Source organism: Streptomyces sp. NPDC058289, assembly GCF_042880975.1.
Classification (GTDB): Bacteria; Actinomycetota; Actinomycetes; order Streptomycetales; family Streptomycetaceae; genus Streptomyces; species Streptomyces stoeckheimensis.
Genome location: NZ_JBHVYI010000018.1, coordinates 53,117 through 100,019, shown reverse-complemented (window position 1 = coordinate 100,019; position 46,903 = coordinate 53,117). Strand labels below are relative to the sequence as shown.

Here is a 46,903-nt window from a genome sequence, read left to right as displayed (position 1 = left end):
CGGGGCCCGCGCCCCCCCCCCCCGACTCGCTGCCGGGTGTGGCCTCGGACGGGGCCGAGGCGACCGTACGGATGCTCATGCCGAGCCACCTCGCTTTCCGATCCGGGTGACGACGTAGGAGAGGGTGCCGGCGACGAGCGCCATGAGGAGCGAGGCAGACGAGGCGAGGCCGTAGTCGTGCCGCTCGAAGGCCGCCTTGTAGATGAACATCATCGGAGACCAGTCGGATCCCATCGATCCGGCCCGCGCCGAGAGGAGCATGGGCTCGCTGAAGATCTGGACGACGCCGACACACGTGAACAGGAGGGTGAGGAACACGGCGGAGCGGATCATCGGCAGCTTGATCTGCAGGGCGATGCGCAGTTCGCCGGCGCCGTCCATGACGCCCGCTTCGATGACCTCGCGGGGCACTGCCTGCAGGGCGGCGAAGAAGATGATCATGTTGTAGCCGGTCCACTGCCAGGCCGCGACGTTCACCAGCGAGGGAAGGACACTGCCCGGGGCGAAGAAGTCCCAGTGGCCGCCCGCCGATTCGATCCACTCCAGGACCGGGCTCAGGCCGGGGGTGTAGAGGTAGATCCAGATGATCGCCGCGATCAGTCCGGGCACCGCGTGCGGCATGAAGACGGCGAACTGCACGAGGCGCTTGGCCTTGGCCGCGGCCGAGTCGACGAGCAGGGCCAGGGCGAGTGCCGCGCCGATCATCACGGGGATGTACACGGCGCAGTACGCGGCCACGTGCAGGAAGGAGGAGGTGAATCCCTGGTCGCCGAGCGCCTTGGTGTAGTTCCCGAACCCGCTGAAGACCCGTTCGGTGCCGCCGAATCCGAGACCGGAGGAGCGCTCGGTGAAGAAGCTCATCCAGAGCGCGTACGCGACGGGCAGGATCAGGACCGCGGTGAAGAGCAGGAAGAACGGGCCGAGGAAGACGAGCACCGCCCTGCCCTGGCCTGGCCTACGCGCGGGCGCGGCGCCGCGCGCTGAACGAGTGAGTGGTGCTGCCACCGGGTCTCCTTGGTGGTGCGCTGCGGAGGAACGGACGGGAAGAACCTTCGAGAAGAGAAGAGAAGGGGAGAGAAAAGGAGAGAAGGGACAGGACGGGGGCGGGGCCCGTGTACCGAGGAGGCTCGGGGCCCCGCACCGGCGCCTACTTCACGAGGTTGAGTCCCCGGCCCTTGATGGCCTCCTCGGCGGCCTTCTGGCCGGCCGCGAGTCCGTCGGTCAGGGTGCCCTTGTTCCCGGCGTCCTGGATGGCGGTGTTGGTGGCGGTCTGCACCGGGCCCCAGACCCAGCCCGGGACGATGGTGTCGACCTGCGCGCCGGAGATCTCGTAGACCTTGTCGCCGCCGAAGAAGCCCTTGTCGTCGAAGGCCGCGGCGGCGATCGGACGCAGCTCGGGGCTGGCGGGCAGGCTGCTGCTCGGCGCCTTCAGGCTGCTGAGGCGGGCCTTGACGCCTTCGGGACTGGTGGCCGCCCAGGTGGCGAACTCGGCGGCTTCCTTGACGTGCTTGCTGCCCTTGGTGACGGCGTAGCTGGTGCCGCCGAACATGCCGGTCGCCGGGGTGCCCCAGTGCGGCAGCGGGGCGACGCCCCACTTGCCGGAGTCCTTGGCCAGGGCCGTCATCGTGCCGCCCGCGCTCCAGGAGGCTCCGATGAAGCTGGCCATGACCCCGTCGGCCTTGGCCTTCGCGAACTCCGGGCCGTTGATCTTCAGGTTCATCACCAGATCGTCCTTGACCAGGCCCTGCCAGTACGAGGCCACCTTCTGCGAGGAGGCGTCGTTGATGTTGACCTTCCAGCCGTCACCCTCGGTGCCGTACCACTTGGCGCCGGCCTGCCAGGAGAGCGCCGCCAGCAGGGGCGCGTCGTCGTTGCCCCAGCCGCCTATGCGCACGTTCTTGTCGGAGGCCTTGATCTTCTCGGCGGCCGCCTTGTACTCGTCCCAGGTCTTGGGGACTTCGGCGCCCGCGTTCTTGAAGAGGTCCTTGCGGTAGTAGAGGAGGTTGGGCGTGGCGTCGTACGGCACGGCCCAGGTCTTGCCGCCGAGGATCACCCGGTCCTGGACGCCCTGGGGGAACTTCGCCTTCACGGCGGCGCCGGCCGGGGCGGTGATGTCCTCCAGGAATCCCTGGCTCACGAACTCGGGGAGGGTCGGGTACTCGATGCCCGCGACGTCGGGAGCGTTCCCGGCCTTGATCGCGTTGCTGATCTTGGCGTACCCGTCCGGTCCGCCGGTGATGGCCGAGAAGGTGACCTTGATGTTCGGGTGGGACGCGTTGAAGGCGTCCACCACCTGCTGGGCACCGCCGGTCCAGCCCCAATAGGTCAGGTTGACCGGCTCTTTGGGGGCGTCGGCCTTCGGCGCGGCGCCCTCGCTCCCACCGCAGGCAGTGGCGAACAAGGCCAGCGAGAGAGTGGCGAGGGCGGCGCGGGAGGTACGGGAAGTGAGCTTCACTGCTCTGCTCCTCAGATGCGAGCCGTCGATGCGGCGAGGTGATGCACATCATTCGGCCAGAGCAGAAGGGAGTCAATAGAAAAGGAAAGCTTGAGAAAGAAAAACGAAGTCACCGTTAGGCCTCTGGGTCCCTAGACCTCGCTGGACGCGCGCACCCTCAGCTCCGGAAGGATGGCGATCCGCCGCCTCGGCCGGCCCGGCTCGCGCAGCCTTCGTACGAGCAACTCCACGCCGGTTACCCCGACTTCGTGCTTCGATGGTGCCACCGCGCTCAGCGGCAGGTCCGCCAGGGAGGCCACCTCGTCGTCGTACGAGACCAGCGCGACATCACCCGGCACGGACAGCGAGGCACCGCGCAGCCGCTGCATCAGCACCATGGCCTCGTGGTCGGGATGGACCAGGGCGGCGTCGACGCGGCCCTCCCGCACCGCTTCCACGAAGGAGTTCATGACCTGTTCGTAGGCGGCGTCACCCGCACCGAACTGCTCGAGGTCGAGGAAGAACGCGTGCTCGGCCGTGTCGGGGCCGGCCTCCTCCATCGCCGCGTCGTAGCCCTTCTTGATCCAGGGCGCGGTGGGGGTCCCGCCGCGCATCACGAGGGCGATCTTGCGGCGCCCCGTGTCCAGGAGGTGGCGCACCGCCAGCCTGGCTCCGAACCCGTGGTCCGTGCCGACGTGCTCGGCGGCGGAGGCCTGCTGTTCAGGGCGGCGCTCGATCAGCACGACGGGCACGCCGAGCTCCTCGTACCACTGGCCGCCCGGCTTGCCGTCGCCGGCGGAGGGCGCGAGCAACAGCCCGTCGACACCGTCCGCGACCATCCGCGCGGCCTGCGCCTTCTCGGTGTCCACGTCGTACGTGGACACGGCGAGGGTCAGCCGTACCCCGAGGGCGTCCGCCGCTTCCCGGGCGCCCTTGATCACTTCGGGGTAGTAGTAGGCGGAGGACGGCACGATCAGCCCGAGGACCAGCGGCCGGCCGGATCCGGGGCCCGCCCCGGACCCGACTCCTGCAGCGGGCGCGGCCGAGGCCGCGCGGGCCACCGCCGGGGCGGCGGTCACGGGAGCGGTCTCCGCCCAGTCCTCGGGCAGCATCGCCCCGCCGTGCACCCGGGCCAACAGGCCTCGCTCCGCGAGGACTTCGACATCCTTGCGGACGGTCACCACGGACACGCCGAGCTCCGCCGCGAAGTCCGTGACGCGCATGGACCCCGCTTCGCGGACCCGTCGCAGGATCGCCTGCTGTCGTTCCTCTGCGTGCACGGTGGAGCTCCCCTCGACTGCATCCCTGATCGAGGTCAGCGTAGCGCGCGAAAGCCAAAACTTACGTTTTCTTTCGAACGAAAGCATTGCATAGCGAGCGTGGCCGAAAGCCATCCGTCGGCCAGAGCTATCCGGCGTCGGCTCCACCGCAGTCGGGGTGGCCCCAGCGCGAACCGAGCTTGCTGATCTTCTCCCCCGCCGCGTACTGCTTCCCGCAGGGGCAGGTGCCGGGGAACTTGGCCTTGATGGTCACCCCGGCCCGGCCGGCGGTCGCGGTCTTGGCGGCCGTCGCGCTCTTGGTCGACGCGGCTCCGGCGGGACGGCGGGTGGAGGTGCTGCGGGCCGGGGTGCTGCGAGCGGGCGCCGGGACGGGCATGGACGCGTGGCCCAGCGCGGTACCGGCCGGCTCCTGACTCACGGCCGCGTCGCTGGCCGCCTGGTCGGCGATCGCGTTCAGGTGGTCACCGTCCTCGCGGTGCGCGGGAACGTAGCGGAACTCCACGTCCCGGTCGGTCAGCAGGGCGTCGATGCTCTCGACGAGCTCCCGGTTGGCCACCGGCTTGCCCGCGGCCGTCTTCCAGCCGTTGCGCTTCCAGGCCGGGAGCCACTGGGTCACGGCCTTCATGGCGTACTGGGAGTCCATCCGCACCTGCACGGCCGTGCCGGGGGCCACGGCCTCCAGCAGGCGCTGCAGAGCGGTGAGTTCACCCACGTTGTTGGTGGCCCGGCCCAGCGGCCCGGCCTCCCAGCGCTCGGGGTGTCCGTGGACGTCGGCGATGACCCAGGCCCAGGCGGCGGGCCCGGGATTTCCCTTGGCCGCCCCGTCGCAGGCGGCGATGATGCGATCAGACATCCCCCGATCATGCCTCACCGCGACAGCCGCCCGTGCCCACGGCTGCGGCCGGGGGCCCGGAGCCGGCCGGGGGCCCGGAGCCGGCCGGGGGCCCGGAGCCGGCTGCGGCCGCGCCCGGCTCCGGCGACGCCTCCGGCAGTTCCTCGTCGTGCTGCCGCGGCAGGAGCCGGTCCAGGAAGGGCGGCAGCCACCAGTTGGCCCGGCCCATCAGGAACATCGCCGACGGGACCAGCACCAGCCGCACCACGGTCGCGTCGAGGATCACGCTCACCGCCAGGCCCACCGCGAGCATCTTGACCACGACCGTGGGCGAAGCCGCGAAGGACAGGAAGACCGCGGTCATGATGAGCGCCGCACTGGAGATGACCCGGCCGGTGGCCGCCAGCCCCGTACCGACGGCGAGGGTGTTGTCCCCGGTGCGGCGCCAGGACCCGGCGATGGCGGAGAGTAGGAAGATCTCGTAGTCCATCGACAGGCCGAAGACGATCGCGAACATCATCATCGGTACGAACGACTCGATGGGGACGGGCTCCGACACCCCGATCAGCCCGCTCCCCCAGCCCCACTGGAACACCGCGACGAGGACCCCGTAGGACGCGGCGGTGGTGAACAGGTTCAGGGCGACCGCCTTGAGCGGGACCACCACGCTGCGGAACACGAAGGTCAGCAGGACGAGCGCGGCGGCCAGCACGATGCCGATGATGAGCGGCAGCCGGTCCTTGACGGTGTCGCGGAAGTCCAGCTGGCCGGCGGTGGATCCGGTGAGGTAGCCCTCGGCGCCGGTGCCGGTCAGCGCGGAGGGCAGGGTGGTGCCGGTCAGCGTCGTGAACAATCTCCCCGTGCCGGCGCTCTGCGGTCCGGAGGCCGGGGTGACGGTGGAGACGAGCAGGCGGCCGTCGGGGCTCGGCGCGAGCGGGGTGAACCCGGCCATCCCGGCCGTGTCCCGCAGCGCCGCGCCAAGTTCGGCGCCGATCCGGTCGGCCGGGACGGCGGCCTCGTGGAGGTCGACCACCAGGACGAAGGGGCCGTTGGCCCCGGGGCCGAAGCCGGGTCCCTCGCCCTCGGCGATCCAGTCGTAGGCCGTGCGCGTGGTGCTGCCCGCCCGGTCCGCGCCGTCGTCGACGTGGCCGAGGCGCAGCGAGAACAGCGGTACGGCGCACAGCGCGAGCAGCAAGGTGCCCGCGGTGAGGAACTTCCACGGATTCCGTGCCACCAGGGCGGCGTAGCGGTGCCAGCCGTCGTGGTCGCCGGAGGTCTCGGCGACCGGGCGGCGCAGCGCGAACCGGTCGATCCGGCGCCCCACCAGGCCCAGGGCGGCCGGGACGAGGGTCAGGGCGGCCGCCCCGGTGACGCCCACGACGATGGTGGCGGCCAGCCCCATCCGGCCGATGAAGGTCAGTCCGCAGGTGTACAGGCTCAGCATGGCCACCGCGACGGTGACGGCGGCCACGACGACGGCGCGCCCGCTGGTGGCGGCGGTACGGCCTGCCGCGTCGACCGGATCGTGCCCGTCGAGGAGGTCCTGCCGGAAGCGGGTGGTGAGGAACAGGGCGTAGTCGATCCCCACGCCGAGGCCGATCATGGTGGCCAGGGTGGGGGAGGCGGTCGCGAAGCTGACGACGCCCGCCACGATGCCGACGACGCCGAGGCCCACGCCGACGCTGATCACCGCGGTGAGCAGGGGCAGCAGGGCGGCGGCGACGCTGCCGAAGGCGAGCAGGAGGATCAGCAGGGCCACGAGGACGCCCGCCGCCTCGCGGGCCCGGTCGTCGGCCGGCGGCCGGACGACCTGGTTCAGGTCCCCGCCGTACGCGACGTCCACGCCCGAGGCGCGGGCCGCGGCGGTGGCCGTGTCGAGGGTTCCGGTGTACGCGTGCCCGAGGGTCTTGACCTGCCGGTCGAAGGACACCGTGGTGTGGGCGGTACGACCGTCCGCGCTGGTGACGACCGGGGTCGCGGCGGTGACGTGGGGCATCCGCGCGAGGAGGGCCGCGCTCTCGTCGACGGCCTGGCGGTGCCCGGCCAAGGAGCCGGCGTCGACGTGGAAGACCACGCGTCCGTTGGGGTCGCCGATCCCGGGGGCGGATGCGGCCAGCAGATCGGCGCCGGTACGGGACTGCGTGCTGGGGAGGTTGATCTGGTCGCTGTAGACCGGGGCGGCGAGCCTGCTGCCGGCCATCGCGCCGACCAGCAGCAGGAGCCAGACCGCGATCACCCGGACGGGGTGGCGGGCGCAGAAGCCGCCGAGGCGGCCGAGGCGACTCGTTCGACCGAGAGGGGGATGCACGGCGCCTCCAAGAAGTGTCAGGACTGACACGAGGCACCTTGGCAGAAAATGTCAGGGGTGACAATTGTCAGTCCTGACAATTGACAGGGGTGACGGCATTGCTAGGCTTCGACGGTGAACCAAGATCCGCCCGCGCCCGCGCCCCTGCCCGCCACCGCGCCCGTGCCCGTGCCCGAATCCGAGCCGGAGTCCGCGAAGGCCCCGGAGGCGGAGTCGGAGTCCGGACTGCGCGAGCGGAAGAAGGAGCGGACCCGCACACTGCTGCGCGAGGGCGCCGCCGCGCTGTTCGCGGAGCACGGTTTCGCGGGCACCACGGTCGCGGACATCGCCGCCTGCGCGAACGTCTCCGAGCGGACCTTCTTCCGCTACTTCGAGAGCAAGGAAGCCCTGCTCCTGCCCGACAGCGTCGACCTGTTCGCGTACGTCGAGGCCGAACTGGCCCGGCGCCCGCCGCAAGAGGATCCGCTCGACGCCGTCTGCAATGCCCTGATTTCTGCGGTGGCCCCGTTCGCGGCCTCCAGCCTCACCGCCCTGACCCACTCCGTGGCCATCGCGGGTGACGAGCGCGTGGTGGCCGCCCAACTCGTCCAGCTCTTCGCCGATTTCGAGAACCGGCTCACGCTCATCGTCCTGAACAGGCTCCCCGCCGACACCCCCGAGGCCGACCTGCGCGCCGGGGTGATCGCGGGCGCCGCCCTGTCCGCCGTCCGCGCCGTCCTGCGCACCCAGCGCCGGCGCCGCGCGAACGGCACCCTCACCGCCACCCCGCCCTCCTCGCTCCTTCTGGAGGCCTTCGCCATGCTCAAGCAGATCGGATCCACAGCGCAATGAAGCTCCGACGCACCCCCGTACTCGTCACCGCCGGCATCACCGCCGCCCTGGCCGGCGTCTTCGTGGCCGACGTCGTGGTCGAACACACCGCCCAGGAACGCATCGCGCGGGCGGCGGGCTGCCGCCTCCAGGCCCGCGGGCCCGTCACCGCGGAACTCTCCGGCACCTTCGCCGGACTCCGCGCGCTGACCGGCCGAGTGGGTTCCGTACACCTGGCGGCCGAGGACGTACGCCGCGCCGACACCGAGATGGACATCAAGGCCGACCTCTACGACGTCACGCGCGACGGCAGCATGAGCGGCGGCCGGGCGACGGCCACCATCCCCTACGAAGCCCTGCAGAAGCGCCTGGCCGACTCGGGGGAGGGCGCCGCCGCGGGTGCGGAGGGGCTGACCGTGGGCGGCGATACGAAGGGACTCACCCTCACCGGGACCGTGGGCGGCCTCGGCATCCCGGTCACCGTGCACGCGAGCACCACCGCCACGGCGACCGGCGTCACGATCACCCCGACGACGGTCACCGTGCTGGGCCGCGAACTGCCGATAGCCACCGTGAGCGGGCTGCCCGGCGCGGCCGGCCTGGTCGAGCGGCTCGCACCCCGGACCGTGGACGTCGGCGACCTGCCCGAAGGGGTCAGCCTCACCGGAGCCCGGACCACCGGCGCCGGCCTCACCCTGGACGCCTCCCTCGCGAAGTCCGCCTCGGCGGACACCGACGGGAACCACTGCATGTCGGCGTAGCCCGCCACCGCCCGCACACCTCGACTACTCCGTCTCCTTCCACGACGGAGGGGGCACGGCCACCGCGCCGAACCTCGTGATCGCCGAGCAGCCGGGCGCTGCGTGGACGAAGACGGTCACCCTGCGCGGCATCATGCCTCCGGCGGTCTCCCCCAGCTCGGTCGAGAACACCGCCGACCTCACCTGCAAGGTCATCTACAAGGGGAAGGTCATCAAGGAGGCCACGGGCGAGGCCGCCATGGCCGGCGGCTGCGTAGCGGTGTCTCCGATCACCGCCCAGTAGGCGGTCCCGCCACCGGGGCACCCTGGCAGCACTTCGTACCGCAACGGGCTTGACCTCAAGTCCGCTTGAGGTGTGACCGTGGTCCTCATGACCACGGAATCACCGTCCCGCGCGGCGGACATCGAAGCGATCGGCCGGCTCGTCGCCATCGTCGAGCACTCCCAGCGGACCAAGGACCCCGAGGAGTTCCTCGGCCTCTTCCACCCGGACGCGATCTGGACGACGGCCCACGGCAAGGTCCTCGTCGGTCTCGACGCGATCTCGGAGTTCACGCGCAAGGTCCTACCCGCGGCGAACTGGGACGGCCAGGTCACCTACGAGGTGGTCCACGTGCTCTTCATCCGCCCCGACGTAGCGGCCGTCAAGGTCCGCCAGCGCTACCTGTCCCCGGGCGAGGAGAGCGAGGGCGCTCCTCTGTACGTGCTCGCGAAGCAGCCAGACGGCCAATGGCTGCTGACCGCCTGCCAGAACACGGGGGTGATCGCGGACGCGCCCTGAGGCGGGCCCCAAGGGGACGAGCCCCAATCGGCTCGCGCGCGGCATCGGCGGACGGAGAGGATGGCTCGACCAGTCCGCCCCCGGCGGCCGGCGGGGCCCGGCGCTCTGGCGCGGGAGTTCGCCGCCGACTACGCGCGGGATTCGGGGCGGAAGTACGGGGCTTCCCCGCACGAGGTGCTGGGGCGGATCGGCGCGGGCGAAGGCTGGCGGGGTGTCACCGCCGAGCAGTTCGGCGGGCAGGGTTCCTACGGCAACGGCGCCGCGATGCGGGTCGCGCCGCTCGGTGCCTGGTTCCGGGGCGACCCGAAGGAGGCCGCCGGGCAGGCCCGGCTGTCCGCGCCGGCCACGCACGCCCACCCTGAGGCGGTCGCGGGCGCCGTCGCCGTGGCGGTGGCCGCCGCGCTGGCGGCGGCGAGCGCGGGCCGCGACGCCCCGGGCCGCGCCGAGTTCCTCCGGGAGGTCGCCGGGTACGTACCGGGCAGCCAGGTCGGCTCCGGACTGCGGGCGGCCGCGGACTTCCCCGCGGGTACCCCGGTGGGCCGTGCCGCGTCCGTACTGGGATCGGGGTGGCGGATCTCGGCCCCCGACACCGTGCCGTTCGCCCTGTGGTCCGCCGCGGGGCACTTGGACGACCTGCCGGAGGCCTTGTGGCAGACCGTCGGCGGCTGGGGCGACCGCGACACGACGTGCGCGATCGCAGGCGGGGTCGTCGCGGCGCGCACCGGCACCGGCGGCATTCCGGCCGACTGGCTCGCGGCGCGCGAAGCCGTACCCGCGTGGAGCGGGTGGACGCCCGAACAGACGGCTCCCTGAGCCCTGTCCCGGCAGATCATGTGACTACTAGGCTGCGGCGATGGAACATGATCGGGATCGGGTGAATCATTACGACGGCTTCGCCGAGGCTTACGCGGCGGAGAACGAGAACAGCCTCGTCAACGCCTACTACGAGCGGCCCGCGATGCTGGCCCTCGCCGGAGACGTGGCCGACCGTCGGATCCTGGACGCGGGGTGCGGCTCGGGCCCGCTCACCGCTGCCCTGCGCGACCGGGGTGCGGTCGTCACGGGCGTCGACTCCAGCGCCGGGATGCTGGCGCTGGCCAGGCGGCGGCTGGGTGAGGACGCGGCCCTGCACGAGGCCGACCTGCGCGACCCCCTGCCGTTCGCCGATGGCGCCTTCGACGATGTGGTCGCCTCGCTGGTGCTGCACTACCTGGAGGACTGGGGGCCGACGCTGGCCGAGTTGCGGCGCGTCCTCAGTCCCGGCGGCCGGCTGATCGCTTCGGTGGACCACCCCTTCGTGGCCTACACGTTCCAGGATCCGCGGCCCGACTACTTCGCCACCAGCAGCTACGGCTTCGACTGGACGTTCGACGGAAAGTCCGTCCCGATGCAGTTCTGGCGCAAGCCACTGCACGCGATGGCCGAGGCCTTCACCACCGCCGGCTTCCGGCTTTCCGTGATCAGCGAACCGCAACCCGACCCGGCGGCCCGTGAGCTGTTCCCCGACGGATTCCGTGACCTTTCGAGCAAAGCGTGCTTCCTGTTCTTCGTCGTCGAGGTACCGCTACCGGCTGCGGGTCCTTGATGCCGGGATCGCATCCACTGCGTCCGCGACATCCACGTCATCCATGCCGTATATCGCGGGCGTATCGAAAATCGCATACTCCCTCGCAACGGCCCACCGTGTTCCCTGGGAACATGAACCACAACGCCCCCCGGTCGCCACCGCCCCGCCGCACGCGCAGGGTCGTACTCCTCGGCCTGGCGGCCCTCGCCCTGGCGAGCGTCCTGTACGTCGTGCGCATGCCGCTCATGATGTCCGCTCCGAGGTGCATGGCCGGGCAGTGGCACGGGTGCCTCGACACGTTCAACGGCGTGGTGCTCATGACCCTCGTCGCCGTGCCCTTGTCCCTGTTGGTGGTGTGGGCCCTGGCCCGCCGTCGGCGTGCCGCCGGCGTCGGCGCATCATCGGCGTGGCGGATGTCGCTGGCCGAGGTGGGCATGGTGCACGGGACGCTGCCGTTCGTGTGGATGACCATGATGCCGGGCTCCGGGGCCGGGATCGTCCCCGGGCGGTTCAGCCTCGTACCCGTACGGGACCTGCTCACCATGGGGCCGCTCGGGATCGGCGGGAACCTGCTGGTCTTCGCCTCACTGGGGTTCTTCGCCCCGATGCGGTGGGCGGCGCTGGCCTCCGTACCGCGGGTCCTGGCCCTCGGGGCGGGCTGCTCGGTCCTGGTCGAAACGGCGCAGTACGTCCTGCAGCTGGACCGCGTCTCCTCCGTGGACGACGTCCTGGTCAACGCCACCGGCGCCGCCCTGGCCGCGCTCGCGTCGCGCCGCTGGTGGCGCACCACGACACCGGAGCCGTCGGACCTGCCGCGCCCCTCGCGGGCACCCGCGCCGACGGGCTGAGCCGCGTACCCGATGCGCGCCTTGCATACGACGGCGATATGTCCTGGTGTTTAGGCTTCGGACATGCGCGTACTGATCGTCGAGGACGAGCCCTACCTGGCCGAGGCCGTCCGTGACGGTCTGCGGCTGGAGGCCATCGCCGCCGACATCGCCGGCGACGGCGACTCCGCCCTGGAACTGCTCGGCGTCAACTCCTACGACCTCGCGATCCTCGACCGCGACATCCCCGGCCCCTCCGGCGACGAGGTCGCCCGCCACATCGTCGCCTCCGGCAGCGGCATCCCGATCCTCATGCTCACCGCTGCCGACCGGATCGACGACAAGGCGTCCGGGTTCGGGCTCGGCGCCGACGACTACCTCACCAAGCCGTTCGAACTGCGCGAGCTCGTCCTGCGGCTGCGGGCGCTCGACCGCAGGCGCGCGTACGCCCGGCCCCCGGTCCGCGAGCTCGCGGGCCTGCGGCTCGACCCCTTCCGGCGGGAGGTCTTCCGCAACGGGCGCTACGTCGCGCTCACCCGCAAGCAGTTCGCCGTGCTGGAGGTCCTCGTCGCCGCCGAGGGCGGGGTCGTGAGCGCCGAAGAACTGTTGGAACGGGCCTGGGACGAGAACGCGGACCCCCTCACCAACGCCGTGCGCATCACCGTCTCGGCCCTGCGCAAGCGGCTCGGCGAACCGTGGATCATCGCCACGGTGCCCGGCGTCGGCTACCGCATCGACACCCAACCGGAGACCGTGCACGAGGGAGCCGACCGTGGATAGAGCGCCCGGGTTGAGCGTTCGCTCCAAACTCGCCCTCAGCTACGCCGGGTTCCTCATGGTCGCCGGCGTCCTGCTGCTCGCGGCGGTGTGGCTGTTCCTCCTGCGGTACGTCCCCGATCGGGCCCTCGTCGTCTCCGCGGACACGCCCACCCCCGGTGTCTTTCCCATCCGGTCCAACCTCCTGCGCGTTTTCGCTCCGAGGGCGGCTGCCGTACTCGCGCTCCTGCTGGTGATCGGCCTCGTGGGAGGGTGGATCCTCGCCGGTCGGATGCTCGCACCGCTCACCCGGATCACGGATGCGGCGCGGACGGCCGGGAACCGGTCGCTGTCCCACCGGATCCACATGAAGGGCCGACAGGACGAGTTCCGCGAACTCTCCGACGCGTTCGACTCGATGCTCGAACAACTGGAGTCCCACGTGGCCGAGCAGCAGAGGTTCGCCGCGAACGCCTCCCACGAGCTGCGCACCCCGCTCGCCATCTCCCGGACGCTCCTCGAGGTCGCCCGCAAGGACCCGACGCAGGACCGGGGCGAACTCATCGAACGCCTGCACGCCGTCAATACGCGGGCGATCGACCTCACCGAGGCCCTCCTGCTCCTCAGCCACGGCGACCGCGCGGACTTCGCCCGCGAGAGCGTCGACCTCTCGCTCCTCGCCGAGGAAGCCGCCGAAACCCTGCTCCCCCTCGCCGAGCAGCGCCGGATCACCCTCGACGTCACCGGTGGGCCGGCCCGGACCGACGGCTCCGCGGAGCTCCTGCTGCGGATGGTGACGAACCTCGTCCAGAACGCCATCGTCCACAACCTCCCCACCGGCGGGACCGTGACGGTCCACACCGAGGAGCACGGCGACGCGAGCATGCTGCGGGTCGAGAACACGGGCCCCCGGCTCCCACCGGAACTGGTCCCGACGCTCACCGAACCCTTCCGCCGCGCGACCGAGCGCGTACGCACGGACGAGCACGCCGGGGTCGGCCTCGGCCTGGCCATCGTGCACAGCATCGTCCGCGCCCACGCCGGGACCCTCGACCTCGTCCCGCGCCCCACCGGCGGTCTCCTCGTCACGGTCCGGCTCCCGCGTACGCGGCGGGCAACGCCCGTACGCGGTGGAGCAGCCGTCTAGCGAAGGCGTACGAGTTTCGTGCCGAGGGACGGTGCGGACAGGTCCGTCTGGAGTGCCACGGGGACCGTCGGGGCGCCCGGCCCGGTCCCGATGGTCAGCACCCCGATCTCGGTGCCGGCGGGCGCCTCCGCGGGGAGTCCCTTGTCTCCGACGGCCAGAGTCAGCTCGAGCCGCTGACCCGGCACGGCCACGGCGGCCGTGTCCCGCGTGGCCACCACCGGGGTCCGGGTCCCGAGCCCGTCGTCCACGTAGCCGACGACCTGGCCCTTCTTGACCGCGCCGGCCGAGGTCAGTGCGGCGCGGACGGCCTCGATGACCTTCTTGCTGTTCTGCTTGACCAGTTTCAGGCTGTTGGCGCCGTCGGGGTCGGCGCCGGTGACGTGCTGGTCGAGCATCGTGCCGAGGATCAGCGGGGTCTTGTCGCCCACCGTCTTGTACGCCGCCCACATCAGCGCGCCGCCGGCCGGGGAGCTGGATCCGGTCTTGATGCCCTTGATGCTGAGTCCTGCGATGAGCAGGTCGTCGTTGTTGTTGATGAGCGGGTCCCGCAGGCCCGGGATCGTGGCGTTGGGAAGCTGGACGATCGCCCGGAACGCGTCGAACTTCATGACCTCCTCGGCCAGTTTCAGCTGATCGACGGCGGTGCTCACGGTCTTGGCGTCGAGCCCGCTCGGGTCGGTGTACGTGGTCGAGGTCATGCCGAGCGCCTTGGCCTCGGCGTTCATCTTCTCCACGAACGCGGCCTCGGAGTCGCTTCCGGTGTCCCAACGGGCCAGCAGTCGGGCGATGTTGTTGCCCGAAGGGATCATCAGCATCTTCAGCATGTTCTGCTGCGAGAAACGGGTGCCGACCGTCAGACCGGTGATGCGCGATTCGCTCGAAGAGGTGCCGTCCGCGACAGCCTTGGCGTCGACCTCGATCTGCGGGCCGTCCTCGTCCTTTTTCAGCGGGTGGTTCTTGAGGATCACGTAGGCCGTCATGACCTTGGCGACGCTGGCCGTCGGCACGGGCTTCTGCTCACCGAAGGTCCCGACGTCGCCCGCGCCGCCGATCCGTACGGCGGCCTGCCCCTTCTCCGGCCAGGGCACGTCGAACCGGCCGTCGAGGGTGACGGAGGACGCGGCGCCCTCACTGCTGAGAACGGCGTCGGGCAGCGGCCGCAACGCCTGTACGACGGCCAGTACGGCGACCAGCAGGAGCAGCAGGGGCACCCAGATCCGAACCCGCCGGGCGACCGTCCGACCGGGGGTCTCGGGCGGCGGCGGGGTATTGGTGAGCTGTGCGAGCAGATCCAGCGCGGGCAAGGGCTGCTCGGTGGTCCCCTCGGGCGCGAGGCCGGCCCCCTGCGCGGGGGCTCCGCCCGGAGCCCTTCCCGAGGCGGGAGCCCCTCCCGAAACGGGAGCCCCGCCCGGAACGGGGACGACCCCCGGAGCCGGATCCGCTCCGGGAGCCAGGGCAGTTCCCGGAGCCGAGACGGGCCCCGGAGCCGGAGCAGTTCCCGGAGCCGCCGTCGCCCAGGCCGGGGCGGCTGCCGGAGTCGGGACGGGCCCCGAAGTCTGGCCGGGCACGGTTCCCGGAGCCGGGGAGTACGCCGCCGGCACGGCCGGTGCCGGCCGCACGGGGGCGGGCACTGGCGCAAGCGCCCACGCCGGCACCCGCGCCGACGGCGACGGCGACGGCGCCTCGTCCAATGGCTTGAGCGCGACGAACTGACTCGTCCTCTCGGAGTCCGACTCAGGACGGAGAGCGGGACGGGTGTCAGGACCGGTCACCGTGCTCGAGTCCGGCCAGGGGACCGCGCCCGACCCCGGCAACGGAACCGACTCCGAACCCGACTCCGCGTCCGGCCGCGACACCGGGTCCAGGTCGGGCGAGACCTGGACGACCTCCTCCGGAACTACGCGCGGCTCCGATCCGGACTCCCGATCCGGCCCCGACACGGGACCCGAGCCGGCCGCGCCCGCGGACTCGGCCGCAGGCACAGGCTCGGCACCGACCGCAAGCGCGGACACGGCCAAAGAGCCAGGCACGGCCTTCGCCTCAGACTCGACATCGACCGCAGACGCGGACACGGCCCAAGACCCGGGCACGGCCTTGGCCTCAGGATCGGGCTCGACCTCGGCCACAGACTCCGCCCCAGTCGCTGCTTCGTGACCGGACGCGTTCCCAGGCTCGGCCCCGGACACGGACACGTGCGCGGGCTTGACCTTGGCCGGAGGCACGGCCCCGGGCCCTGATGCCGACGCAGTCCCGGGCTCGGAAGCGGACGCAGTAAGAGGCCGGCCGCCGCCAGACGCGGATACGGACGCGGCCGAAAGTGCGGGAACGTCCTCGGCCGTGCCCGCAGACGGGGATTCGGGAGCGGACGCCGTCGCAGGCACGGCCCGTGCCGACGGCACGGGCTCGGCCCCAGGCGCGGCAATGCCCCCGACCGCAGGCTCTGCCCCAGGTGCGGATTCGGGATCGGACGCAACCTCAGCATCGCTGCCAGACCCGTGCACGGCCGCAGCCTCGGACGCGGGCTCGGACGCGGACCCGGACGCGGGCTCAGACGCGGGCTCAGACGCAGGCCCAGACGCGGGCTCAGACGCAGACCGGGCCGCGGGCTCGGACGCAGACACGGACCCGGACCCGGACCCGGACCCGGACTCAGAAGCGTCCACAGCCGCAGCATCGGGCGCGGCCGTCGTCGCCCCGGGGACGGCCCTCGGCGCCGGCACCGTGCGCAGCTGCGGACCCGGCTCGGGCTGCGGGCCCGGTCCGAGTGCGGTGCGCTGGGCGGGAGTCGGTGTCTGCGCGGCGTGCGGTCCGGGCGTCCTTCCCGGGTGCTCGTCCTTCGTCGCGCCGGGCGTCTCGCCCTCGACCGGTACCGCCGTCATGCCGTACACCGCCTTGCTCGTGCCGTTCTGGATCAGCCGCCAGTCTCCGCGGCGCATATGCGCAGGTGATGCGTACTGCATGACCAATTGGTCACAATCCGTCCGGCCGGGCCCGGGCCGGGACCCGTCATCAAACGATCATCAAACGATCACGACCCCATCATGAGCGCCCCGAAGGATCGGCCTTCCTCCCGCACAACGCACCACCCAGGAACCGGCACCGCTCATGCACCCCTCCAACCCCGACCAGCCGGCTCCGTCGAGGCGACGCCTCCTCGCCGGCGGCGGCGCCCTGTTCCTCACCGCGACCGCCGCTTCCCTGCTGGCCGCCCGTCCCGGCGGTTCCGGACGGAGCGACGACGACCGCGGGCGGGCGGCGGTACTGTCCGGGGCCTCGCCCACCGCCTCCCCCGCCTCCGGATGGATGCCCGGGGTGACGAGGATCCCCCTGGAGCGCAACTTCGTCCGCGGCGACCGCGACGCGCAGCGCGGGCTCGTGCTCCATGTCCAGGAGGGCGAGGGGTCGTTGTACGAGCGGTTCAACACCCCCGGGATCAAGACCTCCTCGCACTTCTGGGTCTCCCGGGACGGGGAGACGGAGCAGTATGTGTCCGTCCTGGACCGGGCCTGGGCGCAGAGGGAGGGCAACGGGTCGTGGGCCTCGGTCGAGACCTCCGGTTTCGCCACCCGGTCGCTCACGGAGGCACAGGTCGACGCCGTCGCCCGGATCCACGCCTGGGGCGCCGGCTCGCACGGCTGGCCGACGGCCGTCAGCGAGCACCCGGACCAGCCGGGTCTGGGCGTCCACGCCATGGGCGGCGCCGCGTGGGGCGGCCACGCATGCCCCGGCACCCTCCGGTCCGGCCAACGCGCCGAGATCATCCGCCGGGTGCGCGAGCGCCTGTCCGCCGGGATCCCGGGCGAGGGACCCGGTCCGAGCAACGATGCGACTCGGCGATAGCCTGCGTCACCATGACACGCGCCTGGAAATTGCCCGTACGGCTTGTGCTCTGCGGCTCGGCCGTCGCGGCAGTGCTGACGTTCACGGGCAGCCCCGCCACAGCAGCGGCCGTCCTGCTGATGTTTCTGGTGCTCGCGGGCGTGCACTCCCCCCTCGTCTTCCCCAGGCCGGTCACCGCGGTGGAGGCGCAGCGCCGCAGCGCGGCCGACGGCCGGCCGGTCGTCTTGTGGCGGCCGGGCTGTACGTACTGCATACGCCTACGCATCAGGCTCGGCCGCAGCGCCCGCCAACTGCACTGGGTCGACATCTGGCGCGACCCGGCGGGAGCCGCGGCAGCAAGGGACGCCAACCACGGCAACGAGACGGTACCCACGGTCATCGTGGCCGGCCGGCCCCACACCAACCCCGATCCCGCATGGGTGCGCGCACAGCTTTCCCCGCCCGTGTGATCCGTGATCAGGGGGTGAGGGACCGGCTAAGCGGGCGGGTGCAGGGCCAGGAGGGCCGAGCGGTGGGAGACCCAGCCCAGGAGGTGGAGCCGTTCCTCGTCGAGGACCGGGAGTCCGTCGCCCTCGCTCGCGGCGAGCAGCGGCAGCGCCTCCTGGAGGGACTGGCCGGCGAGCAGGACCGGCGGGTAGTCCCGTAGCGCCTCGACGGGCGTGGTCTCGGGGAGGCCTGCGTGCAGGGCCCGGGAGAGGGCGGGAGCTCCGGCCGAACCCGCGTAGTGGCCGTGCCGGTCGACGAGCGGGAGGCGGCCGGTGTCCGCCTCGATCATCGCCATGATCGCCTCGCGCAGGCCGGTGTCGGGTGCGAGCGCGGGCGGCGGTGGTCCCATGGCGGTCCGGACCTCGATCGCCGCCGGGCCGGTCAGGTCCAAGTCGACCCCGCGGCGGCGGAGTTTGGTCGTGTAGACGGTGTCCCTGCTGAGCGCGTGGCTGACTCCGGTGGCGACGGCGACGGCAACCATCAGCGGCAGGATGATGCCGTACTCGCCGGTCAGTTCGTAGATGATGACGACGGCGGTGATCGGCGCGCGGGCCGAACCGGCGAAGACCGCGCCCATCCCGATGACGGCGTACGTCATGGCCGGACCGGTGACTCCGGGGGCCAGGTGGTCCATCGTCTGCCCGAAGGCGCTGCCGAGCATGGCGCCGACGAAGAGGCTGGGGGCGAAGACGCCTCCCGAGCCGCCGATCCCGATGGTGACGCTGCACGCGATGATCTTGCCGACGAGCAGGACGAGCAGGAACCCGATCGCGTACCCGCCCACCGCGGCCTTGCCGAGCACCGGGTAGCCGACCCCGTACATCTCGGGCAGTGCCAGCAGGATCGCGCCCAGCACGATCCCGCCGGCCGCCGGGCGCAGCCACTCCGGGCCGTGCCAGACGGAGTCGCAGAGGTCTTCCACCCCGTAGAGCACCTTGGTGAAGAGCACCCCGACGGCACCGGCCACCGCGCCGAGCAGTACGTACAGGGCGTACGCGGCCAGGTGGCCGGCGCTCACCGGCGCCAGGTCCAGGAACCGTTCGTCGCCGAGGGCCGCACGTCCGATCACGCTGGCGGTGACCGCGGAGACGGCCACCAGGCCGAAGGCGCGGGCCGTGAAATCGCGCAGGATCAGTTCCATCGCGAAGAAGACGCCGGCCAGCGGGGCGTTGAAGGTGGCGGCGATGCCACCGGCCGCTCCGCAGGCGACCAGCAGCCGCATCCGTTCCTCGCGGACGCGCAGGAGGGATCCGGCGGTGGAGCCGAGGGCGGCCCCGATCTGGACGATGGGCCCTTCGCGGCCCACGGAACCGCCGCCGCCGATACACAGCGCGGACGCGAGCGATTTCACCACCGCGACCCGGGGCGGGATCCGGCCACCCTGGCGGGCGACCGCGTACATCACCTCGGGGACCCCGTGGCCGCGCGCCTCCTTGGCGAAGCGGTAGACGAGCGGTCCGTAGAGCGCGCCCGCGACCACGGGCGCGAGCAGGACGAAGTACGGGCCGAGCCAGGGCACGTAGGGGTTGTCCGCGTGGCCGGCGGAGGAGTAGTCGTCGTGGCCGGACAGCGCCCGGGTGAAGACCTCGATCAACCAGCGGAAGCCCACCGCGCCCAGTCCCGATCCGGCGCCCACGAGTACCGCGGGCAGCAGCATCGCGGCCTGGGTGCGGTTCAGCGCGTCCCGTGCAGCGTCCGCCGTGAACGGACCCATCTCCACTCCTCAGGAACCGATCCACTGCCGATCGCGCGCCCCGGCCCCTGACCACGATCCCCCGGACCCCCATCCAACGGGCCGCCCCGCGCCAGGACCCGGAGGCGGGCCGGAGGTACACCCGCCCGGCGTAGGGCCCGTCGCGGGTCCGTCGGGGAGGGTCCGACGCCTGGCCGAAGGCCGACCCCCGTCCGTTCCCGGTCCCGTACAGTCCGTGCTGCCGCCGGCCCGGCGCGGGCGGAAGCCGGCCACGGACGGGCGACCCACGGGCGACCGACGAACGGACCAACAGGGGGAACAGCGATGGCCATCGAAGCCGGTCCCGTGGGGCGCCTCGGTCCCCCGGTCCCCGAGCTGGACCCTTCCGTCGTGGAGCGGTGGAGCGCGGGGGGAGGCCAGCTCGTCGAGCTGCTGTCCGAGGTGTGCGGCCGGCTCGGCGGGGTCGGCGCGTTCCGGCTCGGGGACGGTGCTACCGGCGGCCGGCCGACCGTGCTGGTCACCGGTCCGGAGGCGATCCAGCACGTGCTGGCCCTGCATCCGCAGCGCTACGTCAAACGCTCGCACCGCGCCCGGCTGCTGGTCGGCGAGGGCGTGCTCTCCGCGACCGGCGAGGCGTGGAAGCGTCAACGCAGGCTCCTGCAGTCCCAGTTCACGGGGACCGGGATGCGCCGCTACGAGCAGCGGATCGCCGGGGCCGCCCGGATCGCCGCCGGTCGCTGGGCCGCGTACGCCCGTACCGGGGAGGTCTTCGATGTCGGCGAGGAGATGCGGCGCTTCGCCCTCGACACCATCTGGCGCACCCTGACCGGGCACCCGCTGGACGCGGACACCGACCGCGAACTGGGCTCCGTGGCGGCCGTGGTGGCGGCGCTGCCGACGCTGCCCGCCGATTCCGCGGACGCCGGGGAAGCGGTCGCTGCGGATCTGGCCAGGATCGACGCCGTGGCCCACCACGCCATCGCCGCCGCCCGCCGGGGGTCGGCGGGCCCCGACGGGCCGGGGCTGCTGCACCTGCTGGTGGAGGCGTCCACCGAACGGCCGGAGTACACCGACCGGTTGATCCGCGACGAGCTGGTCACGCTGCTGGTCGCCGGGCACGAGACCACGGCCACCACGCTGACCTGGCTGTACCTGCTCCTCGACCGCCATCCTGAGGCCCGCGAGTGGGCCCTCGCGGCGGGCGGCGAGGGCTCGGCGGAGCGCCGGGAGGCGATCCAGGCCCTGGTCAACGAGACCTTGCGGCTGTACCCGTCGGCCTGGATCCTGCCCCGGCACGCCGTCGAGGACGACGTGCTGGCCGGCTACGCCGTCGAGGCGGGCACCGACGTGGTCGTCTGCCCGTACCTCGCACACCGCGACCCGGTGCTGTGGCCCGATCCCGAGCGCTTCGACCCGCTGCGCTTCACCGCACCGGGCGGTCGGCCGTCCGTCCCGGGCGGGTACGTGCCCTTCGGCATCGGCCCCCGCGCCTGTCTCGGGCTGCAGTTCGCGCTGCGCGAGTCGACGGTGTTGCTGGAACACCTGCTACCGGCCCACGTGCCGGCCTTCCGGTCCGTTCCGGACGGGGCCGCCTACAGCATCACGGTCCGGCCCGACGGTCCGACGCCGGCCACGCTCGCAGCTCGCCCCGACCTAGGCGCCTGAGGAATCCCGCCACGGTCACCGGACCGGTGGCGGCCGGCGGTGGGGTGGGGCCGGGGAGGAGCGGTGTGCCGGTCCCGGAGCCAGTGCTTCAGACCCTGCGGGCGCGCCACAGCGCGCCGGCCAGGACACCCGCGATGAGCAGCAGGCCCGCGCCGGTGCCGCCCAGGCCCGCGCGGAGCCCCTCGGGGACGTACGAGCACGCCAGCCGGTCGGCGCCGCCGGAGCCCAGGGGGACGCCGAGCAGGCCCTGGTACGAGACCGGGGCGCGGGCCGGGCCGCCGTCGACCGAGCAGTTCCAGCCGGGGGACGCCGTGGTGGCGACCACCGCCGTGCCGGTCGAGCCCTTGGGGAGCCGGGCCTCGATGGTGTGTCCGCCGACCGTGACGCCGGTGGCCGCGCCCGCCTTCAGCCCGGCCACCGCCGCGTCGAAGGCGGCCTGGTCCAGACAGCCGAGCGCGTCGGGCGGCAGGACCTGGCCGTCCTTCGGGGTGCGCACGGAGAAGGTGAAGCGGCCGTCGGCCGCCGCCGTGCCCAGTTCCCTGACCGGGGCGCTGACCGCGGGCGGCCTGCCGGAGAAGCTCTCGAGCCGGCCGCCGGCCTCGGCCCGGGCGGTCGCGTACAGGTCGGGCGCGTGGAGGAAGGCGCGGGCCCCCGGGGCGCACCGCCCCGTGAACGCGGTCCAGCTCTCCGGTCCCTCGTTCTCGGCCCTGGTCAGGGCGAAGCCCGGCCCGGCCTCCGGTGCCGGTGCCGCTGCGGCGGGCCCGTCGGCGCGGGTGAGGGCGGGGACGGTGTAGACCCTGGCGCCGAGTGCGGCCTGGCGCCGGGCCCAGACGGAGCCCACGGGAGCCCCGTAGGTCTGCTCGCTGCCCGGTGCCCGGAGGGTGACCAGGGGCGGGGCGGGCAGGGTGCGGACGGTGACGCCGTCCTCGCCGACCGGTTCGAGGACGGTGCCGATGCCGAGCAGGGCCCGCAGCACCGGGTCTTCCGCGGGCCACAGGTGACGGCCGCCCATGGCCTGGCCCAGGCCGAGGCCGCGCAGTCCGCGCGCGGTCTCCACGCTCACGTAGCTGCTGTAGTAGGCGCCGCCCTGGCCGCCGACCAGCATCGTGTCGTTGTTGGTGACGAAGACGCCGGGTCCGGCGTCGGCCCGGGTGGCGGGCCAGTTCCTGTGCGCGTCCAGGGCCTGCCGGGCGCCCTTGCCGAGCTCGGTCATGGTCTGGGCGCGTACGGGGCCGCGCCGGCGGGGGTCGTCGGCGACGGAGTTGCCGTAGACGGAGTACACGGTGCCGGCGAAGACCGAGACGGCCAGCAGCAGCATGACGCCGATGCGGGCGGGGCGGCGCAGTCCGCGTGCGTAGAACAGCAGCAGGGCCGTGGTGACGGCGCCGCCGATGAGGACGCCCGTGAGGGCTTGTCCGTTGACCGGCGGAAGGTCGTAGGTGGCTGCGACGAGCAGGGCCAGCAGGCTCGCACCGCCGAGCAGGGCCCGGGGTCGGGGCATGTGGGCGAGGCAGATCCAGGCGGCCATCGCCAGCATGCCGCTGAGGACGAAGGACTCGCGGAAGGGGGCGCCGTGCGGGAGGGCCCCGCCCTGCCAGAGCTTGGCGGTGGGGGTGAGGACGAAGGAGACCCCGGTCAGCAGCAAGAGCGAGAACCAGGCGAGGCGTTCGCGGCCGCGCACCTTCGACTGGAAGGGCAGGGTCAGGACGAGGAGGAGGACGAGCACCCCTGCGTAGACGTTCGGCGCGGGGCGGACGGGGTGGGTGCCCGGTATGAGCATCGAGAGGAAGGTCAGCGGATCGGTGTTGACGCTGACCACGTACAGCTCGGTGGGCTGGGCCCGCCGGTTGGCCAAGGCGCACACCAGGATGGCGGGGGCTGCGAGGAGCAGTCCGGTGCCGGTCATGGTGGCGGCCCGCCACAGGGCCCGGCCGCGGGTGCGCCAGTCGGTGTCGGCGAGCAGGAGCCGTACGAGGAAGACGAGCGCGGTGGCCGTGGTGGCCATGGCGGCGGTGTAGAAGTTGGCGAACCAGCACAGGGCGACGAGGAGGCTGCCGAGGACCCAGCGGCGGCCGGTCAGACACCAGTCGGCGGCTATCCCGAGCAGGGGTATCGCGACCAGGCCCCAGGTCCACATCGGGACGACGGTGCCCTCGGCGACTCCCCAGCCGCAGACGGCGTAGCCGACGGAGAGCAGCGCGCGCAGCCAGGGCGAGCCGGGGCGCAGGCGCCCCAGGTACACGGTCATCAGCGCGGCGGCGAGGCCCATGCTGCAGAGGCTGACGAGGTAGACGGAGAGTTCGGCGTGCTGGCGGGGCAGGAGGCCGGCCAGCAGGGAGAACGGATTGGAGAGGTAGGTGAAGAAGTCACCGAGGAATCCGACGCCGTACCCGCTCTGCCAGTTGAAGAGCAGATCTCCCTGGGCGTTGCCGTGCTGGAGGTCCCAGAGGTGGGTGTGGAACGGCACGTATTGGTGGCGCAAGTCGTTGTCGGCGCGCGGGACGGGGCCGAAAGGGTAGACCCCGCGCGTGGCGAGACCGGCGCTGTAAGCCGCCATGGATATGAGCGCGGCCACGAGAGCGGAAAGGAATGCGGAATTCCGCTTGACCCCGCCCACCTGGGACGCGACCTGTCTGCGGCCTCCCCTGGAGAGGCGTTTTCCGGCAGGCGGGAGCGAAGTGGCGGTCATGTGTGGCAAACCCTCGTGCGTGGCTAATCGGCCACTCAGGGGCCGCCTATTCCCGCACCCTATGTACACCGCCGAAGAATTCACGCACCCGACGCACGAATATGATCGCAATCACGGGAAGGTCCGGTCCAAGCAGCATAAAAAATGGACAATCGTCCACTTTTTGCTCGGCCCGCCCTCGGGGAGCGGCCGGGCCGGGGTGCCGGAACCACCGGATCCCGTAGGCTCGTCGGATGGCAAAGTACTTCGACGTACACCCCGACAACCCCCAGCCCCGCACCATCGGCAGCATCGCCGACGGCATCCGCGCCGGAGGACTCGTCGCCTACCCGACGGACTCCTGCTACGCGCTGGGCGCCCAGCTGGGCAACCGTGAGGGTGTGGACCGGATCCGGTCCATCCGGCAGCTCGACGACCGCCACCACTTCACCCTGGTGTGCGAGAACTTCGCGCAGCTCGGCCAGTTCGTCATCATCGACAACGACGTCTTCCGCGCGATCAAGGCGTCCACCCCCGGCAGCTACACCTTCATCCTTCCGGCGACGAAGGAAGTGCCGCGCCAGCTCCAGCACCCGAAGAAGAAGACGGTGGGCGTACGCATCCCCGACCACGTCGTGGTCCAGGCGCTGCTGGCCGAGCTCGGCGAGCCGCTGCTGTCGAGCACGCTGCTCCTGCCCGACGAGGCGGAGCCGATGACGCAGGGCTGGGAGATCAAGGACCGGCTCGACCACGTCGTGGACATGGTGGTCGACTCGGGCGAATGCGGGACGCTGCCGACGACGGTCATCGACTTCTCCAGCGGCGAGGCCGAGATCGTCCGGCGGGGCGCCGGAGACACCTCCCGCTTCGAGTAGCGTCCTCCGTCGGGCGGCGGGAGCGGCGGGAAGGCCGGTGCTTCCCGCCGCCCGAACGGCGTGTCAGGTGCGCGGGTGCAGGACGGGCTTGAGGCCGTAGTCGAGCTCGGAGCCGTCCACGAGGAGGGCTTCCACCGTTCGGGTGGCCGGGTCGATGTCCGCCACCATCCCGTCACCCGAGTAGCGGGGGTAGCCGGAGGCGCCGTTCTGGCCGGTCGCTGCCACGACGGCCGAGCGGACGGCGTCGTCGGCCGACCCCTCCACCACGTGCTCGGGCACCAGCAGGATCTCGAAGGTCTGCGGTTCGGTACTCATCCCCCGACGCTAACCGGCTCCCGCCGATCATGCCGTCCGGCGCCGCCGTCGATGAGCCCCTGGAGTCCGGGGGCGTACAGGTCCGCCAGTCGCCCGGGCGGCGTACGGGTACCCGCGCCATCGGGCCGGTGCAGACTCAGCGTCGCCCCCAGACCCAGCAGCTGGCCCGCGATCAGCTCGGCGCGCAGCTCCCGGTCGGCGCCGGTGAGGAGGGCGGCCAGGCGCGCGGTGACCTGTTCGCGGAAGCGTTCCCGCAGCAGGGTGCGCTCGTCGTCGATGCCCAGGGAGAAGACCACCCGCAGCAGCGGGTCCCCGCGGAGCTCGTCGCGCAACCGGACCGTGGTCAGGACGAGGTGACGGCCCAGTACGGCCGGCTCCGCCGCGAACAGGGCGTCCGCGGCCGGCTGGAAGTCGGCGACCGTGTTGAACAGCCCCTCCTTGCTGCCGAACCGCTTCACGATCAGCGACGGGCTGACGCCGGCATCGGCCGCGATGCCGCGCAGGGTGACCTCGGCGTAGGGGCGCAGGGTGAAGGCCCTGCGGGCGGCGCGCACGATGGCGTCGCGGCCCGACTCCTCGGCGGTGCTCATAGGCCCTCCCTGACCGCGGGCGCGGACTTCGTCACCCCGACCGTACCGGCCTGCGCGGGCGCCGCCGGCCTGCCCGCCGGCAGGCAGAGGGCCGCCGCCAGCGCGGCGAGCGCGGCGCCGGCCGCGATCAGGAAGACCAGCAGGTACGCGTGCAGGGTGGGGACGCTGCGCCCGTCCGCCAGGAACGTGACCCGGGCGAGCACGGCCGCGACGACGGCGCTGCAACAGGCTTGGCCGACGGAGCGCATCAGGGTGTTGAGGCCGTTCGCGGCGCCCGTTTCGGTCACGGGGACGGCGCGCATGACGAGCGCGGGCAGCGCCGAGTAGGCGAGGGCGGTACCGCAGGCGACCACCGTGGCACCGGCCACGATCAGCCAGAGGGCGTGACTGGTGAAGAACCGGACCACGTAGCCGAGGGTCATGACCGCCGCGCCGAGGGCCAGTGCGGTCCGGGGACCGTGGGCGGCGGAGAGCCGCGCCGACACCGGGGACAGCGCGACCATGGCCAGGCCCCCGGGCAGCAGGCACAGGCCGCTCACCACGAGGGAGGCGCCGAGCCCGTACCCGGTGCTCGTCGGCTCCTGCACCAACTGGGCGGTGACCAGGGAGTTCGCGTAGAAGGCGAAGCCTACGAGCAGGGCCGCGAGGTTGGTGAGCAGGACGGCGGGGCGCGCCGAGACGCGGAGGTCGACCATCGGGGAGGCGGTGCGCAGCTCGTGGCGTCCCCAGAGGGCTCCGACGGCCAGGGCGGTGGCGAACAGCGCGAGCGTGGGCGGGGCGGTCCAGCCCCAGTCCGCGCCCTGGGTGATCGCGAGGAGCAGGGCCACGAGCGTGGCGGCGAGGCCGAGGGTGCCCGGTACGTCGAACCGGCCCGAGGTGCGCGTCGGGGACTCCGGGACGGTCCACAGGACGAGGAGGACGTCCAGCAGACCGAGGGCGGCCGAGGCCCAGAACATGGTGTGCCAGTCGAAGTTCTCGACGACGAGGGCCGCCGCGGGGAGGCCGATCGCGGCGCCGATCCCGAGGGTGGAGCTCATGAGGGCGATGGACGGCAGGACGCGTTCCGGGGGGAGTTCGTCGCGGATGATGCTGATGCCGAGCGGGATGACGGCGAGCGCGGTGCCCTGGAGGGCGCGGCCCGTGATCAGCACGGCGATGTCCGAGGTGACCGCGCACAGCACGGACCCGGCGGTGAGGACGCCGAGCGAGGCGAGGAGCACGCGGCGTTTGCCGTACATGTCGCCGACCCGGCCGAGTACGGGGGTGCAGACGGCGCCGGTGAGCAGGGTGACGGTGACGAGCCAGCCCGCGGCGGCGCGGCTGCTGCCCGTCAGGTCCGGGACGTGCGGCAGCAGGGGGACGACCAGGGTCTGCATGACGGCCACGATCGCCCCGCAGAAGGCGAGGACGGCGACCATCGGGCGAGGGCGAGGCCGGGGGCGGGGGTGCGTCTTGGTGGGCATACGGCTCCCGGACACTGGCCCGACGGAAGGGTGCACACGCGTTCACCCCCAGGGTAAACGCGTGTGCACCCCCCTGTCCGCCCTTCGGGGGCACCGGGTTCCGGCCGCTTCGAGACGGCCGGCCCGTGCGCTGTCTACCCGCGGCGCGCGCCGTCCCCCGGCCCGGCCGCCTCGTCCGCGGGCGCCGAGGGGTGGCGCAGCAGACCGCGCGCCCACCGTTCGTTGAGGCCCGCGAGGAAGCCGATGGCCCCCCAGAAGAACCAGGTCTTGACCAGGGCCCCGTGCCCGTCGGCAGAGAGCGGGCCGGGCCCGCACAGTTCGATCGGGGAGGCCGGCGGGGCGAGGAGGGTGAGGATCCCGCCGGCGACGAGGAGGTAGAGGGCGGTGGCCAGGAACCACCCCACCACCACCCGGTACCAGCCCTCTTGGCGCAGCGCGCGGGACAGCTGGACCGGATCCACGGCCGGGCCGGCCCCGCCCGGACCGTCGCGGATGACCGGACCGTCGCGGACGAGCTGCCGGGGATCGCGCAGTCGGACGATGACGCTGAAGACCGCGCCCATCGCGCCGCCGGCGAAGCACACCAGGGCGCCCGCCAGGGCCAGCTGCTCCTGGCAGCCGAGGCCCACGCCGAAGAGCCTGGGCACCCACTCCCCCAGCGCGAAGACCACGAGCAGGATCACCGGGCTGATCACGATCCCGCACGTCAGTCCGGTGTTCAGGCCGCGCGCCCCGGCGGTGGCCGTATCGGCCTCCAGCCGCGTTGCGGCCAGCGCGACGGCCGTCTCCAGCCGGGCCACGTCCGCCCCCCGGGCCACGGCGCGCAGGGCGCGGAGCAGTTCCTCGGTGACCGCGACGCGCGTCCGCCGTTCGAAGGCCCGCTGCGCGGCCGTGTGCAGGCCGTCGAGGCGGAGCATCAGCTCCGGTTCGGCGCACCACAGTTCCCGCAGCCGCTCCGGATCGATGCCGGGCACCTCTTCGAGTGCCCGTATTTCCCCGTCGGCCGCGCCGTCGAACCACTCGCGCGCATCGCGCAGCATCGGCTTCCCCTCTTCGCACAGCAGTTGTACCCGCCTTCGCCGCGCGAGGATAGCCGCCGGCCCGGCGGATCGCCGCCTTCAGTCCGCGGGGCCTACCTTCTGCGTGGACACCCTGCCCGGCGGCTCGCCGCTGCCGAACGCGCGGAAGAGGGCGTGGAGCAGGACGGCGGTGAGCGTGCCGGCCACCACCCCGCTGCCGAGGACGGTCCGGGCCCAGGTGGGGAACCCCTGGTAGAGGTCGGGGGCCACCACCGGCAGCAGTCCGGCGGTGAGGGCCAGCGCGATCACGCTGGAGCCTCCGCCGGCTCCGGGCGCCGTCCGGCCGAGCATGTCGACGCCCATCACCGCGATGATCCCGTAGATCACGAGGGCGGATCCGCCCACGACGGGTGCGGGGACCGCGGCGATCAGCCGGGAGACGGGTGCCAGCAGGCCGACGGCGATGAGCAGCACGCCCGCGCCGGCGGTCACGAAGCGGCTGCGGACCCCGGTGAGCCGTCCGATGCCGATGTTCTCGGCGCTCGTGACCATCAGCGAGGTGCCGAACAGTCCGCCGAACACCGAGATCAGTGCGTCGGCCCGGGCCACCCGGGGCACATCGCGTCCGGGGTCGCTCTCGCGCCCCACGGTCTCGCTGTTCAGGACGGTCTGCCCGGTGATCTCCGCGAGGGTGGTCAGGCTGAAGACGAGGAGGGGCAGCGCGGCGAGCACGTCGAAGTGCGGTGCGCCGTACGGGAGGAGGTGCGGGAGGGTCAGGCTCCCGCCGGCTCCGCCCACGGGAGCGAGGTGACCGAGGCCGGTCGTGAGCGCGATGAGGGTGCCCGCGCCCATGCCGAGGAGCACGGCGGTCTGCCGCCAGATCCCGCGCAGCACCATGAGGAAGAGCACGGTGCAGCCGATGGTGGCGCCGGCCAGCACGACGGCCGAGGGCGCGGCGTACCCGGGGCTCCCCGGGCGGCCGGTGACCAGCTGGGCGGCGACCCGGATCATGGCGATCCCGATGAGCAGCACGGTGGTGCCCATGACCAGGGGCGGGAAGAGCCGTACGACTTTCGCGTAGAAGGGCAGCACGGCGAAGAGCAGCGCCGCGGCGAGGAGCACCGAGCCGGTCGCGGTCGCGGGGCCGTGGTCCTTGGCTATCTGGAGGAAGAGCGCGGTCGCCGCCCCGCCGGGGAGCATGACGAACGGCAGCCGGGCCCCGAACCGCCACACCCCGAGGGACTGGAGGAGGGTGCCCGCACCGCAGAGCACGAGGGTGGCGCTGAGCAGGGAGGCGGTGTGCGCGGCGCCGAGGCCGAGGGCTTGGCCGGTCAGGAACGTGGTGGAGACGGGCGCGGCCACCATGGCCAATACGTGCTGTGCGGACAGCGGGGCCAGGCGGCGCAGCGGCAGCCGCTCGTCCACCGGGCTGACCGGGCTCACCGGACCCGCCGCTGCGCGCTTCGTGGAGGCGGCGCTCATCGGGCGGCCTCTCTGTTCAGCCAGGGCAGCTCTTCGGCGGTGTACCGGTAGGCGCGGAAGACCGCGTTGGGTTCGGACGGGAACAGGCCGCGGACCTCGGACTCCTGGTAGGCGCCGAAGTGGGGGACGACGTACTCCCAGGAGAGGTAGCCCTCGGGGGTCACCTCGAAGAGGCGGCCGGACGGGGAGTCGGTGACCAGGGTGTTGCCGCCGGCGAGGCGCTGGGCGCTGCCCATGAACGGGGCGAAGAAGGCCTCGCGGGCGGGGTCGTGGTACTCCCAGACGACCTTGCCCGAGGAGCGCTCGACCTCGATGACCCGCGAGTAGGGGACGTCCGATCCGGGCCGGAAGACGCCGTTGTCGAAGACCAGCACCCTGCCGTCGGCGAGTTCGGTGGGGGCGTGCTGCTGCGAGACGACTCCGGGCTCGGTGCGCCAGAGGATCTCGCCGGTCTCCCGGCTGATGACGACCACGGCGGAGACGCTGCGCAGGCTGGCGAGGACGTTCCCGTCGGCGAGCGGTACGACGCTGTTGATGAGCGGCCAGTGTTCGCGCGCGTAGTCGGGGTGCAGGGCGTACTCGGCCCGGTCGAGGTGTTCGGCCGCGCTCCACGACCAGCGTACGGAACCGTCGGCGTCGACCTCGGTGATGGTGTCGGCCCATACCGTTCCGTCGGCCGCCTCCGAACCGGGCACTCCCCCGAGCACGCCCGCCGCGTCCGCACCCCGCAGCGGTTCGAGCGCGGTGTAGAGGACGCGGCCGCCGCCGAGGTGGTGGGCGTCGTGGTGCTGGAGGGGATCGCGGTGTTCGCGCAGGACGGTGCCGTCCGGGGTGGCTTCGAGCATCACGCCGCCGCGGTACTTGTGCCACATCGGGAAGAGCGCCTCCTCGCCGGGGAGCACGCCGCTGTAGGCCAGGTTGCCGTTGTCGAGGATCCGGGCGTGCCGGCCGGGGCGGTAGGGCAGCCGCCACTCGTGGACCACCTCGCCGTGGATGTCGATCAGGTACACCTCGCCGGTGCCGGTGAGCGGGGCGAAGAGGGTGTAGCCGCCTTCCGAGGCGGTGGGGTCGAAGGCGATGAGACCCGTGCCGCGGCGGCGGCGGAAGTTCTGGTCGACCGGGGGCATGCTGTCCTCCTGCGGAGCGTGAAACTTTCTTTGATGTGAGCAATCTCCTTTGAAGTTAGCGGTGCATTGTTGCGGCACTGTGAAGGGCGTGCGAAGCCCGCGGCCGGGTGCGGGAAGATGATCGTCAGAGGTGGGGAAACGAGGAGCGGGGTGTGCGGTCAGGTGGAAGACGAGACGTCCGAGCGGAGGATCGGTGCGGGCATCCGCAGGCGGCGCAGGGCTCTGGACCTCACCCTCGCCGAGGTGGCGGCGCGCAGCGGGCTGTCCTCGCCCTTCCTCAGTCAGATCGAGAACGACCGGGCCCGCCCCAGCATGCGGTCGCTCCAGCGGGTGGCCGACGCCCTGGACACCACGGCCGTGCAGCTGCTGGCCGCCGGGGAGACCCCGCGCCGCCTGGACATCGTGCGGGCCGATGCCGATCCCGGCCTCGATGCCGGGATCGAGTCCGGGCACGATTCCGGGCCTGATCCGACGGCCCGGGTCCGTCCGCTCGTACGCGGCCGGCACCAGATGCACGCGCTGGAGTTCACCGGGAACCACGACGCCGAGCGCGCGTTCCGGCACCGCAACGACGAGTTGATGTACGTCGCCGACGGCGCCGCCGAAGTGGAGGTGGACGGGCGGACCCACCGCCTGGACCGCGGCGACACGTTGTACCTCGCGGGCGGGGTGGAGCACCGCTGGCGGGCGCTGGAGCCGGGCACGCGGGTGCTGCTCGTCGCCGTCGCCGACCACGTCGAGGCCGTCGTGGACCCGCTCGGCTGAGGCGGGACGCGCAGGGACGCGCAGGGACCCGCAGCGCCCCTGCGCGTCCCGCCTCAGCCCGTGCGGGCCTTGCGCAGGGACTGGTGGACGGACCAGGCCACCGAGACCAGGGGCACCGCCACCACGGCCCCCACGATCCCGGCGGCGATGGCTCCCGCGACCACGGACAGGGCCACCACCATCGGGTGCAGGCGCACCGCCCAGCTCATCACGAGGGGGTGCAGCAGGTGCCCTTCGATCTGGCCGATGACCACGATGAGCGCGACCACCATGGCCGCCACGAGCGGCCCCTGGGTGGCGAGGGCGACGACGGCGGCCACCCCGAGGGCGACCGGGGACCCGATGAGCGGGACGAAGGCGGCCACGAACTCCAGCAGGGCCAGCGGGACCGCCAGCGGGACGCCGAGGAGGTAGAGCGCGATGCCCACGAGGACGGCGTTGGTCGCGGCCACGAGCACGATGCCGTGGGTGTAACCCGTGAAGGTCCGCCACGCGGCCCGTCCGGCCACGCCCACCCGCTCCCTTGCGCCTTCGGGCAGTTGTGCGCAGAACCAGTTCCACTGCCGGTCGCCCGAGTAGGTGAAGAAGACCGAGCAGAACAGCCCGAGGGCCGCCACGGTGAACACCGCCACGACCCGTCCCGCCCCGCTCACCGCCTGGCTCAGCAGGGTGGAGCGGTGGCTCGAGAGGTAGTCGCCGATCTTCGACTGGACATCGCTCAGGGCGTGCGCGTTGAGCCGGAACGGCGGCCCCTGGAGCCAGCTCTGGATCCGGCCGAGCCCGTCGCGGAACTCGCGCACCAGCGCCGGCCATTCCCCCGCGACGGCCTCGCCGACCAGCGCGAGGGCGCCGAGCACCAGGATCAGGCTGCCGATCAGCGCGCAGGCCACGGCGAGCCCGCGGGGCATCACCCGGGCCAGCAGCCCGGCAGGCGGGCGCAGCATGGCCGCCGCGACCAGGCCGAGGAAGAGGGCCAGGGCGATCTCGTGGAACCGTCCCAGGACGGCGAAGACCGCGTACGCCGCCGCACCGACGACCAGCAGCCGCCAGGCGTACGCGGCCGCCGTCCTCAGGACCGGGGACACCGGGGCCGGGGTCGGGGCCTGGCCGGTCCGGCCCGACCGGCCGGAGCCGCCGGGGCGGTCGCCGGGTGGGAGCCGCCGGGCGGGCCGCGTCACGAGTCGCCTGGTCATGTGCGGCCGCACCTCCGGGGTGTGTTGGTCCCCTCGGGCTATCACCCCGGCGGCGGCCGCCCCGGGCGCCGCGCAGCGCGTTCGCCCGAAGGCCTCATCCGCGCTGGGCCGAAGGAGCAGGCACGAGCGTTGCCCCTCCTTCGGCGAGTTCGCTGGTCACAGGGGGTTTCCCGGACCGGGCGGCCGAGGGGCGACGGGAAACCCGTCGACCCCGGTGCCCGCCGGGGACAGGCTCTTGGTGTCAGCACGGAGCAAGACCCGAGGGGACACCATGCGCAAGATGATCCGCGGCGCCGCCGCGTTCGCCACCGCCGCGGCCGCCGTCGTCGCACTGAGCGGAGCCGCCGGAGCGTCCGGCGCGCAGCCGGCCGACACATGGGCCGGCTGCCCGGACGGGGCGGTCTGCATCTACCCGCAGAACCAGAATCCCGCCGTGAGCCCGAGCCACGTCTTCTACAGCTACGGGGCCCACAACCTCACCAACCAGTACGGCAACCACTGGGTCCTCAACAACCAGTACGGCGGGGCCTCCGCACGCCTGTGCAAGGGCTCCAACGGGGCCAACTGCGGCAACCCCATCGCCCAGGGCACCGGGGTCTACGCCGACCTCGGGCCGATCAACTCGATCACCCTCAACCGCTAGCGGCGAACGGGCCCGTCAGCCCGTTCGACATGCGCAAAGACGTTCCGGAGCCCGGCCCCCGACCGGGCTCCGGAACGCCGCTGTTTCACGCGACACCGCACGAACGGCCGGTCGGCCGTCCGCCCCCCGCGATAGCCTGGGCACCTGCCTCTCACAGCCTGGGCGCACATTGCCATGGGGGACGTCTTGGGGGATCCGGACCGCGCGAGCGGGACCGCGGCGGCCTTTCCCGCCCAGTTGAGAAGGTTGCGCGTAGAGCGCGGCCTGTCGCTCGGCGACCTCGCCCGCCGGACGCACTACAGCAAGGGCTATCTCAGCAAGATCGAGACCGGTGCGAAGCCGGTCACCCTCGATGTCGCCCGCAGCTGCGACCGGGTCCTCGAAGCCGGGGGCGAACTCCTGCGTCTGGTACCGGAGAGCGAGGAGTCCGGGCGCCCGACCGCCGGATCCCGCGCCGAGCAGGCCGGCCGGCCCGGTCCCCCCGGCCCTCCCGGTGCTCCCGGTGCTCCCGGCACTCCCGGTCCGCCCCACCAGCGCGGTCCGCAGTCGGACGGCGCGTGCCCCTACCGCGGCCTGTCGGCGTTCACCCCGCAGGACTCCCGGTGGTTCTTCGGCCGGGAGCGGGCCACGGCCGCCCTCGTCGAGCGGGTCCACGACCGGCTCGGGCACGGCCCGTTGCTGCTCGTCGCCCGATCGGGCGCGGGCAAGTCCTCCCTGCTCAGCGCGGGTCTGGTACCGGCCCTGCGGCGCGGTGGCCTCCCGGTGGAGGGGGCCGACGGCTGGCCGGTCGTCCGGTTCACGCCCACCGCTCACCCGCTGCGGGAACTGCTCGAGGCCACCGTCAAGGCGGTGGGGGGCGACCTCGGCGTCACCCCGGAGCAGGTGAGCGACCACCCTGAACGGCTGCTCGAATCCGTCCACCGCCTGACGAGCGGGACCGGCCCCCTCAACGGGGCGGACGGGCTCCGAACGGCGACCGTGCGGCCGGTGTTGCTGGTCGACCAGTTCGAGGAGCTGTTCACCCTCTGCTCCGGCGAGGAGGAGCGCCGCGCCTTCGTACGGGTGCTCCTCGCCCTGGCCGCCCCTCCCCCGGCGGCGCCGCCCGGCGGCGGGTACGACCCCGCCGTCGTCGTGCTCGGTGTGCGGGCCGACTTCTCCGGGGAGTGCCTGGACCTGCCGGAGCTGGCCGCCGTGTTCAGCGACGGGCTGTTCGTCCTGCCCCCGATGTCCGTGGCGGAGCTGCGGGAATCGATCACGCGCCCGGCGGAGCTCGCCGGGCTCGTACTGGAGCCGGGGCTGGTCCCGCTGCTGCTGCGGGACGCGGGCGTACGGGACCCCGGTGTGGGGGACCTCGGTGCGGGGGACCCCGTGGCGCGTCCCGGCGGCGGCCCGGACGCCTGGCCGGGGGAAGCTCCTTCCAGCGCACTGCCCCTGATGTCGCACGCGCTGATGGCCACTTGGCAGCGGCGCGAGGGATCCACGCTCACCGTCGCGGGGTACGAGTACGCCGGCGGCATCCAGGGCGCCGTGGCGCGCAGCGCCGAGCACGTGTTCGCCCGCCTGTACCCGGCCGACCAGCGGATGGTCCGACGGCTCCTCGTCCGGCTGGTGCACATCGCCGACGGTACGGGGCCGACCCGGCGCCGGATGAGCCGCACCGCCCTGCTGGAGGGGCAGGCGGACTCCGTGCGGGCCGCGGCCGCCCTGGACGCCTTCGTCCGGGCCCGGTTGATCAGCACGGACAGCGACACCGTCGAGATCACCCACGAGGCCCTGCTGCACGCCTGGCCCCGGCTGCGCGGCTGGATCCGCGCCGACCGGGCCGGGCTGCTCGTGCACCAGCAACTGGCCCAGGCCGCCGACGAATGGGTGCGCGAGGCCCGAGACCCGTCCGTGCTCTACCGCGGCAGCCGCCTCGCCACCGCCCGCAGCTGGGCCGACGAGCTGGACGGCCGCAGCCGGCTGGGCCCCCGGGAGGCCGCCTTCCTCGACGCGAGCCGGGCCGCGGAGGAGGCCCGCCGCCGCCAGGACCGGCTCCGGGTCCGCCTGCACCAGCGGATGCTGGCCACGCTCGTCGTCCTGCTCCTGCTGGCGCTGACCGCCGGCGGGGTCGCGTACCAGCAGCGCTCGGGGGCGCTCGGGCAGGAGCGGACCGCCCGTTCCCAGGCACTGGCCGCCCGGTCGCTGTCCCTGGCGGCCGGGCAGCCCGAGGCCTCCATGCTGCTCGCCGAGGAGGCCTACCGGGCCGAAGCGACCCCCGAGGCGCGCGGCGCCCTGCTCAGCACGCAGTCCCAGCCCTTCCTGGCGCGGCTCGGCGGGCACGGCGGCCCGGTCAACGCGGTGGCCTTCGCACCGGACGGCCGGCTGCTGGCGACCGCCGGCTCCGACGGGAAGGTGCTGCTGCGGCGGGTGGCCGACCGGAGCACGGTCGCCGCCTTCACGGCACCCGGCCGGGTGCGCACGGTCGCCTTCAGCCCCGACGGGCGGACCCTGGCGGCCGGTTCCACCGACGGCCCGGTCCGGCTCTGGCCCCTCGGTTCCGGCGGCGGCTCCGTGGCGGTGCTGCCCCCGAGCACGGCGGGCGCCCGGGCGGTGGCCTTCTCCCCCGACGGGGGCACCCTGGCCGTCGCCGCCGTTGACGGGACGATCCAGTTGCGGGACACCGCGGGGGAGCAACGCGAGCGGGCCGTCCTGACCGGGCACACCGCTCGGGTCAACACCCTGGCCTACGCGCCGGACGGCCGGAGCCTCGTATCGGCCGGCGCCGACGGGACCGTACGGCTGTGGGACACGCGGCGGGCGGAGCCGGCCGCCGTTCTGGAGGGGCACACCGGGGAGGTGCTGGGCGCGGCCTTCGCACCGGACGGGCGTACGGTCGCCACCGGCGGGGTCGACCGTACGGTGCGGCTGTGGGACGTCGACGGGCGGCGCGCGGCCGCGACGCTGGCCGGGCACAGCGACGACGTCAACTCCGTGGCCTACACGCCGGACGGCACCACCGTCATCAGCGGGGGCGGCGACGGCACCACCCGGCTGTGGGACGTGCGGGGCGCCCGGCTCACGGCGACGCTGGCCGGGCACACCGACTACGTGCTCGCCGTCTCCGTGGATCCGACGGGATCGGTGCTCGCCACCGCCGCGTTCGACCAGTCCGTCGTGCTCTGGGACCTGCGGGGGCCGGTGCTGACGGCGCGCCCGTTCACCGAGGTGTGGCACGCCGCGTACAGCCCGGACGGGAAGCTCCTCGCCACGGCGGACGCCGATCACACGGTGCTGGTGTGGGACGTGGCCGGACGGCGGGTTCTGGCCACTTTCACGGGGCACGCCGAGACGGTGTTCTCGGTGGCCTTCGCCCCCGACGGGCGCACCCTCGCCTCGGCCGGCGCCGACGGTACCGTACGCCTCTGGGACACCGGCACGCGCGCTCCGCTCGCCACCCTCACCGGGCACACCGGGACGGTGTTCTCGGTGGCCTTCGCCCCCGACGGGCGCACCCTCGCCTCGGCCGGCGCCGACGGCACCGTACGCCTCTGGGACACCGGCACGCGCAGTCCGCTCGCCATCCTCACCGGGCACACCGACTTCGCCAACGACGTCGTCTTCAGCCCCGACGGAGGGACCCTGGCCAGCGCCGGGGACGATCTGACCGTCCGGCTGTGGGACGTGGCCGGGCGCCGCCCGCTCGCCGCGCTCAGCGGGCACGCGGGAGCGGTACGGGCCGTCGCGTTCGGCCCGGACGGGCGGACCCTGGCGAGCAGCGGCAACGACGGCACCGTACGGCTGTGGGACGCCGACCAGCGGCGCGTCACCGCGGTACTGACGGGCCACACCGGCTCGGCGCGGGGCATCGCCTTCTCCCCCGACGGGCGGACGCTGGCGAGCAGCGGCAACGACCGTACGGTGCGGCTGTGGAGCGTGCCCGGCCACCGGCTCCGGGCCGCGCTTTCGGGCCACACCAACGCGGTGTGGGGGGTCGTCTTCTCCCCCGACGGGCGGACCCTGGCGAGCAGCAGCAACGACGGCACCGTACGGCTGTGGAACCCGGACCCCGTCGCCCGGCTGGCGGAGATCTGCCGGACGGTGGGCCGCCTCGGACCGCGGGAGCGGCAGGCGCTGGTGCCCGGCCTGCCCGTGCGGGAGGCGCGCGGCTGCTAGGGAATGTCGTCGAACTCCCGTCTGCCGCGCGACGCAAGACACCCCCTGAGCCGTCCGGGGTTTCCTCCGGGGTTTCCCGTTGCCCGTTCGGGTGGTGCGGCGTCCGGACCTCGACGGGGCGGGGCGGGGGCCGACAGGCTGGTCCACGGATCCGGCGCCGGCGGCCAAGTGCCGTTCGGACGGCCGTGCTTCATCCCCGCTCCGCCGCGTGAAACGAGGTCTCCCACCGTGCTGCGCCGAACAGGTCTCATCGGAACGCTCCTCGCGCTCCTGGCCGTACTCCTCTGCACCCCCGCCGGCCCGGCGGCCGCCGACGACGGCTGCCGGGTGCTGGCCCCCGGGGCCTCGGCGGCGGCCGAGCGCGCCGTCGCCGCCGCCTGCGAACAGGTGGGAAAGGGGGTTTGGTACACCTGGGGCGGTGGTCACGGCCCGGGGCCCGGTGCCACGTACGGGCAGGTGGACCCCACCGATCCGGCGAGCGAGCACGATCCCGAACGGCTCGGCTTCGACTGCTCGGGGTTCGTCCGCTACGCCTACGCCCAGGCAGCCGGCTCGGACCTGCTCGACGGGGTGGCCAGTGCGCAGTACTACACGCACCGCGCGGCCACGCGCTTCACCGCCGCCCAGGGGCTCGCGCCGTTGCTCCCCGGCGACCTGCTGGTGTGGGGAACCTCCCGCGACCTGCACCACATCGCCCTCTACCTCGGGGCGGGCAAGATGGCGGAGGCCCGGCAGTCGGGTACCAAGCTGATGGTCAGCGAGGTCAGCGACGCGCGGCTGTCGAACGGCTATTACGGGGCCGTCCGGGTGGACACCGGCCCGGTCACCGGGCACGTGTTCCAGACCTGGGGTTCCGGCGTGTGGACCAAGGAGCTGCCCTCCACGGCGGCAGCGCGCGTCTACGCCTTCCCCGGGCCGACGACCATCCGCGTCGCGTGCCAGAGGCACGCGGAGTCGGTGACCTCCGACGGCTACACCAATGACGCCTGGTCGTATCTTCCGGACTATCAGGCGTGGATGACGAACATTTACGTCCGCGGGGCGGCTTGGCTGGAAAACGTGCCCACCTGTCGTTGATCATCCGTAAGGTCGGAAACGATCCGCAAACCCCCCAAGCCGGCCGACCCGGCCCATCCGAGGAGCAACGTGCGCACGTCCACGTCCCCGTCGTCCCCGTCAACCCCGTCGCCCTTCTCCCGCTCACGGCGGCTGGCCGTCGGCGCCGCCCTGCTCGCCGTCGTGGCCGGCGGTACGCTGCCCGCCACCGCCGCCCACGCGGCGACCGCCCCCGGCTCCGCCGCCCAGGCTCCCGTCCAGCCGACGGTCGCGCCCGATCTGGAGGCGCTGACGCAGGCGTTGCGCAATACGACGGCGGCCGGGGCCCCCGGGGCGATGGCCCGCTTCACCGGTCCGGACGGGGTCCGGACCCGGGTGGAGGGCGTACGGGACCGGAGTACGGGTGCGGCGATGGACGCGCGGGCCCGCTTCCGCATCGGCAGCGTCACCAAGACGTTCTCCTCGGTCGTCCTCCTCCAGCTGGTGGACGAGGGGCGGATCGAGCTGGACCGGCCGGTCAACGCGTACCTTCCGGGCCTGCTGCCCGACGACCGGATCACGGTGCGCCACCTGCTCACCCATCGGAGCGGTCTGGCGGACTACACGAACGTGATGTTCGAGCACACCGTGCCCGGCTTCGAGGCGGTCCGGAACAAGGTGTTCACGTACAAGGAGCTCGTCGACCTCTCGCTCGCCGAGCCGAGGACCACCGAGCCCGGGGTGGCGTACAAGTACTCGAACACCAACTTCGTCGTGGTGGGGATGCTGATCGAGAAGGCCACCGGAAAGCCGGTGGCCAAGGAGTACGAGCGTCGGATCATCAAGCCGCTCAAGCTGAAGAACACCTCCTACGTGCACCCCGGCACGGCCATCAAGGGGCTGCACGCCAACGGCTACCTGCACCCGGACGAGGCCGGCGCGCCGCTGGTCGACTCCACCGAACAGACCGTCTCCTGGGCGCAGTCCGCGGGCGCGATGATCTCCAACGCGGCCGACCTCAGCACCTTCATGTCCTCCCTGCTCGGCGGCAAGCTGCTGCGCCCCGGCACGCTGGACGCCATGCTCACCGTGACCCCGACCGACGCCACGAACACCCGGTTCTACGGGCTCGGTCTGCGCCGGTACGACCTCTCGTGCGGTGCGCAGGTCTACGGGCACACGGGCACCGTGCAGGGCTTCTACACCTACGCGTTCACCACCCGGGACGGCAAGCGCTCCCTCTCCGCCATGGCGAACACCTCCAACCGGGGCCAGGCCAACACCGCCCTCGGCGGCACGCTGGAGGCCGCCTTCTGCGGTAAGGCACCGGCCGCCGCTCCGGCCACCGCGCGCGGTTTCGCGTTCGCCCCGGCCGCGGCGGAGGCGGACCTCCCCGAGAACCGCTGACGGCGATTCCCGGACACGGGCCCGCTCCCACCCCTTGGCGTGGGAGCGGGAGCCGGGAAAGCTGAACTCCGCATTCCCGCACGGGCGTTGCCCGTGTGACCGATGAGGAGGACACGATGGCCGACGCACCGCCCGTGAAGCGTTCCCGCAGGGGGTCGGGCCGGCGGGCCCGCAGGTTGCTCGCCGCCACGGCGGGGGCCGCGACGCTGGTCCTCGCGGTCCCCGGGGTCGCGTACGCGGCTCCGCCCCCGGCCCTGCCCGCCAACGCGGACGGGCTGGAACAGACCTTCCAGCCCGCCTACGACTACGACCGCGACGGCTGCTACTCCAGCCCCGCCATCGGTCCGGACGGCACCATCAACGGGGGCCTGAAGATGGGCGGCGACGTCAACGGCCAATGCCGCGACCTCTCCGACCTGAACAACACCAACGGCTACTCCCGCGCGAAGTGCAACAACGGATGGTGCGCGGTGATGTACGCCCTCTACTTCGAGAAGGACCAGGTCTCCCTCGGCCCCGGCAGCGCCGGGCACCGGCACGACTGGGAGCACGTCGTGGTGTGGATCCAGAACGACCAGGTCGGCTACGTCTCCACTTCGGAGCACGGAAACTTCAAGGTGCACGCCGCCTCGGAGATCCGTTTCGACGGCACCCACCCGAAGATCGTCTATCACAAGGACGGCTGGAGCACGCACTGCTTCCGTGCCGCGAACTCCAACGACGAACCGCCGGAGAACCACAAGGGGACCTGGCAGTACCCCACGCTGGTCGGCTGGAACGGCTACCCCGCCGGGCTGCGCGACAAGCTGAGCCAGGCCGATTTCGGCAGCGCCCTGCTCGGAATCAAGGACGGCCAGTTCAACGGCCACCTGGCCAAGGCCAAACCGGCCGGGATCGCCTTCGACCCCAACGCGTGACGGCCGCCTGACCCGGGCGCGCACCGCCGGGCGGACCCGGGGGCGGGTGCCGGAGGGGCTCCGGATAGGGTCATGTCGGGAATGCGCCGCCCCACCACCCGGGGAGGCGCGAGGTCGGTCGGCCGTCGATCACGGCATGCCCGCACCGTGCGGCCGAGCCGCCCCGCGCGGGCATGTCACGCGCACCGCGCCACCGTGAGGCCGCCCCGCCCGCCCCCGTACCGCCCCTGCCCGGCCGACGGCCGCCCTGCCCGGAAACCTGCCGCCATGAGTACCGCGCTCCACCCCGCTCCGTCCCCCGACGCCTCCGGTTCATCCGGGGTCGCCGACCCCGAGCCGTCCCGCCGCCGGGCGATCGGCGGCCGGGCCCCGGCCCGGCCCACGGCCGCCGCCGCGATCCACAGCATCAGCGCCGCCACGGCGGTCCTGCTGTGGCTCGTGGCGATCGGAGCCATGATCCACGAGCCGATCCTCATACCCCCGCTGGCCGCCAGCGCCGCCCTCGTGCACAGCGCGCCCACGCTGCCGCTCGCGCAGCCCCGCGGGGTGGTCATCGGCCACCTGGTCGGGGCGGCCGTCGGCTACGGCGTGCTGGCCGTGGCCGGAAGCAGCGCCTGGGGGGCCGCCGTGGCCGCAGGTGTCACGCTGGCGCTGGTCATGGCCGCGCGCACCCCCCATTCACCCGCCTGCGCCACCGCCGTGGTGGTCGTGCTCCAGGCCCCGGTGGCGGCCCGGTTCGTTCCGCTGCTGTTCGGATCGACCGTCCTGATCGTCCTGACCGGGTACGCGGCCTCCCGCGTGCGCCGCAAGGCACCGAGGTACCCCGCGTACTGGTGGTGACCGTAGGTCACCACCTCCGGTGGTTCGAGATGCGCTCCCGGTGTACTGCTGGTTCGCTGAAAGCCGCCCGGCGTCCCCCCACAGCGCCCAGGAGTGATCATGAGTGCAGGCGAATCCCACGGCCGGTCCCGGCAGCTTCGCGACAAGGCGCAGGAACTCGACGAGGCCGCCACCCGCTCGACCGACCCCGACGAGAGCCGGCGGTTGCGGGACAAGGCGCGCCGCCTGCGCGAGCAGAGCGAGCAGGAGCGCGTCATCGACGACCCGGGCATGGACCTGCGGTAGACCCGGCGGGCCGGGCCCCGGCCACGGGGCCGATCACCGAGGCGTACGGGTACGCCACGACGACGTGACGGCCCCGGTCAGCGGAAGATCGCCATGGCCTGGACTTCGAGAACCCCCTCCTCGGCATTCCAGTCCTGGACCTTGCCCAGGCACCGCGCGGAGAAGGTGCCCTTCGGCACCTCGTTGCGCAGGCCCTCCGCGGCACAGGTGACGCGGACCCGAGGTCCGCGTGCGGGGTCCTCGGGGTCCCCGTAGGGGGCGAGGAAGACCGTGCCCTCCGGGGTGTCGCCGATCTTGCGGAACCGGCCCCGGATGAGGACGAAGTCCTCGATGTCACGCAGTCGTACGTCCCGGTGCGCCGGTCCGGGACGCGCGGTCCGGGCCTCGGGAGCCCTGGTCCCGGGAGCCGCGGCGAGCGCCTTGGTCAGGGCCTTGTTGCGCAGGACCGTCTGGTTGACGAGATCGACGTGGACGATCACGTCCTTCTCCTCCAGCACGTCCATGACCAGGCCGATCACCGATATGGGCTCGGCGACCTGTAGGTACTTGCTGACGATCTCGCGGTTCTCCCGCCGGCCCGCGTCCGCTCCGACCCCGAAGACTTTCGTCCGGATCGTCCCGTCCTTGCTGTCGCTGGTCCGCTGCTCGACCTCTCGGCGCAGCGCCGCCGCGTACCCGCGCATCTGGTAGTGGTCCATGACCGACTTGTCGTGCAGGTAGAAGCAGATGCTGTACGTGAGGTTCTGCCCGGCGGAGCGGCCGCCGCGGGTGAACCAGTACACGGCGAGCACCACGAGGGTCAGCGCGCCGCCCGCCGTCAGCAGCCACAGGAGCATCCAAGGCCACCAGACCGCCCACCACTCCTCACTCAGTACAGCCACGGGTCTCCTTGAAGGCGCTCAGTAGTGACTGGGCGGTGGCGTCGACCATGCGTCCGCCGGTGGCTCGCGCCGCCCGGTCGAGTTCCTGCGGGTCGGCGTCACCGTAGCGAACGGTGTACGTGTGGACGGCCTGCGCCGCGGGGGGCAGTGCGCGGTACCGCTCGAGGAAGGCGTCGAGCCCGATCCCGGCGTTGTTCTCGCCGTCCGTCATGAGGACGACCGAGGCCCCTTGCCCGGGGAGCGCCCGTACGAGCTCGGCCACTTGCCCGTAGGCGCGGTCGAGGGCGGACCAGACTGCCGTGGCCTCGCCGAAGTCGTCGGAGGCCACCGCCGCGCGCAGCAGGTCCAGATCCGCCTGTGTGCGGTAAGTGATCGTCCGCTCGTCGAGCACCCGGCCGGCGAAGCGGATCAGCGTGAACGACTCGCCCCGGTGGAACCGGAGGAACTTGCCCGAACGGGAGCCGTCCTCGCCGCCGAGCCCGGCGAAAGTGGCGCGTAGTCCGGCGATGCGCTCACCCTTCATCGACGTGGAGAAGTCCAGGACGAAGAACACCCGGGCAGGGGCTGCGTTCTTGGCGTTGCCGTAGTCGGACAGCAACCGGTCGAGCACCTCCTGCCGGTCGGGGAAGTAGAGGGCGTTGCCGATGGGCGGGCGCAGGGACGCGATCCGGGTCATGGCCGGGTCGACGGGCCGGCGCAGGGTCCGTTCCATGATCTTCTTCTGCACCCGTCCGCTCTTCAGCCAGTCCACGAGCCGGTCGTACGCGGCCCGCTTCGCCGGATCGAGCAGCAGAAGGGGGTAGTCGGCGAGCACCATGCCGTCCTTCGGGTGGACGATCTCCAGCGGCTCGCGCAGCCGCCCGCCGGTGTTGAGTGCCAAAAGCTCGGACTCGTAGGTGACCAGCGCGTCCAACTCGCCTTGCCGTTTCACGAATCCGTCGGCCAGGGCGGCCGAGGAGTCCTCCGCGAGCAGGTGCCCGGTGAAGAATCCGTTCAGCCGCTCGCAGGAGACGTCCTCGGGCCGCAGGGCGGCGCCGGTTCCCGCGGCGGCGGTCGCGACACCGACCAGCGCGGCCAGGCCGCTGTCGGTGTGCCGGGGGTCGGCCATGCCGAAGGCCAGGGAGCCGTCGGCGGCGGCGTCGGCCACGTCGGCCCAGGAGATCCGGCCGTCGGGAGTACGCCCGCGCAGCCGGTCCGCGGCGGCCGGCTTGAGTCCGATCACCACCGGGGACCGCATGATGCTGGTGCTGAGCGGGCTCTCGGTACGGACGCCGGCGGCCTTCAGCTTCAGCTGGAGGGGGCGGTCGGAGGAGAGCCAGGCGAGGTCGTGCTCGTAGTGGCCGGCGCCGAGCGCCCGGGCCGCGTCGTCCGTACCCCGGTAGTCCATCTCCAGCGTGATCCTCGTGTCACGGCGGAGCTCGTCCAACAGGGGCCGCATGTCTTCGAGTTCCGAGCTGGCCAGCACCCGTAAGGTGACCGGCTCGTCCCCGCCCGTGGAGCAGGCCGTCGCGACGAAGAGCCAGAGGAAGGCCAGGCACGGCGCGAGCAGCCCGGCCGTCCGGCGGCGGCCCCTCACTCGGGGTACCCGCCCGGCACGTCGATGTCCGGACATTCGCCGATCAGGGAGATCATCCGCTCCAGGTACCGGATGCGGGGCAGGGGGGACCGGGTGTCGTTGCCGCCCACCGAGGGCACGGGGATGCGGCGCTCCTCCAGGAAGTGCGTGAGCTGGTCGCCCGCCACCTTGCCCGCCGGGTCGAGGATCCTGAAGCCCAGCTCCATCGCGCGGCGGCGCAACCCCGAGTCGTGGGTGAGGAGTTCGCCGAGCCGGTCACCCTCCCGGTTCAGCGCGATGAACTCCGGCTGGGTGACGAACTGGGTGGAGGGGTAGAGCAGCACCCGCTGCGTGTCCAGCCGCTTCGACTCGGCCTGCACCTGGGCCTGATAGGTGAGGTACTGGTGCTCGTACGCCACGACGAGCGGGGCGATCCCCTTGCCTTCCGGGGAGATGTACGTACGGAACACGTCGTCGGCCGGCAATCCCTGCTCCATCAGGTGCTTGATGGACCGGGCGCGGTCGTCGGCCTCCTGGTCGGTCGCGGGGACCTCGCTGCCGTTTCCGCGCCAGGTGTAGGAGACCAACGCCAGGTAGGTTCCTGCCGAGTTGGATTGGCAGACGTCCGGGGACTGGACGACGATCCGGTTGGCGTTGGATATCCCGTGCGCCTGGATGCCCAGCTCGTTCCAGCGCCGCCCATTGTCGATTCCGGCGAGGAACTTGGACATGTCGAGCTCGTAGTAGAGCGGCTGGTCCGGGTCGGCCGCGGCGGAGGCGCCCGGTTGCGGGGTGGCGATCCCCGCGTCGCGCAGGGTCTCCGCGTACTCGCGGTACGTGGCGAGCACGATGGGGCTGACGAAGGGCCGGTGCACCTTGGCATACTTGTTCTCCGCCGCGCGCCGGTTCGTGATCAAGTCGCCCGCGGGCTGACCGGAGGGGAAGACGAAGTCGTACGCGGACAGGTCGCGGACCGCGACTTCCCGCGATCCGGCGCTCGTGATGTGCAGCCGTATGTGATGTCTCAGCAAAATCCGCTGGACTTCGGGGTCCTCGAAGAAATCCCGCTTGGAGGCCATCCTGCCCTCCAGGGTGACGATGCGCTCGGCCGGCAGGGCCGCGTTCCCCGACCGGGCCAGCACCGCTCCGCCTACCAGCACGACCGCCAGCGCGGGCAGCAGGACCGTCAGCAGCCCGCGTCTGGGCCACCGGGAGGACACCGGACGCCCGACGACCAGGCGCGGCTCTTCCACGACCCTTGTTTCCCCGTCCACCCGACACTCCCCCTTGGCGCCCTCTCCCCGTACCGCCCGGGGAGCGTACCCGCGAGATCCGCCGCCCGAAGCCGGGTTCGCCAACAATTCGCTTACACACACGTCGAGTTGGCAACCCGCCCTGCCCGCATCACCCGACGGAACTTTGGCGGCCGTCGTCCCGGCCGCGCCTGCGGCGGTTGGCTCGCCGGTCTTCCGGCTGGGCGATCATTGCCTTGATCCCGCGTTTGCGCAGGTAGACGCAGTCGGCGCGGCTGGAGTACGCCTTGTCGCCACGGGCCCGGACCGGCCGGGTGCGGGGACGCCCGGTGCCGGTGCGGGCCACGTTCACGGCCTGCATGAGGCCGGTGCGGGCCACGTTCACGGCCTGCATGAGCGGGATGAACATCGGGCTGTCCCCGCGCCGGCCGGGAGAGGTCGGCCAGACCAGAGGGCCGCAGCGGTCGTCCGCCAGGAGGTGGACCTTGCCGGTCAGTACGCCCCGGGAGCGTGCCAGTGCCTCGCGGCCCTCTGTGTCCACACGTGTGCCGCCCCCTTTTTCGGGGCGGTCGCGAGCGCCACCGCCGGTGGTCGGCCGACGACAGCAGATCCACCACACCCCGGGCACGAGCCATCAGACACTGCCCAGGGGCCGGGCCTACGGGGCCCGTGGCCCGTGGCCCGCGAGGCTCCCGGGCCACGCGGGACTACGGAACTACGGGGCCACGGCCGCCGCGGGGGCCTCGTCGAGCTCCCACGCGTGGCGCTTGAACTCGCGGACGAAGTCGGCGTGGTCCTCCCACTGGCGGGCGATGCCGCGCAGCACGTCCCAGTGGTGCTCCACCGCCTGGTCGATGACCCGGCGGACCGCCGGCTCGGCCGTCTCCCGCTGCTCGATGAGGCCCTTGGCCACCGAGGCCTCCAGCGCCGCATTGCGCAGGGCGCGCAGGGCGCGGGAGGTGTCGTCCATCCCGAAGCCGTTCTCGCTGCCCGTCTCCTCGGCGAAGAGCGGGGTGAGCCGCGCCTCGATGAAGGCGGTGATCCGCTCGAAGTGGCGTACGTCCATCGGGGGCTCCATATCGGGTCGCTGCACTGTCCGGCGCGAACCGGGCCCGCACCGGCGATCATTATCCCGCAGCCGGGCACCCGCCCCGCTCCGGGGTGCGGGCACTAGGGCCTGGGGGGGGAGACACCGCGCCCCGCGCGGGGGGGGGGGGGGGGGGGTGGACCGGGCCCTACCTTGGCGCC

The 46,903-nt window shown here is 72.8% G+C and carries 41 protein-coding genes; 21 read left to right on the top strand and 20 right to left on the bottom strand.

All coding sequences use genetic code 11. From position 1 onward, the window contains the following. Positions 1-75 precede the first annotated feature (75 nt). The 5 genes from ACFVX6_RS12220 to ACFVX6_RS12200 all read right to left on the bottom strand — a co-directional run bounded on the left by ACFVX6_RS12220 (position 76) and on the right by ACFVX6_RS12200 (position 6,854). A complete protein-coding gene (locus tag ACFVX6_RS12220; protein WP_389690438.1) occupies positions 76-1,005 on the bottom strand; it encodes a carbohydrate ABC transporter permease in 930 nt (309 codons plus the stop codon). 142 nt (positions 1,006-1,147) lie between these two features. Further along, positions 1,148-2,455 carry an ABC transporter substrate-binding protein gene (locus ACFVX6_RS12215; protein WP_389690436.1) on the bottom strand — a complete coding sequence of 436 codons (1,308 nt, stop codon included), beginning with the start codon at positions 2,453-2,455 and terminating at the stop codon, positions 1,148-1,150. Between the two features lie 131 nt (positions 2,456-2,586). Continuing rightward, positions 2,587-3,714, bottom strand: a complete 1,128-nt coding sequence (locus ACFVX6_RS12210; RefSeq protein ID WP_389690434.1) for a substrate-binding domain-containing protein — start codon at positions 3,712-3,714, stop codon at positions 2,587-2,589. 127 nt (positions 3,715-3,841) lie between these two features. Then, on the bottom strand, positions 3,842-4,567 hold the full coding sequence (locus tag ACFVX6_RS12205) for a ribonuclease H (protein WP_389690432.1): 726 nt from the start codon (positions 4,565-4,567) through the stop codon (positions 3,842-3,844). 7 nt (positions 4,568-4,574) lie between these two features. Further along, positions 4,575-6,854 carry an MMPL family transporter gene (locus tag ACFVX6_RS12200; RefSeq protein ID WP_389690430.1) on the bottom strand — a complete coding sequence of 760 codons (2,280 nt, stop codon included), beginning with the start codon at positions 6,852-6,854 and terminating at the stop codon, positions 4,575-4,577. A 114-nt stretch (positions 6,855-6,968) separates the two neighbouring features. Here ACFVX6_RS12200 and ACFVX6_RS12195 point away from each other — a divergent pair, with 114 nt between their 5' ends. The 9 genes from ACFVX6_RS12195 to ACFVX6_RS12155 all read left to right on the top strand — a co-directional run bounded on the left by ACFVX6_RS12195 (position 6,969) and on the right by ACFVX6_RS12155 (position 13,503). Next, positions 6,969-7,685: a TetR/AcrR family transcriptional regulator gene (locus ACFVX6_RS12195; RefSeq protein ID WP_389690428.1), complete on the top strand. Its 717-nt coding sequence runs from the start codon at positions 6,969-6,971 to the stop codon at positions 7,683-7,685. Further along, positions 7,682-8,425, top strand: coding sequence for a DUF2993 domain-containing protein (locus tag ACFVX6_RS12190; RefSeq protein ID WP_389690426.1), 744 nt, complete (start codon positions 7,682-7,684; stop codon positions 8,423-8,425). The genes ACFVX6_RS12195 and ACFVX6_RS12190 overlap by 4 nt, the downstream gene beginning before the upstream one ends. Before the next feature lie 76 nt (positions 8,426-8,501). Further along, positions 8,502-8,708, top strand: a complete 207-nt coding sequence (locus ACFVX6_RS12185) for a hypothetical protein (RefSeq protein WP_389690424.1) — start codon at positions 8,502-8,504, stop codon at positions 8,706-8,708. 87 nt (positions 8,709-8,795) lie between these two features. Next, complete coding sequence (locus ACFVX6_RS12180; protein ID WP_389690422.1) at positions 8,796-9,206, top strand: SgcJ/EcaC family oxidoreductase; 411 nt, start codon at positions 8,796-8,798, stop codon at positions 9,204-9,206. A 60-nt stretch (positions 9,207-9,266) separates the two neighbouring features. Beyond that, positions 9,267-10,019, top strand: coding sequence for an ADP-ribosylglycohydrolase family protein (locus tag ACFVX6_RS12175; RefSeq protein WP_389690420.1), 753 nt, complete (start codon positions 9,267-9,269; stop codon positions 10,017-10,019). Between the two features lie 40 nt (positions 10,020-10,059). Then, positions 10,060-10,791 (top strand): methyltransferase domain-containing protein, encoded by a 732-nt coding sequence (locus tag ACFVX6_RS12170; RefSeq protein WP_389690418.1) that lies wholly within the window; start codon positions 10,060-10,062, stop codon positions 10,789-10,791. Between the two features lie 113 nt (positions 10,792-10,904). Continuing rightward, positions 10,905-11,621, top strand: a complete 717-nt coding sequence (locus ACFVX6_RS12165) for a VanZ family protein (RefSeq protein ID WP_389690416.1) — start codon at positions 10,905-10,907, stop codon at positions 11,619-11,621. 63 nt (positions 11,622-11,684) lie between these two features. Next, positions 11,685-12,380, top strand: coding sequence for a response regulator transcription factor (locus ACFVX6_RS12160; protein ID WP_389690414.1), 696 nt, complete (start codon positions 11,685-11,687; stop codon positions 12,378-12,380). Between the two features lie 10 nt (positions 12,381-12,390). After that, complete coding sequence (locus ACFVX6_RS12155) at positions 12,391-13,503, top strand: sensor histidine kinase (protein WP_389690412.1); 1,113 nt, start codon at positions 12,391-12,393, stop codon at positions 13,501-13,503. Here ACFVX6_RS12155 and ACFVX6_RS12150 read toward each other — a convergent pair. After that, positions 13,500-14,807: a D-alanyl-D-alanine carboxypeptidase family protein gene (locus ACFVX6_RS12150; RefSeq protein WP_389690410.1), complete on the bottom strand. Its 1,308-nt coding sequence runs from the start codon at positions 14,805-14,807 to the stop codon at positions 13,500-13,502. The genes ACFVX6_RS12155 and ACFVX6_RS12150 overlap by 4 nt on opposite strands. 1,801 nt (positions 14,808-16,608) lie before the next feature. On the opposite strand from ACFVX6_RS12150, the gene ACFVX6_RS12145 reads away from it, so the two are divergent. Both ACFVX6_RS12145 and ACFVX6_RS12140 read left to right on the top strand, forming a co-directional pair. Next, positions 16,609-17,343 (top strand): N-acetylmuramoyl-L-alanine amidase, encoded by a 735-nt coding sequence (locus ACFVX6_RS12145; protein ID WP_389690408.1) that lies wholly within the window; start codon positions 16,609-16,611, stop codon positions 17,341-17,343. A gap of 11 nt (positions 17,344-17,354) precedes the next feature. After that, positions 17,355-17,792, top strand: a complete 438-nt coding sequence (locus ACFVX6_RS12140) for a glutaredoxin domain-containing protein (protein ID WP_389690406.1) — start codon at positions 17,355-17,357, stop codon at positions 17,790-17,792. Positions 17,793-17,818: 26 nt separating this feature from the next. Here ACFVX6_RS12140 and ACFVX6_RS12135 read toward each other — a convergent pair whose 3' ends face one another. Next, entirely contained in the window at positions 17,819-19,543 is a 1,725-nt protein-coding gene (locus ACFVX6_RS12135) for a chloride channel protein (protein WP_389690404.1), read from the bottom strand. Between the two features lie 303 nt (positions 19,544-19,846). Between ACFVX6_RS12135 and ACFVX6_RS12130 the strand changes: the two genes are divergently transcribed. Then, on the top strand, positions 19,847-21,187 hold the full coding sequence (locus tag ACFVX6_RS12130) for a cytochrome P450 (protein ID WP_389690402.1): 1,341 nt from the start codon (positions 19,847-19,849) through the stop codon (positions 21,185-21,187). Between the two features lie 88 nt (positions 21,188-21,275). Here the strand turns inward: ACFVX6_RS12130 and ACFVX6_RS12125 are convergent, their stop codons facing one another. Then, positions 21,276-23,744 (bottom strand): YfhO family protein, encoded by a 2,469-nt coding sequence (locus ACFVX6_RS12125; RefSeq protein ID WP_389690400.1) that lies wholly within the window; start codon positions 23,742-23,744, stop codon positions 21,276-21,278. A 365-nt stretch (positions 23,745-24,109) separates the two neighbouring features. Between ACFVX6_RS12125 and ACFVX6_RS12120 the strand changes: the two genes are divergently transcribed. After that, the gene (locus tag ACFVX6_RS12120) at positions 24,110-24,730 is read left to right on the top strand and encodes an L-threonylcarbamoyladenylate synthase (protein WP_389690398.1); all 621 of its coding nucleotides are present in this window, start codon (positions 24,110-24,112) and stop codon (positions 24,728-24,730) included. Between the two features lie 63 nt (positions 24,731-24,793). On the opposite strand, the gene ACFVX6_RS12115 is transcribed toward ACFVX6_RS12120, so the two are convergent. The 6 genes from ACFVX6_RS12115 to ACFVX6_RS12090 form a co-directional block, all read right to left on the bottom strand. After that, a complete protein-coding gene (locus ACFVX6_RS12115) occupies positions 24,794-25,045 on the bottom strand; it encodes a hypothetical protein (RefSeq protein WP_375949709.1) in 252 nt (83 codons plus the stop codon). Then, positions 25,042-25,635, bottom strand: a complete 594-nt coding sequence (locus ACFVX6_RS12110; RefSeq protein ID WP_389690396.1) for a TetR family transcriptional regulator — start codon at positions 25,633-25,635, stop codon at positions 25,042-25,044. Before ACFVX6_RS12110 ends, ACFVX6_RS12115 begins: the two co-directional genes overlap by 4 nt. Next, positions 25,632-27,053, bottom strand: a complete 1,422-nt coding sequence (locus ACFVX6_RS12105) for an MFS transporter (RefSeq protein WP_389690394.1) — start codon at positions 27,051-27,053, stop codon at positions 25,632-25,634. Before ACFVX6_RS12105 ends, ACFVX6_RS12110 begins: the two co-directional genes overlap by 4 nt. Before the next feature lie 179 nt (positions 27,054-27,232). Next, complete coding sequence (locus tag ACFVX6_RS12100; protein WP_389690392.1) at positions 27,233-28,138, bottom strand: hypothetical protein; 906 nt, start codon at positions 28,136-28,138, stop codon at positions 27,233-27,235. A 78-nt stretch (positions 28,139-28,216) separates the two neighbouring features. Next, positions 28,217-29,599 carry a uracil-xanthine permease family protein gene (locus ACFVX6_RS12095; RefSeq protein WP_389690390.1) on the bottom strand — a complete coding sequence of 461 codons (1,383 nt, stop codon included), beginning with the start codon at positions 29,597-29,599 and terminating at the stop codon, positions 28,217-28,219. Then, positions 29,596-30,726: an aryl-sulfate sulfotransferase gene (locus ACFVX6_RS12090; protein ID WP_389690388.1), complete on the bottom strand. Its 1,131-nt coding sequence runs from the start codon at positions 30,724-30,726 to the stop codon at positions 29,596-29,598. The genes ACFVX6_RS12095 and ACFVX6_RS12090 overlap by 4 nt, the downstream gene beginning before the upstream one ends. 162 nt (positions 30,727-30,888) lie before the next feature. Here ACFVX6_RS12090 and ACFVX6_RS12085 point away from each other — a divergent pair, with 162 nt between their 5' ends. Beyond that, a complete protein-coding gene (locus ACFVX6_RS12085) occupies positions 30,889-31,491 on the top strand; it encodes a helix-turn-helix domain-containing protein (RefSeq protein WP_389690386.1) in 603 nt (200 codons plus the stop codon). Positions 31,492-31,544: 53 nt separating this feature from the next. On the opposite strand, the gene ACFVX6_RS12080 is transcribed toward ACFVX6_RS12085, so the two are convergent. After that, positions 31,545-32,684 carry an AI-2E family transporter gene (locus ACFVX6_RS12080; RefSeq protein ID WP_389690384.1) on the bottom strand — a complete coding sequence of 380 codons (1,140 nt, stop codon included), beginning with the start codon at positions 32,682-32,684 and terminating at the stop codon, positions 31,545-31,547. Between the two features lie 271 nt (positions 32,685-32,955). Here ACFVX6_RS12080 and ACFVX6_RS12075 point away from each other — a divergent pair, with 271 nt between their 5' ends. From ACFVX6_RS12075 to ACFVX6_RS12045, 7 genes are all read left to right on the top strand, one after another. Then, complete coding sequence (locus tag ACFVX6_RS12075; RefSeq protein ID WP_389690383.1) at positions 32,956-33,327, top strand: hypothetical protein; 372 nt, start codon at positions 32,956-32,958, stop codon at positions 33,325-33,327. A gap of 174 nt (positions 33,328-33,501) precedes the next feature. Then, a complete protein-coding gene (locus ACFVX6_RS12070) occupies positions 33,502-37,482 on the top strand; it encodes a helix-turn-helix domain-containing protein (RefSeq protein WP_389690381.1) in 3,981 nt (1,326 codons plus the stop codon). Positions 37,483-37,710: 228 nt separating this feature from the next. Beyond that, positions 37,711-38,559 (top strand): C40 family peptidase, encoded by an 849-nt coding sequence (locus ACFVX6_RS12065; RefSeq protein WP_389690379.1) that lies wholly within the window; start codon positions 37,711-37,713, stop codon positions 38,557-38,559. Positions 38,560-38,709: 150 nt separating this feature from the next. Continuing rightward, positions 38,710-39,924 (top strand): serine hydrolase domain-containing protein, encoded by a 1,215-nt coding sequence (locus ACFVX6_RS12060; protein ID WP_389690471.1) that lies wholly within the window; start codon positions 38,710-38,712, stop codon positions 39,922-39,924. A gap of 116 nt (positions 39,925-40,040) precedes the next feature. Continuing rightward, on the top strand, positions 40,041-40,841 hold the full coding sequence (locus ACFVX6_RS12055) for an NPP1 family protein (RefSeq protein WP_389690377.1): 801 nt from the start codon (positions 40,041-40,043) through the stop codon (positions 40,839-40,841). Between the two features lie 267 nt (positions 40,842-41,108). Next, the gene (locus ACFVX6_RS12050) at positions 41,109-41,681 is read left to right on the top strand and encodes an HPP family protein (RefSeq protein ID WP_389690375.1); all 573 of its coding nucleotides are present in this window, start codon (positions 41,109-41,111) and stop codon (positions 41,679-41,681) included. A 99-nt stretch (positions 41,682-41,780) separates the two neighbouring features. After that, positions 41,781-41,966: a DUF6381 family protein gene (locus tag ACFVX6_RS12045; RefSeq protein WP_284717145.1), complete on the top strand. Its 186-nt coding sequence runs from the start codon at positions 41,781-41,783 to the stop codon at positions 41,964-41,966. Between the two features lie 77 nt (positions 41,967-42,043). On the opposite strand, the gene ACFVX6_RS12040 is transcribed toward ACFVX6_RS12045, so the two are convergent. The 5 genes from ACFVX6_RS12040 to ACFVX6_RS12020 all read right to left on the bottom strand — a co-directional run bounded on the left by ACFVX6_RS12040 (position 42,044) and on the right by ACFVX6_RS12020 (position 46,721). Continuing rightward, complete coding sequence (locus ACFVX6_RS12040) at positions 42,044-42,847, bottom strand: hypothetical protein (RefSeq protein WP_389690373.1); 804 nt, start codon at positions 42,845-42,847, stop codon at positions 42,044-42,046. Then, positions 42,831-44,423 carry a substrate-binding domain-containing protein gene (locus tag ACFVX6_RS12035; protein WP_389690371.1) on the bottom strand — a complete coding sequence of 531 codons (1,593 nt, stop codon included), beginning with the start codon at positions 44,421-44,423 and terminating at the stop codon, positions 42,831-42,833. The genes ACFVX6_RS12040 and ACFVX6_RS12035 overlap by 17 nt, the downstream gene beginning before the upstream one ends. After that, complete coding sequence (locus ACFVX6_RS12030; protein WP_389690369.1) at positions 44,420-45,655, bottom strand: hypothetical protein; 1,236 nt, start codon at positions 45,653-45,655, stop codon at positions 44,420-44,422. Before ACFVX6_RS12030 ends, ACFVX6_RS12035 begins: the two co-directional genes overlap by 4 nt. 151 nt (positions 45,656-45,806) lie before the next feature. Next, complete coding sequence (locus ACFVX6_RS12025) at positions 45,807-46,196, bottom strand: hypothetical protein (RefSeq protein ID WP_389690367.1); 390 nt, start codon at positions 46,194-46,196, stop codon at positions 45,807-45,809. Between the two features lie 174 nt (positions 46,197-46,370). Continuing rightward, positions 46,371-46,721 (bottom strand): hypothetical protein, encoded by a 351-nt coding sequence (locus ACFVX6_RS12020; protein ID WP_243332017.1) that lies wholly within the window; start codon positions 46,719-46,721, stop codon positions 46,371-46,373. Positions 46,722-46,903: the final 182 nt, after the last annotated feature.

Excerpts from the sequence above, each read along its gene's own strand:
- ACFVX6_RS12095 (WP_389690390.1), bottom strand. The coding sequence starts at position 29,599 with ATGAGCGCCGCCTCCACGAAGCGCGCAGCGGCGGGTCCGGTGAGCCCG.
- ACFVX6_RS12135 (WP_389690404.1), bottom strand. The coding sequence starts at position 19,543 with ATGGGTCCGTTCACGGCGGACGCTGCACGGGACGCGCTGAACCGCACC.
- ACFVX6_RS12080 (WP_389690384.1), bottom strand. The coding sequence starts at position 32,684 with ATGACCAGGCGACTCGTGACGCGGCCCGCCCGGCGGCTCCCACCCGGC.
- ACFVX6_RS12045 (WP_284717145.1), top strand. The coding sequence starts at position 41,781 with ATGAGTGCAGGCGAATCCCACGGCCGGTCCCGGCAGCTTCGCGACAAG.
- ACFVX6_RS12145 (WP_389690408.1), top strand. The coding sequence starts at position 16,609 with ATGCACCCCTCCAACCCCGACCAGCCGGCTCCGTCGAGGCGACGCCTC.
- ACFVX6_RS12165 (WP_389690416.1), top strand. The coding sequence starts at position 10,905 with ATGAACCACAACGCCCCCCGGTCGCCACCGCCCCGCCGCACGCGCAGG.
- ACFVX6_RS12205 (WP_389690432.1), bottom strand. The coding sequence starts at position 4,567 with ATGTCTGATCGCATCATCGCCGCCTGCGACGGGGCGGCCAAGGGAAAT.
- ACFVX6_RS12130 (WP_389690402.1), top strand. The coding sequence starts at position 19,847 with ATGGCCATCGAAGCCGGTCCCGTGGGGCGCCTCGGTCCCCCGGTCCCC.
- ACFVX6_RS12075 (WP_389690383.1), top strand. The coding sequence starts at position 32,956 with ATGCGCAAGATGATCCGCGGCGCCGCCGCGTTCGCCACCGCCGCGGCC.
- ACFVX6_RS12055 (WP_389690377.1), top strand. The coding sequence starts at position 40,041 with ATGGCCGACGCACCGCCCGTGAAGCGTTCCCGCAGGGGGTCGGGCCGG.
- ACFVX6_RS12175 (WP_389690420.1), top strand. The coding sequence starts at position 9,267 with ATGGCTCGACCAGTCCGCCCCCGGCGGCCGGCGGGGCCCGGCGCTCTG.
- ACFVX6_RS12180 (WP_389690422.1), top strand. The coding sequence starts at position 8,796 with ATGACCACGGAATCACCGTCCCGCGCGGCGGACATCGAAGCGATCGGC.
- ACFVX6_RS12020 (WP_243332017.1), bottom strand. The coding sequence starts at position 46,721 with ATGGACGTACGCCACTTCGAGCGGATCACCGCCTTCATCGAGGCGCGG.
- ACFVX6_RS12160 (WP_389690414.1), top strand. The coding sequence starts at position 11,685 with ATGCGCGTACTGATCGTCGAGGACGAGCCCTACCTGGCCGAGGCCGTC.
- ACFVX6_RS12120 (WP_389690398.1), top strand. The coding sequence starts at position 24,110 with ATGGCAAAGTACTTCGACGTACACCCCGACAACCCCCAGCCCCGCACC.
- ACFVX6_RS12190 (WP_389690426.1), top strand. The coding sequence starts at position 7,682 with ATGAAGCTCCGACGCACCCCCGTACTCGTCACCGCCGGCATCACCGCC.
- ACFVX6_RS12140 (WP_389690406.1), top strand. The coding sequence starts at position 17,355 with ATGACACGCGCCTGGAAATTGCCCGTACGGCTTGTGCTCTGCGGCTCG.
- ACFVX6_RS12050 (WP_389690375.1), top strand. The coding sequence starts at position 41,109 with ATGAGTACCGCGCTCCACCCCGCTCCGTCCCCCGACGCCTCCGGTTCA.
- ACFVX6_RS12170 (WP_389690418.1), top strand. The coding sequence starts at position 10,060 with ATGGAACATGATCGGGATCGGGTGAATCATTACGACGGCTTCGCCGAG.
- ACFVX6_RS12070 (WP_389690381.1), top strand. The coding sequence starts at position 33,502 with ATGGGGGACGTCTTGGGGGATCCGGACCGCGCGAGCGGGACCGCGGCG.
- ACFVX6_RS12100 (WP_389690392.1), bottom strand. The coding sequence starts at position 28,138 with ATGCTGCGCGATGCGCGCGAGTGGTTCGACGGCGCGGCCGACGGGGAA.
- ACFVX6_RS12115 (WP_375949709.1), bottom strand. The coding sequence starts at position 25,045 with ATGAGTACCGAACCGCAGACCTTCGAGATCCTGCTGGTGCCCGAGCAC.
- ACFVX6_RS12090 (WP_389690388.1), bottom strand. The coding sequence starts at position 30,726 with ATGCCCCCGGTCGACCAGAACTTCCGCCGCCGCCGCGGCACGGGTCTC.
- ACFVX6_RS12125 (WP_389690400.1), bottom strand. The coding sequence starts at position 23,744 with ATGGCGGCTTACAGCGCCGGTCTCGCCACGCGCGGGGTCTACCCTTTC.
- ACFVX6_RS12110 (WP_389690396.1), bottom strand. The coding sequence starts at position 25,635 with ATGAGCACCGCCGAGGAGTCGGGCCGCGACGCCATCGTGCGCGCCGCC.
- ACFVX6_RS12105 (WP_389690394.1), bottom strand. The coding sequence starts at position 27,053 with ATGGTCGCCGTCCTCGCCTTCTGCGGGGCGATCGTGGCCGTCATGCAG.